Source organism: Vibrio sp. 1F263 (genome assembly GCF_041439035.1).
In the GTDB taxonomy this organism is placed as follows: domain Bacteria; phylum Pseudomonadota; class Gammaproteobacteria; order Enterobacterales; family Vibrionaceae; genus Vibrio; species Vibrio tasmaniensis_A.
The window spans coordinates 1-57045 of sequence record NZ_JBGONI010000030.1; the positions used below are offsets into that span (position 1 = coordinate 1).

The window sequence follows — 57045 nt, forward strand, 5'->3', positions numbered from 1 at the left end:
CGGCGCCAGAACCTAAATCTGGTGCGTCTACCAATTCCGCCACGACCGCAGCAAAGCTTTTACTCTAGCGAAGAGTATAGTTAAGAAGACTTATGGTTTGTCTAAGTAACGTTGTAGTGGCTGGGCTACCTGGATTCGAACCAGGGAATGCTGGCATCAAAAGCCAGTGCCTTACCGCTTGGCGATAGCCCAACAGTGATGTCATTTAAGATATCTAAATATGGTGCGGTCGGAGAGACTTGAACTCTCACACCTCTCGGCGCCAGAACCTAAATCTGGTGCGTCTACCAATTCCGCCACGACCGCTTTATTTCCTAAAAACTCTTTGTTGTCAAAAGACATACGTTTAATAACAAACAGAGTGCTTAGGAAATGGTGGCTACTGCGGGATTCGAACCTGCGACCCCATCATTATGAGTGATGTGCTCTAACCAACTGAGCTAAGTAGCCATTTCCAAATTGTTGCTCATTTCGAGACGTTGCCGCTTCGTTGTGAACGGGGCGCATTATGCGGAGTTGAGTGAAACCCGTCAACTTTTTTTTTGAATAAATCACGAATAAACATCTGTTCGGTTTCTTTTTAGTCAAAGAGGCGTATTTGTCAGCAAGAAATAGGTTCAAATGCCGATATATATAGGAAGTTAAGTTTTGGATAAGAAGCTCTTTAGAAAGAGCGAAAACGAAAAAGGCCAGTGAATTCACTGGCCTTTTATTAGATGTTTATCGGTAATTAAACGTTGAAACGGAAGTGAACAACATCACCATCTTTAACGATGTATTCTTTGCCTTCAAGACGCCATTTACCTGCATCTTTTGCTCCGCTTTCACCGCCAAATTCGATGAAATGTTCGTAACCAACTACTTCTGCACGGATGAATCCTTTTTCGAAGTCGGTGTGGATCTTGCCTGCAGCTTGTGGCGCAGTCGCACCTACAGGGATCGTCCAAGCGCGAACTTCTTTAACACCTGCAGTGAAGTAAGTCTGAAGAGTAAGTAGTTCGTAACCAGAGCGGATCACTCGGTTAAGGCCTGGTTCTTCAATACCCATGTCAGCTAGAAACTCTTCACGATCTTCATCGTCAAGCTCAGAAAGTTCAGATTCGATTGCAGCACACACAGCAACAACAACGTTGTTCTCTTTTTCTGCATATTCGCGAACGGCGTCTAGGTAAGGGTTGTTTTCAAAACCATCTTCAGCAACGTTTGCAATGTACATTGTTGGCTTAAGCGTTAGGAAGTTAAGGTAGTCGATCGCCGCTACTTCTTCTTTAGCAAGTTCAACAGTACGAGCCATACCACCTTCAGTCAGGATAGGTAGTAGCTTTTCAAGAACCGTAGTTTCGAATTTAGCGTCTTTATCGCCGCCTTTTGCTTTTTTAGCATTGCGGAATATTGCACGTTCACAGCTATCTAGATCGGCAAGAGCAAGCTCAAGGTTGATCACTTCGATATCTTCGATAGGTGATACTTTGCCTGAAACGTGAACGATGTTTTCGTTTTCAAAGCAGCGTACAACGTGACCGATAGCATCAGTTTCGCGGATGTTAGCTAGGAACTTGTTACCTAGACCTTCGCCTTTAGATGCGCCAGCAACTAGGCCTGCGATATCTACGAATTCCATTGTCGTTGGAAGGATCTTCTGTGGATTAACAATTTTTGCTAATGCATCTAAGCGTAGATCTGGAACCGGAACGATACCTGTGTTTGGTTCGATCGTACAAAATGGAAAGTTTGCTGCTTCGATGCCTGCTTTAGTCAGTGCGTTAAACAGAGTTGACTTACCAACGTTTGGTAGACCAACGATGCCACATTTAAAACCCATGATATAAACCTTATTCTGCTTTGAACGTATGTAAGCGATTTTGTGCTTTTGGTAGGCCATCTTTCAATAAGATGTCTAGGCTACGAACCGATTCGTCAACGACAGCCTCGATACACTCTTGCTCTTTCGCAGGAGCTTTGCCTAATACATAACCTGCAACTTTATCTTTGTGTCCTGGATGGCCAATGCCTAATCTAAGACGATAGAATTCTTTATTGTTACCCTGTTTGCTTATGATGTCTTTCAGACCATTATGTCCACCATGACCACCACCTTTTTTAAACTTACCAATACCTGGAGGGAGGTCTAACTCATCGTGAGCGACCATGATCTCTTCTGGTTTAATTTGGTAGAACTTTGCCAGTGCTGCAACTGCTTTGCCGGATAAGTTCATAAAAGTCGTTGGGATCAGCAAACGAAGATCTTCACCATGAACCATGATACGACCCGTTAGGCCAAAGAACTTTGGTTCGTTCTTCAGTGTCACGTTGTGTACACGTGCTAATTCTTCAACTACCCAAGCACCCGCATTGTGGCGAGTTTTGGCGTATTCTGGACCTGGATTAGCCAGTCCAACGAGAAGTTTTATTTGTTGGCTCAAGGTATGGATCTCTCTTGGGATTTCAAAAAGCGCCGTATGATATCACAGTTTATGAAAAAGGTGCGAGCTAGCTGATAGCAACTCAATGATTCAAACTGTGGTCGTTAGATATAAAAAAAGCACTTCATCGAATGAAGTGCTTAATATCTTTTTCAGATTGTTCTGCTAAAGCAAAGCTATAGAGCTTTGATTAGTTGAACATCGCAGAGATAGACTCTTCGTTGCTGATACGACGAATCGCTTCAGCAAGCATGCGAGAAAGGCTTAGCTCAGTCACTTTACCTGTCGCGGCCATTTCTGGAGAAAGCTTGATTGAATCAGTAACAATAACTTGGTCTAGAACTGAATTGCGGATGTTGTCTGCAGCAGTACCAGAGAATACAGCGTGAGTTGCGTAAGCGAATACACGCTTAGCACCGCGCTCTTTAAGCGCTTCAGCTGCTTTACATAGTGTGCCACCAGTATCGATCATGTCATCAACGATAACACAGTCACGACCTTCAACATCACCGATTAGGTTCATTACTTCAGAAACGTTAGCACGTGGACGACGCTTATCAACGATAGCGATATCAACATCACCTAGCGCTTTAGCTGTAGCACGAGCACGTACAACACCACCAAGGTCTGGAGAAACCACAACTGGGTTTTCTAGGCCACGGTTAGCCATGTCTTCTAGAAGAACTGGAGTGCCGAAAATGTTATCAACAGGTACATCGAAGAAGCCTTGGATTTGCTCTGCGTGTAGGTCGATAGTCAAAACGCGGTCAACACCAACGTTAGAAAGGAAATCTGCAACAACTTTTGCAGTAATAGGCACACGAGCAGAACGTACACGACGATCTTGACGGGCATAACCGAAGTAAGGGATTACAGCAGTAATACGGCCAGCAGAAGCACGGCGCATTGCGTCAATCATTACCACCAACTCCATAAGGTTGTCATTGGTTGGTGCACAAGTTGATTGAATCAGGAATACATCGCTACCACGAACGTTTTCATTGATTTGAACAGCGACTTCGCCATCAGAAAAACGGTCTACAGTAGCATCGCCAAGAGAGATGTATAGACGATCAGCAATACGTTGGGCTAGTTCAGGTGTTGCGTTACCAGCAAATAGCTTCATATCAGGCACGGTGGAAACCTCGGGTTGCGTCCAGTTTTAAATAGATTGTGGGTGGGCTGATTGGTATTCAGCCAAAGTTTCTTTCAAAGGCGAAATGTTTCGTCCTTTCGCGACAAACGCGGAAACTGTGTCAGGTAGTTGCTCTAGCACCAGTTCGGCTTCTTTTTTGCTGCTAAATTCAGCAAAAACGCACGAACCTGTACCAGTCAATCTCGACGGCGCGTATTGTAGCAGCCATGAAAGTTGCTTATCAACCTCTGGGTACAGCATTCGCACAATTTTTTCGCAATCGTTTACGTATTCTTGCTCTAGAAGCGTTGCTAGCGCTCGCTTCGGCGTGTTTCGAGTTAATTTTGAATGTGTGAATATGTCTACGGTTGCTATGCTCACTTGAGGTTTAACAACGAGATACCATTTCTCATCCGGATTAGCGGGTTGCAGTTGTTCGCCAACCCCTTCAGCAAAGGCGGCGTGGCCTCGAACGAAGACCGGAACGTCGGCACCAAGCTTTAAGCCAATCTCTGCTAGCTGATCATCAGACAGGTTGAGTTGCCATAAATGGTTGAGAGCGACCAACACGGTTGCGGCATTTGAAGAACCTCCACCAATGCCACCTCCCATAGGAAGCACTTTCTTTAACTCAATATCCGCACCGAAAGTTGTCGATGTATATTGTTGAAGGGCAGTTGCGGCTTTCCAAATCAGGTTATCTTCTGTCTCAACGCCTGGAATTTCAGGTGTGATGGTTATCGAGCTTGTTTCTCGGTTTGCGGTAACCGTAAGTTCATCGCCAAAGTCGACAAACTGAAATAGGGTCTGAAGTTCGTGATAGCCATTGTCGCGTTGGCCAGTGATATAGAGAAATAAATTCAGCTTAGCTGGCGAAGGCCAGTGCGTTGGCGTTGTTATCATTTTTTCAGTGTCCACTTCGAAACTACAATGTTGATTTTGTTCTCGTCTTGCTTGAATGACAATCGAGTAGGGAGTGGGATTGTCTCTACGTTCGTGCTGTCTTCACTAGAGTTCTTGCTGTCTTCACCAGATAATAGTGTACTCGGCATCTCTGTATTGCGATAGTTAGCAAAATTCAGAGTCCACAATTGACTGCTTACTTGTTTAGACAGAGATTCAAGCGTGTTAGTGCTGTTGAGTTGGTAGCTATCTGCTTGGTCGGGAATGCCAAGAAACCATTGTGGTAGGTGATCAATGGGGATCTGCAATCCAGTAAGTTGCTCTACCAATACAGATGCACTTGCATGGGTGAATACTTGATCATCGTAAGTCACGACTTTTGCACCCAAACTGTCAATTGTAAGGTTCAAGGCGGTTTGACCAAGGAAAGTGGTCAGTCTTAATTGGCTTTGATTTGGGGAGTGCTTCCATATGAAGTTTAGGCTTTGGCGTTGCTCTGGAGAAATGTAAGCGAGCTTGCCTGAAGCTTGATAGTTTTCTATCTGTAAAAGCCTGTTTTGGTGACTTTGCCACTCAACGCTGGTCGGTTGTTCTGGGATAGACGAGCAACCCACCATAATGATGGTCAAAAAAATAAGAGACGTGATTTTTCGAAGCTTGCTCATATTTGCTCACAACTTGTTCAAATTTATCTAAAAAACGTCTCAACTATAGCATTGAATTCACGAACTCAGGAAAACAAATCCCGCTTGCTCTTTAAATAGAGCCATGCATCAAGTAAAATTCGCCCCTTGTTTCCATTCCCTGATCGAGAACTTCTGATACATGTCTTTGCTTGCCGTAGGTATCAATCACAATACAGCGTCGGTTGAATTGCGAGAAAAAGTCGCTTTTGGTCCAGATAAATTATCTGAGGCACTTAAGCAACTTAACGCAAATGCACACGTAAATGGAAGTGTCATACTTTCTACCTGTAATCGAACTGAAGTGTATTGTGACGTCAAAGGCGTGGCAAAAAACAAGTTGATCGATTGGCTGTCTGTATTTCATCAAGTTAGCCCTGAAGAACTAAAACCGAGTATCTACATCCATGAAGAACAAGCCGCGATTAAGCACTTAATGCGCGTTGCTTGTGGTTTGGACTCTCTGGTGTTGGGTGAACCACAGATTTTAGGTCAGGTGAAGCAAGCTTATACAGATTCTCGAGATAACAAATCTGTTGATGCTTCAATGGAAAAACTGTTTCAGAAATCATTTTCTGTCGCTAAGCGTGTTCGAACTGAAACTGAAATTGGCGGAAGCGCGGTTTCAGTTGCTTACGCAGCTTGCACATTAGCCAAACACATCTTTGAGTCGATTGCTGAATCAACGGTGTTATTGGTCGGTGCGGGTGAGACGATTGAATTGGTGGCAAAACACCTTTCAGCGAATGGTTGCACCAAGATGATTGTGGCCAACCGAACTCGTGAGCGTGCTTTAGGGCTAGCAGAAGAGTTTGGTGCTGAAGTGATTAGCCTCAATGAAATCCCCGATCACCTGCATCGAGCGGATATCGTGATCAGCTCAACCGCTAGTCCACTGCCTATTATTGGGAAGGGCATGGTTGAGACCGCACTTAAGACAAGAAAACATCAACCGATGTTGTTGGTTGATATTGCAGTGCCTCGAGACGTTGAGTCTCAGGTAGGCGATCTGAATGATGCTTACCTGTATTCCGTTGATGATCTGCAGTCGATTGTTGATGGCAACATTGAACAACGAAAAGTAGAAGCTATCCAAGCGGAAGCTATTGTTAGTGAAGAAAGTGCGGCCTTCATGAGTTGGATGCGCTCACTGCAAGCGGTAGACAGTATTCGTGACTATCGAAAATCGGCCAATGAAATCCGAGAAGAATTATTAAGTAAGAGTTTACAATCACTTGCCGCTGGCGGTGACCCTGAAAAAGTTTTACTTGAGCTAAGTAACAAGCTCACAAACAAATTGATCCATGCTCCAACGCGTGCACTCCAAAGTGCAGCAGAGCAAGGAGAACCTGCAAAATTAACGGTCATTAGACAGAGTTTGGGCTTAGAAAACCCTCAATAATATTCGACCGCCAACAGAATAAGACATTATGAAAGCCTCGATTCTAATAAAGCTTGAAACACTTGTTGAACGCTATGAAGAAGTTCAACATCTACTTGGTGATCCCGATGTACTTGGGAATCAAGACAAATTCCGTGCCTTGTCAAAAGAGTATTCTCAATTAGAAGAGGTGACGGGGTGCTTTAAATCATACCAGCAAGCTCAAGAAGATTTAGAAGCTGCTGAAGAGATGGCAAATGAAGACGACGCAGAAATGCGTGAAATGGCTCAAGAAGAAATCAAAGATGCGAAAGCGAATATTGAACGCCTGACTGATGAGCTGCAAATTCTTCTGATTCCAAAAGATCCAAACGATGAGCGTAACTGTTTCTTAGAGATTCGTGCCGGCGCAGGTGGTGATGAAGCGGGTATCTTTGCGGGTAACCTTTTCCGTATGTACTCTAAGTTTGCCGAGAAAAAAGGCTGGCGCGTCGAAGTGATGAGCAGCAATGTTTCAGAGCAGGGCGGCTTTAAAGAGATGATCGCTAAAATCAGTGGCGATGCTGTTTACGGCACAATGAAGTTTGAGTCTGGTGGTCACCGTGTACAACGTGTACCTGAGACGGAATCTCAAGGTCGTGTTCATACATCAGCATGTACCGTTGCGGTTATGCCTGAGATCCCAGAAGCGGATCTTCCAGAGATCAAAGCTGGCGATCTTAAGATTGATACTTTCCGTGCATCTGGCGCGGGTGGTCAGCACGTTAACACCACGGATTCAGCAATCCGTATTACTCACTTACCAACAGGTACAGTTGTAGAGTGTCAAGACGAGCGTTCTCAGCATAAAAACAAAGCGAAAGCGATGGCTGTTCTTGCGGCTCGTATCGTTCAAGCTGAAGAAGAGCGTCGTGCTGCCGCGATTTCAGATACACGTCGTAACCTATTAGGTTCTGGTGACCGTAGTGACCGTATTCGTACGTACAACTACCCTCAAGGCCGTGTTTCTGATCACCGCATTAACTTAACTATCTACCGCCTGAACGAAGTTCTAGAGGGTGATATGCAAAGCCTGCTTGATCCTGTTCTACAAGAGCACCAAGCCGATCAACTAGCAGCACTTGCTGAGCACAACTAATTACTATGCAGTCAGCATATACGGTTGAAAGTGCTTTAAAGTCAGCAATCGTACAGCTTCAAGAGGGCGATAACACGTCGCCCTCGATTGATGCTGCGGTACTGCTTTGTCACGCCTTAGATAAACCTAGATCTTACCTACTGACTTGGCCTGAGAAGCATCTCACTTCAGAACAAGAATCCGAATTCCATATCCTTCTAAAACGTCGCTTAATCGGTGAGCCTGTGGCTTATATTGTTGGTGAACGTGAGTTTTGGTCGCTACCGTTAAAAGTCTCTCCTTCTACTTTAATCCCGCGTCCAGATACGGAACGTTTGGTTGAAGTGGCGTTAGACAAAACGTATGGCAAGCAAGGTGCGATTCTCGATTTAGGAACTGGTACAGGTGCGATTGCTTTGGCATTGGCGTCTGAGATGCCGAACCGACCAGTGACGGGAATTGATCTTCGTCCGGAAGCGCAACAACTAGCGACAGAAAACGCTCAGCGATTAAATATCACTAACGCCACTTTTTTACATGGCAGTTGGTTTGAGCCTTTGAACCTGGCTAACTCTGAAAAAGAAGCGGTGAAGTTCTCGTTGATTGTCTCTAACCCACCTTACATTGAGAAGAATGACCCTCATTTATCTCAAGGTGATGTGCGTTTTGAACCGATCACAGCGTTAGTGGCTGAAGATAAAGGTTTAGCTGATATTCGATACATCTCTGAAAACGCACGAAGCTTTTTAGAAAACGAAGGTTGGTTAGCGTTTGAACACGGTTACGACCAAGGTTTAGCTGTACGTGAGATTATGCAGGCGCTCGGATATCTCGATGTTGTGACAGAGAAAGATTACGGTGGTAATGACCGAGTGACATTGGGTCGTTACTGTTCATAGGCTGCTGTTAATCATCTTGTGAGCAATAGATGATTAACTTGCTAAATTGATACCTTTAACTCGAAAATACACTTAGCTCGATAATGCATTTAACGCAGAAATACAGAGATTTTACGCAGAACTACAGAGCATTAACGGGTATTGTGTGGCTCGTGTTAACGAAAGACATATAAAAATATAAAGGAATACCATGTACGAAGGTCTAAAACATTTTCACCTATTAACGATTGCTATAAGCGCACTGCTTCTTTCGATTCGTTTCGCTCTTATGATGGCTAACTCACCGAAGCTTAAGCATCCTTTCTTACAGCGTTTCCCTCATATCAATGACTCATTGCTGTTGCTTTCGGGTATTGGTTTGATTTTTATCACTGGCTTTATTCCATTTACACCAGCAGCACCCTGGTTAACCGAAAAACTAACCTGTGTTATGGCTTACATCGCATTGGGTTTCTTTGCGCTTAAGCTAGGTAAAAACAAGCTACTGAGAGTGTTCTCTTTCTTTGGTGCGCTTGGCTGGTTAGCGATGGCAGGTAAAATTGCAATGACGAAGACACCAACATTTTTCGGTTAATTATCTCCTTATTTCGGTTAACTACCTATGTACGAATTTTTTGATGAAGACTTTGACCAGCTAGAGTTAGCTGAAGGTGCATTGATCTTAAATAAAGCGATTAACCCAGAAACTCAAGACAGTTGGGCAGAACAAGAGTTGGCGAGATTGTTGAAAGACGCCGAGTTTGCTTTGGTTAACGAAACGGATGAACAGCAGAAATTTGAATCCTTTATTCGACTATTCTTTTATGAGTGGGGTTTTGCTGGGGATAAAGATGCGTATTTTTCTTCGGAAAACGCATTTATCGATAAAGTACTTGAGAGAAAAAAAGGCATTCCAGTGAGTCTTGGTGCGATCTTTCTGTATCTAGGTCGCAAGTTAGGCTTCCCTGTTGAAGGCGTATCTTTCCCAACTCAATTCTTACTTAAAGTGAGTTGGTTCGGGCAAGCTGCTGTATACATTAACCCGTACAACGGCGAGTACGTTGGCGTGCAAACTTTACGAGCATGGCTTATTGGGCATGATGGCCCACTAGCTAAGGTAAAAGCTGAACACTTAGAAGTTGCTGACCACCCAACGATTATTGGTAAGTGGCTAGCGTTACTTAAGAGTGCATTGCTGCGAGAAGAGCGTTATACGCTTGCATTGAAGTGTACTGACCTTGCGTTAACGTTTGTGCCGGATGATCCGTATGAAATCCGCGACCGCGGCTTTATTTATCAGCAGCTAGACTGTCATCAAGTCGCTGCTACGGATTATCAATATTTTATCGACCAATGCCCAGATGACCCTGCATCTGAGCTACTAAAATCTCAAGTGAACGTCATGAACGAAAAGACAGTGGTTGTTCACTAATTAATAATTATTTAGAGAGAATATGATGGAACAGAAAACAGTTCACATTGGCAATATGCCAATTGCTAATGACAAGCCATTTACGCTATTTGCAGGTATGAACGTTCTTGAATCTCGCGATCTCGCTATGCAGATCTGTGAGCACTACGTGAAAGTAACAGAGAAGCTGGGTATCCCTTATGTATTTAAGGCGTCTTTCGACAAAGCAAACCGTAGCTCAGTTCACTCATACCGTGGTCCTGGCATGGAAGAAGGTCTTAAAATTTTCCAAGAGCTGAAAGATACTTTTGGCGTGAAGATCATTACTGATATTCACACAGAAGCACAAGCTCAGCCTGTTGCTGATGTGGTTGATGTAATCCAACTTCCGGCGTTCCTAGCTCGTCAAACCGACCTTGTTGAAGCGATGGCTAAGACTGGCGCGGTAATCAACGTGAAGAAACCTCAATTCATGAGCCCAGATCAAGTGGGTAACATCGTTGATAAGTTTGCTGAATGCGGCAACGACAACATCATTCTTTGTGAACGTGGTTCTTGCATGGGGTATGACAACTTAGTTGTTGATATGCTTGGCTTCGGTGTAATGAAAAAATCATCAAACGGCAGCCCAATCATCTTTGACGTGACTCACGCGCTTCAAATGCGTGATCCATCAGGTGCTGCATCTGGCGGTCGTCGTGAGCAAACGGTTGAACTAGCTAAAGCGGGCATTGCGACGGGTATTGCTGGTCTATTTCTTGAGGCACACCCGAACCCGGATCAAGCACGCTGTGATGGCCCATCGGCGCTACCGCTAGATAAACTAGAACCGTTCTTGAAGCAGATGAAAGCACTTGATGACCTTATCAAAGGCTTCGAGCACATCGAAATTAAATAGTTTTATCTGATGTTAAGTCACTAGTATTCACTAGAGAATGTTAACTCGTTATTTGATTGTAATAGACAAACGCCCAACTCTTAGAGTTGGGCGTTTTTTAATGGAACATCCGTTGAGTTCACCGAAGCCTCGGCCTATTTGGGCTATGACTAAGCTGTCTGAATGGCTGTTCACGAACTTGTTTTTCAGTGCGTCAATCTACGATAGGCGATTAAATTCTTGTTAACAGAGCCTCTGATTCCCTAAGAAAGGGGTATAGGTGTGTGAGGTCTGTCCTGTTTGTAGTGAATTGCTGACATTCATCACACTTTATAAGTAAACGATTGCCTGTGATGCAGGGGAAGTTTGAGTGTAATCTCATAATTTTGTTACACTTAACTGTTGATCTATGCGTGACCAATTCGACATAAATATGAAATCGTCGTGTTACATTTAGAATGTTAATTTAAGATTAGTCATGTTGAAGTCTTATTGTTCGAACTCCAGACAAGGAGTCGCAATGGATTATAGAAAGCAGTGGATTCCCCTAAAAAGTTCAAAGGTATGACAATGAAGCAACGCCTTATTCTAAAGACAGCACTAAGTGCTGCAATCCTAGCTACTTTGGCTGGATGTGCGTCTCAATCAGCTCATGATTGGAACCAAGACGAAACTTATAAGCTAACTATCCTGCATACGAACGACAACCATGGTCGTTTTTGGCAGAACAAATACGGCGAATACGGCATGTCTGCACGTAAAACGCTTGTTGACCAACTTCGTGCAGAAGTTGAAGCAGAAGGCGGTAGCGTGTTGCTTCTATCTGGCGGTGACATCAACACTGGTGTACCAGAGTCAGACCTTCAGGATGCAGAACCTGATTTTAAAGGTATGAATAAAATTGGTTACGATGCAATGGCATTAGGTAACCACGAGTTCGATAACTCACTAGACGTACTGCAAAAACAGATCGACTGGGCAAACTTCCCAATGCTATCTGCAAACATCTACGACAAAGCGACAGGCGAGCGTAAATTCCAAGCTTACGAGATGTTTGAAAAGCAAGGTATCAAGATTGCTGTTATCGGTCTAACGACTGAAGATACTGCGAAAATTGGTAACCCAGAATTTATTGCTGGTATCGATTTCCGTGACCCTAAAGAAGAAGCGAAGAAACTGATCGCTGAACTTAAAGAAACAGAAAAACCCGATCTTATCTTCGCTGTGACTCACATGGGTCACTACGAAAATGGTCAGCGTGGTGTTAATGCTCCGGGTGATGTAGCACTTGCTCGTTACCTAAATGAAGGCGATCTAGATATGATCGTTGGTGGTCACTCTCAAGAGCCTGTATGTATGGAAGGCCCTAACGTTGCGAAGCAAAACTTCAAGCCGGGTGATGAGTGTAAACCAGACGTTCAAAACGGTACTTACATCGTTCAAGCTCACGAATGGGGCAAGTACGTAGGCCGTGCTGATTACGAATTCCGTAACGGCGAACTAGAGATGGTGAGCTACGACTTGGTTCCCGTTAACCTTAAGAAGAAAGTTAAGATTGACGGCAAGAAGCAACGCGTTCTTATTCAAGATGAAATCGCACAAGATCCAGAGCTGCTTGAATTCCTACGTCCTTTCCAAGAACAGGGCCAAGCTCAGTTAGAAGTTCAAATCGCTGAGACAAATGGCAAGCTTGAAGGTGACCGTAACGTAGTTCGCTTCCAACAAACTAACCTGGGTCGTTTGATTGCGACTTCTCACATGGAGCGTGCAAAAGCAGACTTCGCTGTGATGAACTCTGGTGGCGTTCGTGACTCAATTGAAGCCGGCGATGTGACGTACAAAGATGTACTAACAGTACAGCCTTTTGCAAACATCCTGACTTACACTGATATGACTGGTAAAGAAGTTCTAGATTACCTAAACGTAGTGGCGACTAAACCTGTTGATTCAGGTGCTTATGCACAGTTTGCAGGTATTTCTATGACTGTCGCTGACGGTGAAGTATCGAATGTCTTCATCGGTGGCAAGCAGCTTCGTTTAGATGAAACATACCGCTTTACGGTACCAAGCTTTAACGCTGCTGGCGGTGACGGTTACCCTAAACTGTCTGATCACCCTGGCTTTGTGAACACAGGTTTTGTTGACGCTGAAGTACTAAAAGAGTACCTAGAAGCAAACAGCCCTGTTGATGTGAACAAGTACGCGCCTTCAGGTCAAATGGTTTACAAGTAATTGAACCCAGTTAATTGAATCACTAGGTGCTAAATTAGATTGACTCTAGCACCATGATAAATTTAACTAAAGCGACGCCTCGGCGTCGCTTTTTGTTTATCTATCGTTTGGATTTGTTATGACCCCTGCAATCAATCTCGCCAAGAAAAAGAAAATCGCTCACAGTGTGCATCAGTATCATCATGATACAAATAACACGAATTATGGATTAGAGGCTGTCGAAGCGCTTGGTCAAGATCCCAAACGTGTATTCAAAACGCTGTTGTTCAGCTTGAATGGTGTGGCGAAAGATTTGGCGGTAGCTGTTATTCCTGTTGACCAGAAGTTAAACCTTAAGCTTGCAGCTAAAGCAGCGAAAGGTAAAAAAGCAGAGATGGCTGATCCAGATATTGCTCAGAAAACGACAGGTTATGTGGTGGGAGGAATCAGTCCTCTTGGTCAGAAAAAAGCATTACCTACCTTTGTTCATTCCAGCGCTACCGATTTTGAAACGATATGTGTGAGTGCAGGGAAGAGAGGGTTAGAGATCGAGCTAGATCCGAAAGACTTAGTACTACTTACGCGTGGTCAGTTTGCTGAACTATGCCTGTAGCTTGTGCTTTCCATAACGATAAACGTACATGATCATAAATAAAACGCCCGCTAGACTAATCTAGCGGGCGTTTCTTTATCGACAGTCCCGTTTGAAAGGGTTCTGACTACTTTTTCAAACCTAAAGTACCACCAACACGTTTCGGTGCAGGCTTGTTCGGTCTGTTTGAATCTTGACTGCGGTTTGTCGGTTTACCGCTTCTACGTTCGTTATTGTCGCGATCTGTGCGATTGCGATCCGAACGGTTTTTATCTGAATTAGAACGCTCTGAACGAGAGTTTGATTTCCAGTTCTCGGTATTGCCACCGCCACTGCTTTCACCGTTCGATGAGTTACGGCCACGCTTTGAGTTAGGCGCATGACGGAATTCATCCGCATTGTTACCGCGGTAAGTGCGAGTACGGTTCTCGTTTTGATTACGGCGCGCAGTTGAAGTTTGGTTCTCTTCACGGCTATCAAAAAGTTTCGCGTCAGTCGCTTTACGAATGCGTTGACCTTTCGCGTTGATTTTTGACGCATCTTCAGTACTTACTGAGCCTTCACACATTGCCAAGATTTCAGTAATCTCTTCGTCGCTCAGGTAGCGCCATTTTCCGTTAGGAATGCCGTCTAATGAGATGTTCATAATACGAACACGGCGAAGCTTAAAGACTTCATATCCGAGAGCTTCACACATACGGCGAATCTGACGGTTAAGGCCTTGCGTTAATGTGATGCGAAATGAGAACTTGGTCTCTTTCTCTACCTTACATGGCAAGGTAACAGTATCGAGAATATGAACGCCAGCGCCCATTTGCTTTAAGAACTCAGTCGTAATAGGTTTATCTACACGAACCACGTATTCTTTTTCGTGGTTGTTACCTGCACGTAGGATTTTGTTTACGATATCGCCGTCGTTGGTCAAGAAGATAAGACCATCAGAAGGCTTATCTAGACGACCAATAGGGAAAATACGTTTGTGGTGGCCGATAAAGTCGACGATGTTGCCAGGAATATCACGTTCAGTAGTACAGGTGATGCCTGTTGGTTTATTAAGAGCAATGTAGATCGGCTTCTCTTTTGAGCGAACAGGTTTATTGTCTATCTCAACATCATCACCGGGCAAGACTTTAGTACCCATTTCAGGGATCTTACCGTTAATAGTAACTCGGCCTGCATCAATGAGTTTGTCGGCTTCGCGGCGTGAGCAAAAACCAGTTTCACTGATGTATTTATTAAGGCGTTTAGCTTGGGATTCTTGTGACATGATATTCTCTTAGCGTTTCACAACGGAAATATAGATAAACAAAAAGCAACCTTTGGATAGTTGCTTTGAGTTGGGATTCGTTAACTGAGGACAATTTTAGCACTTGGTGTGAGTCTAGGCACGAAATATCGATCTTGATGCAATTCGCTATCAGTGTACTTATCTGTTTCAACCAGTTAACTGGTGCGTTTTTGATGGCGCTCTCTGTTCTCTAGCTTTTTCTCGTTACTCTTTCTGAGCATAACGTAGACTGCGCCAGTACCACCATGAAATTGCTGGGCAGAGTGAACACATTGAACGTCGTTAATTTGCGTGAGCCAATTCGCCACGTAGCTTTTCATCATTGCTGGTGGGTTCGAGCGCTCACCTTTACCGTGAACAATGATAACGGTGCGAACATCCATTCTTAAACACTGGCGTAAAAATGAGAGTACTTCGTTACGAGCATCTTTCAGTGTTTTCCTATGAAGGTCGAGTTTGGCCTGAATAGGGTATTTGCCTAAGCGCAGCTTTTTGTATACGCCTTCTTGTACACCATCTTTCTTGTAAGCAATGACGTCGTCTGGCTTGATCATTGGTGAGTAGTCTAATGATAAGTAGTCTTTCTCGTCGTCAGACAGCCACATAGCAGCTTCACGCTTAGCAAGGTGAGATTCTGTGACTCGGTGTACTTTCTGGTGTTCGGCGGTGTCATGGTCGATACGTTTAACATCGCCCATCATTTCTTGGAATAGATCTAAGTCGTCATCATGAGACATAGTGTGTATCTCAAGTTGGAGAAGGATAGGGTAAGTATACCTAAGTTGAGGCCGGGTTTAAAAATGAAAAAACCGGAGAAGACAATAAGTCTGCTCCGGTGCAAAGCGTTTTTACATCCACCCAAAGAAAATGATACTTAAAAGTAGATGACTTAGGCTGAGCGATTCTAGTGAGGAGATTTTTCAGTCATAACTTTGTAGATGAAGAAGCCTCCATAGAACATCATGAGACCCAGAGCCCCGAATATTACTATCATTGAAGATAGCCCCACTGCATTACCAAATAGGAGTTCTAGCCAAAAGTCCATGTGTATACCTCAAAGTTATATGACATGGCTTAGTGTATTAAGTAGCCTTATCAATTCACTGATCTGGATCAATCCTGTTTCATAAGTTAAATACTTGTTGTTGAGTGTGTGTTTTTCGTCACATTGGCATTTCACTTGTACGTCTTTTGTTCGAACGATTCGATATTGTAAAAAAGAGTGAAAAAAGCCCTTGCGGATAAACTCAGAATCCGTATTATACGCTTCATCGACAGGCAATCAGCCAGTTAGATATCTCGGTGAATAGCGCAGCTTGGTAGCGCATCTGGTTTGGGACCAGAGGGTCGGGGGTTCGAATCCCTCTTCACCGACCACATTAAGAAAGCCTGCTCAATGAGCAGGCTTTCGTCGTTTTAGATCATAGGAAATAGGATCAGAACCAAGGTGGGGTTCGCCTGATATTCAAAATAAGCTCTTCACCGACCATATTTAGAGAGCCTGCTCAATGAGCTGGCTTTTGTCGTTTTAGATCATGGAAATAGGATCAGAACCAAAGTGGGGTTCGCCTGATGTTCAAAATAAGCTCTTCACTGGCCACATTAAGAAAGCTTGCTCAACGAACAGGCTTTCGTCGTTTTAGAGCGTTGGAAATAGGATTAGAACCAAAGTGGGGTTCGCCTGATGTTCAAAATAAGATCTTCACTGCCATATTGAAGAAAGCCGTAGCACTCTCGTAATAGAGGGGGCTACGGCTTTTTTGCATTTTGGTATATGTGTCATTCCCTAGAGCGACGAAGGAGTGAGTCGGAAATCTCTTGTTGTTCTAAACATCCCGCATAGAGAAAGGATTGACTCAATAAGCCAGCCGAAAATCTGTTTACTTCACATCACACGTGATGTTCTTGATTGGCGTCTCTGAAGTAACAAAGCAAACATACGCTTCAACAGGGTTATTTCGACCAATTCGAATGTAACCCGCCTGTATTTCATCTTCATTAAACGTCACCGAGTGAGAGTTACTCGTTTGGCCATCGTAAAAGCTCGCTTCAAATTTTCTATTCATTTGGCTCGCGATACGGTTGCGTGTCGTCGATGTAATGAACGTAATATTGGCGCAGCGCATCGGTGGCTTCTCAGTGATCAGAAACTGGCCGCTTTCTTTATCTAACACACCGCCTTTTGTATCCGGTTGAATGTCTATCGCCTGAAACTGTTCGATGGTACAAGTTTCTTTAGCCGTCACTACCGTAGGCGTGAGGATCGCTAGGGCTAAAGGTAAAGCAAAGAGTACTAGTTTCATGAGAACAACACCGTATATAAAAAGAGCGAAAGATAATAACACCGTTATGGTGCAATTAAGTGTAATGATTCAGTTATTAGGTAATGGTTATATTATGAGAAGGTCATGGTATCGAATTTAGTTAGTTGTCGTCACTAGTCTCAAATTGACACCGGGCCTGTTGGCTTTGTGATTGTTGAGTGACATTGAAACCTTTCTCTTCTAACAACTGCAATAAGTTACCTTCTCCTATTAGGTGCAAGGCGCCAACCACAATTAAGTAGCTATCTTTCGAGTCAAGTTTCCAATCATTGGCGGATAGTTTGTTTGCCCAGTCTATATTGCGATCGGTTAAAAATGCTTTCTCTAGTTCAGGTGACATCTCAGACAGCTCTGCGAAAGCTTCCAGCTTCGCTAAATCACCCGCTTTCCAACTTTCGATTAAGCAATGAACCACACGATCAGTTTGGTCAAACTCTTCAAGGCTACTGACTAACCACTCCTTACCGTCGTCCTTTTGTTTTGTCATCAGGTCTATTTGGAATTGAAGCGGTTCTAAGCTGACAACGGGAACATCTTGGATAGTCGCTTTGTAAGCTAGCGTCGCATCAACGCCGCCGGCGGAGCCATAACCAAGTTTTTTTAACTGCTGCATCTGTATCGATAGAGAGGTTGCCCAAGGCGGTGAGTTGAGCAGTTGTTGCGTTGGCATACCCAATGATTTTGATATGTCGGTTAATAATTGTTTTTGTTGTTTGTTTAATACATCAGCGGTGGTCACTTTGGTCGTCGGATAAACGACACCCTCTGTCTTTCTTATATCCGTTTCGATAACTAAGCCATCACTGTTTTTTAGCGCGTCGGTGATTGCCGAAGGAAGTGGGTACATACTCTCGTCTCCCACGTGCACAGAACCTAAGATAGTAAGCGTCAGATCATCCTTTTTGGCTTGCCAATAAAGAGGTTCGGCCACAGCATGTTTGGCTGAAAATGCGAGAACGAATAAAGTTACGTACCAAAATGTGCGCAAGGAAAGCTCCTATTAAAAGATGTGAACTCGTTAAAATAGATTTTGACGGCGTTTTTTAACGGTTTTTTTTGAGAACGATGTCACGTTGTTTGTACGAAAAGTATAACAACACGAACAAACTCTTAAACCTTTCTCCCTACCAACAACACGATTTTATGAAATCCTTTAAAAAGATTGTGATTCAATTCTCAGTTTTTACGTCAAAATAAAAATGACGGAAGTGCCGTAGGTTGTAACTTTATGATTTTAATGTAATTAATTTTATCAGTGTTTTTGAGATTTGAAGCCGATCACTTTATTAACCTGATTTAATTCACGGCAAAAAATAAGCCCATATAGTTTATCTAACTTTCGAAGCGCTCCACTTTGCTTCTGACTCAATTTTAAATTTATGGGTGAATACGATGTTGAAGAGAAACTTACTATCTGTAGCGGTACTGGCTGGTTTGACGGGTTGTGCTGTAACGCAAGCACCTGAGCAACAGGTGGTTAATGCACTGGCTGATAACCTTGATGTGCAATATGAAATTCTAACCAATCACGGTGCGAATGAAGGCATGGCTTGTCAGGACCTAGGTGCTGAGTGGGCGTCATGTAATAAAGTGAACATGACCCTGACCAATGACGGTGAAGCGATTGATTCGAAAGATTGGACTATCTACTTCCATAGTATTCGCCTTATTTTAGATGTTGATAACGAACAATTTAAAATCACTCGTGTAACGGGTGACCTACACAAACTAGAACCTACAGATAAGTTCGATGGTTTTGCCGCTGGTGAAGAAGTGATTCTTCCGTTAACGAGTGAGTACTGGCAACTGTTTGAAACTGACTTTATGCCGGGTGCATTCGTAACTGCGCCAAACGCAGAACCTAAGATGATTGCTTCATTGAATACTGAAGATGTCGCGTCGTTCGTAACAGGTTTGGAAGGAAACCACCTTAAGCGTACACCTGATGACAACAATGTCATGGCGACTGCGGTTACGCGTTTCGAAAAGAATGCGGATCTAGCAACGCAAGACGTTTCAACAACGCTTTTACCAACCCCAATGTCGGTAGAAGCGGGGGAAGGTTCAGTGAATATTGCTGGTGGTATCGCCCTACCTAAAGAGGCATTCGATGCTGAGCAGTTCGCTGCAATTGAAGAACGTGCAGATGTGGTAAACGTAGATGTGAGTGGCGACCTACCTGTTAGTGTTGCCGTTGTTCCTACTCAGTTTACGGGTGATTTAGCAAAATCTGGCGCTTATGAACTAAGCATCTCGGAAGAGGGGATTGCGATTAAAGCGTTTGATAAAACAGGTGCTTTCTACGCAGTTCAGTCTATTTTTGGCCTAATAGACAGTCAGAACGCTGAATCACTACCACAACTGTCGATCAAAGATGCACCACGCTTTGATTACCGTGGTGTGATGGTGGATGTTGCTCGAAACTTTCACTCAAAAGATGCCATCCTAGCGACGCTAGATCAAATGGCTGCATACAAGATGAATAAACTTCACCTTCACTTAACTGATGATGAAGGTTGGCGTTTAGAAATCCCAGGTTTACCAGAGCTAACGGATGTAGGGTCTAATCGTTGTTTTGATTTGGAAGAGCAAAGCTGTTTACTGCCTCAGCTAGGTTCAGGTCCAACAACAGACAACTTTGGCTCTGGTTTCTTTAGTAAAGCGGATTACGTCGAGATCTTAAGCTACGCAAAAGCGCGCAGCATCGAAGTAATTCCAGAAATTGATATGCCAGCACACGCTCGTTCTGCTGTGGTATCAATGGAAGCGCGTTACACTCGCCTAATGGCGGAAGGCAAAGAAGCTGAAGCAAGTGAATATCGCTTGATGGATCCACAAGATACTTCAAACGTGACGACTATTCAGTTCTACGATAAGCACAGCTTCATCAACCCATGTATGGAATCATCGACTCGCTTTGTTGATAAAGTGATTACTGAAATTGCAGCAATGCACAATGAAGCGGGTATGCCGCTAACGACTTGGCACTTTGGTGGTGATGAAGCGAAAAACATCAAGCTAGGCGCAGGCTTTCAAGATGTTGATGCTCAAGACAAAGTGGCATGGAAAGGTAACATTGAGCTAGACAAGCAAGACAAGCCATTCCAACAGTCTCCACAATGTCAGTCTTTGATTGCTGATGGTTCAGTGAGTGATTTTGGTCACCTGCCTGGCTACTTTGCAAAAGAAGTATCAAAAATTGTTGCAGACAAAGGCATTCCTCACTTCCAAGCTTGGCAAGATGGCTTGAAGTATGTGGAAGAGGGTGAAGCTGGTTTTGCGACTGAAACGACTCGCGTTAACTTCTGGGACGTTCTTTACTGGGGCGGCACTTCATCAGTGTACGATTGGTCAGCGAAAGGTTATGACGTGATTGTCTCTAACCCAGATTACGTATACATGGATATGCCATACGAAGTAGACGCAGCAGAGCGCGGTTACTACTGGGCAACGCGTGCAACGGATACTCGTAAGATGTTCGGTTTCGCACCAGAAAACATGCCACAAAATGCGGAAACCTCATTAGACCGTGACGGCAATGGCTTCACTGGTAAAGGCGAGATTGAAGCAAAACCTTTCTACGGTTTGTCGGCGCAACTTTGGTCTGAAACCGTACGTACTGACGAGCAGTATGAATACATGGTATTCCCACGAGTTCTTGCAGCAGCAGAGCGCGCATGGCACAGAGCGGATTGGGAAAACGACTACAAAGTGGGCGTTGAGTACTCTCAAGATACTGACTTAGTAAATAAGCAGTCTTTAAACAACGACTTTAATCGCTTCGCGAATATTGTTGGTCAACGTGAACTGGCTAAACTTGAGAAAGCGGGTATTGATTACCGACTACCAGTTCCGGGGGCAAAAGTTGTTGATGGCAAGCTAGCGATGAACGTTCAATTCCCTGGCGTAGAGCTTCAATACTCAGCGGATGGTGAAAACTGGCTAACGTATGATGAGCAGCAACGTCCATCGGTTTCTGGCGAAACTTACATCCGCTCTATCTCTGAAAGTGGCGAGAAAGTAAGTCGAGTGACTTCGGTGAAATAATCGATAAGCAACATTAATAGATGAGCTCCCTAGCTATTATCTTACTCAGATAAAAGTGGGAGCTTTTTTTTCGTCCAAACTAAGTTCGGTACATTCCTTAAACTGAAACATATAGAAATAACCTTTGTTTATAACGTCAACAATGCACATAAGGTGAGCTTCATCGCAAAAGTGACGCACTTCTCATTCTTCTCTTCAAAAAATAAGTCCGCCATAAAAAACTATAAATCAGGTGTGATTGAAACAACTGAATCTAATTTTATGCCGTGAAATAACGTGATCTTGATCCGTTTTGATTATTGGGTTTCTTTTTTTATCTATTTTTATGTTTTTAAGTTATTGATTTATTTAAGTTAAATAACTTTCCCTTTTTTGATGGTGAGAGAGATCACTCTGCTTGCCCTTTTATTTTGAAACGTAAATTAAATCGAGCAAGATAGATTTCATGCCAGGGAGGCTACCAATTACTCAAGCGGCGAAGGTGAATGATATACCGAAGATATGTCGCTGAAAAATTTAAACTAAGGCAGTTTACTATGAAAAAAATTATCGCTCTAAGTGCACTTTCTCTTGCTTTCGCTTCTAGTGCTTTCGCTGGTTCTTCTTACGTTACAGGTAATATCCAATTTCACGACGATGGCCGTATCCACGGTTCTGATATGACTTCGACTCTAGAAGCTGGCCACACGTTTGACAACTCTCTAGGCGGTTTAACTGTTTACACTGAGTTTGATGGCATCCAACTTGGCGACCTTGAAGGTCTAACTGCTGCTGAAACTGGTGGCGACGCAACAACTGGTCAAGCAAATGCATTCATCACTGTTGGTGGTGAGCAAGCTTTCAATATCACTGACAACCTATGGGTTGCAGCGGGTTACCAACATGTCTTCTCTGCTGGCGAGAGCATTCAGTTCCGTCCACTGGTTAAAATTGGTTACAACTTCGACAACGGTATCTCTATTAGTAACCGTACTCGTGCACACATCGATGACACTTCTGCAGATGCTGACACTGATTACCGCATGGATAACCGCATTGCTTACTCTGTAAACGAAGACCTAGCGCTGAGCTACAACAACGTATACATGATTGATGCTGAAGCTATGGATCACGAGCTTCGTGCAACATGGACTCGTCAAGGTGTTCAACCTTACTTCGAATTCCGTAGCCAAGCTAACGGAGTTGATTTCGCGAACGGCGCGTCTAAAACAAACAACGCATTCGTATTCGGTGCATCTTACGGCTTCTAAGCTGATTCACTTGGCTGCTTAATCGATTAGATTATTAGCCAAGTGAGTTTCTTCGCTAATTAGCTTTTTTGTTAAATAGAGTTTTTGCTAACTAGCGACGAAAACATAGTGGTACTAACAGCCCGGTTGGTGCCGCGACAAGATTTGCTTTACTGTCCAAAAGCAAAGAGCCTAGTAAGTAAACCACAGTCTTGGGTTTACTTAATGCTAGGCTCTATTTTTATTACTGTTCGTAGGTCTATTTACGCTCTATTTTCCGTTGTAATGACGGTATTCAAACACCTGACCTTTCTCGTTAAACGCATACACAGAATACTCGTCTTTCTTATCGCCATACTCCATGCCCGGAGAGCCCATTGGCATGCCTGGAACCGCCAAGCCAATCGCATTGCGTGGTGGGTTCTCTAAAAAGGCTTTCACGTCCTCTGCAGGAATGTGCCCTTCAAATACGTAACCGTCGATCTCTGCCGTATGGCAAGAAGCCAGTTCTGGCGTTACTCCTAACTTCTGCTTGATTGGGTTCATGTCATCATGGAGTTTCTCTGTGACATCGAAACCTGCGTCTTGCATGTGTTCTGTCCATTCTGTGCAGCAGCCACAATATGGAGACTTATGGTTTAGTACATTAGTAGCGAGAGCTTGTCCTGAAATTGCAGCGAGTGCAGTAAGAGTCATAACTTTACGAATCATGGTGAACCTCATGAATTTGGTTTTTGTTGATATTATAATGAGTGGGTTTGAACAATCTTAATCTGTTGGCATTGCTGACTACGGTGATTGATGACATCGCCATCGCAGCGCCTGCAACGACAGGGCTAAGTAAAAATCCAAGAAATGGGTAGAGCACACCAGCCGCAATTGGAATACCAAGTGAATTATAGATAAAGGCACCAAAGAGATTTTGCTTCATGTTTCTCACTGTTGCTTGGGAAAGCTCTATCGCGTTACTGACCGATAAGGGCGACGAGTTGAGTAGTGTCATTTGCGCACTTTCAATCGCCACATCGCTGCCGCTACCCATTGCGATTCCTATATCCGCTTGAGCAAGAGCTGGTGCATCGTTAATACCGTCTCCGACCATGGCAACACTCTTATATTGCTGTTGCAGCTGAACAATATGTTGAGCTTTCTGCTCTGGTAGTACTTCCGAGATAACCTCGTCGATACCGACGTTTTTACCTATTGCTTGAGCCACAGAGTCATTGTCGCCTGTTAATAGTACGGTGTGAATTCCAGCGGATTTTAGTTGAGCAATGGCTTGTTTGCTATCTATTTTTAATGCATCTGAAATGCCAAATATTCCTTCCAGTTTTTGATCGATTACAACGAAGATGGGTGTCCATGCTTGTGTTCGACAAAGCTCGATGAAATCCGCGCCAATGTCTGTATTGATGCCGAGTTGGGTGAGGTACTTAAGTGAGCCTACTTGAACGTTTTTGCCGCTAATTATTGCCTGTACTCCAAGCCCTCTTTGGTTTTCGAATTCGCTTTGGGGTAGCGCTGAAACTTGTAAGCTCTCAGCATATTGGCAAACGGCTTTCGCTAATGGGTGTTCTGAGCCTACCTCTACCGAATAGGCGTAAGCCAGCAGTTCTTGTTCTGATAAGTCGCCATAAAAGGCCTGCTGAACGGTTGGCTTACCTTGGGTTAGGGTGCCTGTTTTATCAAATACGACAGCATCGATTTTGCTTGCAGATTGCAACACATCGGCATCCTTGATCAGAACACCAAACTCAGCGGCTTTGCCCACGCCGACAGTAATAGAGAGCGGTGTCGCTAAGCCCAAGGCACATGGACAGGCGATGATCAGTACAGTGGTTGATACCACGAGCATGTAACTTGCACTCGGTTGTGGTCCAACAAAAAACCAAACTAGGGCGGCAATGGCTGCGATCGCGACCACAACTGGTACGAAAACGGCAGAGATAGAGTCGGCAAGCTTCGCAATCGCAGGCTTGCTGCTTTGAGCTTGGCGAACCATCTGAATGATTCGAGCCAACATGGTGCTTGAGCCAATCCCCGTAGCTTCAATGATCAGGCTGCCATCACCATTGATGGTACCTGCTGAAACGCCATCATTAATCGATTTAACGTTAGGAAGCGGTTCGCCAGTCAGCATCGACTCATCGATATAAGATTCGCCAGATACCACGACACCATCGACAGGGACTTTTTCTCCCGGTTTCACTCGTACTTGCATACCGACTTGAATAGCTTCGACGGCGATGGTTTGTTCTTTACCATCGACGATAACCACGGCTTTTTGAGGTTGTAAATTAATCAGTGCCTGCAAAGATTTGGTGGTGCGTGCCTTGGCTTTGGCTTCAATGTAGTGACCCAAAGATATAAGGCCAACAATCATGGCGCTCGCTTCAAAATAGACATGGCGCGATGGTTCTGGGAACCATGATGGAATTAGCACAACCAGCATTGAGTAGAACCACGCGGCGCCAGTGCCTAGAGCGACCAAGGTATCCATGGTTGCACGCTTGTGCATCAGTGATTGCCAAGCGTTAGTAAAGAGGCTGCGTCCTGAAGTGGCTAGCAGTACCAAACAGACGACACCGACCAATCCCCAAGCCAATTGGTCGTTAAATGTAGCAATGGTCATGCTGCCACCGAACAGACCCCACGCCATCAGTGGAGCACCGATCAGCAGCGCGCTTACTGAATTCTTTAGGAAAGCTTTTTGGGTACGAAGTTGTTGTTCTTGCTGTTTTTGTTGTTGAGTTGCCGCGTCATCAACGAACTCGGCACCGTAACCTGCATTTTTCACCGATTCTATTAGCGCGCTCTCGATGACGTCACGTGTTTCAGATGTGAAGACCAAGGCTGTCTGTTCAGCGAGGTTGATCTGAGCTTGGTCGACGAACTCATTCTTTTTCAGCGCTTTCTCTACCGAAGAAACACAACTCGCACACGTCATTCCCTCAAGAACAAGGTGATAGGTATATTGGCTAGCAGCAGGTTTATCTTGTGTCTGCTCCACTGACGCTGTTTTTTTATCGTCTTCTGAATTAGATAAAGGCTCATTAACTTCAGAGTAGGAAGCCGCGTGATAACCCACACTTTCGATTAGCTCAATAAGCTCGGATTCTGAAAGCAGAGTAACCAAGGACAATTCATGTTTGCTGACTTCTAGGTCTGAGAATTGCTTGGTCTGCTCAAGCGCTTGAGTCAGCTTGTTCACGCACTTACCACAGCTGAGCCCTGATAATGAAAGATGCAGCGAATTACCCATGGAATAACCCAGGGTCGCTAACTGTTGGTTGAGTTCAACGTAACTAAAAGGAGTAGAAATATCGATGTAGGTCGGCGATATGTCGTTGATCTTCGTATTCTCGAGATCGTCAAACAGTGTGCGAACTTTCTTCGCACAACCCATGCAATTTAGGCCGTTGAGCATAGCTGTGTAATGGTTCATATCGATACTCCAATTCTCATCTACGCCTAACATAAACCTTCCCGTAAGGGTAAGGTCAAACATAAATTCAAGAATTTGATATTTGCTGGAATATTGAGTGACGGAATAGATGAGGTTTATCGCGAGCGTGGCGATAATTTGCCGTTTTAGAGCATTTGACATGTGCTTGAGCTATTGGTTTTCTCCTTCTACGATAGCTTTCGTACAAGATCAGCGCATTAATCATTCACTACTGATTGTAGATTTAAGCGGTGGTGATAAAATAGCGCCCAAAATTTAGTGATATTTTTCTGTTGCAGGCTTTGTAATGGCAATCACTAAAAGAATCACCTACATAATCAAGGTATTTAAATGACGGTTAAAACTCGTTTTGCTCCTAGCCCAACTGGCTATCTTCACGTTGGTGGTGCACGTACTGCACTTTACTCTTGGCTATTCGCTAAGAACCAAGGTGGTGAATTCGTTCTACGTATCGAAGACACGGACCTTGAGCGTAACTCTCAAGAAGCGGTTGATGCAATTCTAGAAGGCATGCAATGGATGGGTATGGAATGGGATGAAGGTCCTTACTACCAATCTAAGCGTTTTGACCGTTACAACGAAATGGTTGATAAGCTACTTGCTGAAGACAAAGCTTTCAAATGCTATGCGTCTAAAGAGCTGCTTGACGAAATTCGTGCAGAGCAAGAAGAAAACAAAGAAATGGCTCGTTACGATGCGAACCACCCTAAAATTGTTGCAGCAAACGAAGCAGCAAAAGAAGGTGATGCATGCGTTATCCGTTTCCGTAACCCTAAAGAAGGCAGCGTAGTATTTGATGACCAAATTCGTGGTCGCATTGAAATTTCTAACAGCCAACTTGATGACCTAATCATTCGTCGTACAGACGGTGCACCAACATACAACTTCGTTGTTGTAGTGGATGACTGGGACATGGGTATTACACACGTTGTACGTGGTGAAGACCACATCAACAACACACCTCGTCAAATCAACATCTATGAAGCACTAGGCGCGCCAGTTCCAACTTTCGCTCACTGTGCAATGATTCTTGGTGATGACGGTGCGAAACTTTCTAAGCGTCACGGTGCTGTTTCTGTAATGCAATACCGCGACGAAGGTTACCTACCAAATGCACTAAACAACTACCTAGTTCGTTTAGGTTGGTCTCACGGTGACCAAGAGATCTTCTCTCAAGAAGAGATGATTGAATTCTTCAGCCTGAACGCTATCAGCAAGTCTGCTTCTGCATTCAACACTGATAAGCTACTTTGGTTGAACAACCACTACATCAAGACTTCTGAGCCTGAGTACGTTGCTAAATACCTGCAATGGCACCTAGATGCACAAAAGATCGATACAACAAATGGCCCGGCTATCACTGAAGTGATCACGCTAGTTGGCGAGCGTTGTAATACGCTTATCGAACTTGCTGAACAGTCTCGTTACTTCTACGAAGATTTCTCTGAGTTTGAAGCTGGCGCAGCGAAGAAGCACCTACGTGGTGTTGCTAAAGGCCCACTAGAGCTTGCTCTTGCTAAGGTTGAAGCGCTTGAGGATTTCACTACTGCAAACATCAAAGATGGTGTGATTGCAGCAGTATGTGAAGAGCTAGAGGTCGGCATGGGTAAAATCGGTATGCCACTTCGCGTAGCAGTAACAGGTGGCGGCCAGTCTCCTTCTGTTGATGCAGTGATGGAGCTTGTTGGTAAAGAGCGCGTAATCGCTCGCATTAAGATGGCTCTTGAGTTCATCGCTGAGCGTGAAGCTAACGCTTAATTGAGCATTAGCTAGATTGAAAAAAGGGTCAGTAACTTGGTTACTGACCCTTTTTATTTGTCTTGAGTTTTATCTAGCTAAGCTCAGATTTTCTTGAAGATGATTGAAGTGTTGATTCCGCCAAAGGCAAAGTTATTACTCATTACATACTCAACATTCAATTCGCGACCAGAACCTGTAATGTAATCGAGTTTACCGCAGCGTTCGTCGATGTTTTCAAGGTTCAATGTTGGGCTGAACCAACCGGAATGCATCATTTCTAGGCTCAACCAAGCCTCAATGGCACCACACGCTCCAAGCGTATGACCAAAGTAGCTTTTTAATGAGCTGATTGGCACTTCACCGAAAATGTTCGCGGTCGCATTACTTTCTGCAATATCGCCTTTATCTGTTGCTGTTCCGTGCGCCGAAACGTAACCAATTTTTTCAGCAGGAAGCTGTGCATCTTTCAGCGCTTTCTCCATACAGATTTGCATGGTTTCCATTTGAGGTTGGGTCACATGGGCGGCATCGCAGTTGCTGGCAAAACCGATGATCTCAGCGTAGATCTTTGCGCCACGAGCCACAGCATGTTCATACTCTTCAAGAACAAGTGTACCTGCGCCTTCACCGATAACGAGGCCATCGCGCTCACTGTCGTAAGGACTAGGGGATTTTTCTGGCGTGTCGTTTTTTAAACTGGTAGCAAAAAGGGTATCGAAAACGGCAGACTCAGTTGGGCATAGCTCTTCGCCACCTCCGGCCACCATCACGGTTTGGTAACCGTGTTTGATTGCTTCATAGGCGTAGCCAATCGCTTGGCTACCTGAAGTACATGCACTGCTGGTGGGAATCACACGTCCACGTAAGCCAAAGAATAGCCCGACGTTGACCGCTGCGGTGTGTGGCATCATCTGAACGTAAGTCGTTGCGGTGATAGCTCGTGTCGATTTCTCGTTAAGCATCACGCCAAATGCACCAACCGCATCAGTACTGCCAGTTGAAGAGCCATAGGCAATGCCTGTTTCGCCATTAGTCAAAACGTCGTGGCCAATCAGCCCTGCTTGCTCTAGTGCATTTTCGGTTGCCACTGTTGCTAGGCGAGACACGCGGCCCATGCCACGAACCTGTTTGCGCTTATAGTGCTTAGGTAGTTGGAAGTCATCAATAGGTGCGGCAAGCTTTGTGTTGAGGCCATCGTACTGCTCAAAGCTAGGCATATACTGGGTCGCATTTTCACATGCTTTTAGTTTTGGCTCGATGTGCTGCCAATCGTTGCCAAAAGCGGTAACGCCTGACATGCCAGTTACAACAACGCGGCGGGTCATACTAAGCCTCCATTAACTGAAATCACTTGGCGAGTTACGTAGCCCGCAATATCCGACATTAGGTAGCTGACTAGGCCTGCTACTTCTTCTGGTTCACCCATGCGGCGCAGTGGCACTTGTGGAAGCGCATGATCTTTCACGTGCTCATCCACCATGCCAGTATCGATTAGACCAGGAGCGACACAGTTTACCGTTATCTTGCGTTTTGCGAGCTCTAGAGCCAGAGACTTAGTTGCACCAATCACACCTGCTTTTGCTGCGGCATAGTTGGTTTGACCGCGGTTGCCCATGATGCCCGATACAGAAGCCAAAGTAACGATTCGACCGCCTTTGCGTTTTTGAACCATTGGCATCACGCACGGGTGAAGTACGTTGTAGAAGCTGTCGAGGTTGGTATGGATAACACCATCCCACTCTTCTTCAGTCATAGCTGGGAATGCCGTGTCACGAGTAATACCGGCATTATTCACCACACCATAGTAAGCGCCGTGTTCGGCAATATCTGACTCAAGCGTTTCGCGACATTCGCTGCGATTGCTGATATCAAATTGGATCAGACGTCCTGCAGCACCCAGTCCGGTGATCGACTTTAACGTGTCTTCAGCACCTTGCTTGTCACCCATGTAATGAACGGCGATTTCAAAACCGTCTTTCGCGAGTTGAATAGCGATCGCTTTACCAATGCCTTTACTGGCACCAGTGACTAAAACCTGACGGCTCATGATGGGCTCCTAGTTTTCATTTCTTGTAATTTTTGTTCGGTCGGCACGTAGACGTTGAGTTGGCATTGAGCCACTAACTCGCCTTGGTCTTCGACTCGGGCGGTAAACACGGCCATGCCACTGTCTTCCATGAGTTGTTCAGCATAGATATCAAGGGTTTGACCTTGAGTAAATTCATCACACAGTGATTTGTAGCGACGAGAACCGAGTAAGAAGCCGATTGGAGGAGTAGTGTCGTTTTTCAGCGCATGGTATCCAGACCAAGCTGCAACAGACTGCGCCATAAACTCGATGCCAACATAAGCTGGGACCGTTTGAGATTCGACGTCAAAGAATAGGTTGTGCGCGCCAATATCGACCTGGCAGTGAATCGACAATGCCTCAACGTTGATAGCTCGATCGATTAATATCATCGGATCATCGTGTGGGAGAAGTTGGTCTACAGAAGGGATATCAGTCATTTATTACACCAAAAATCAGGCTAATGTTGTTGCCACCAAAAGCGAACGAGTTGCTTAAGATGTTCTTTACTTTAAGTTTCTGGGAACAGTTTACCAAATCAATCTCAATATCTTCAGCTTTATACTGACATTTTTGTAAGGGGAGTGGTAAGTCATATTTTAGAATATGCCATGCAATTGCAGCCTCTATCGCACTTGCCGCTCCAAGAGTATGTCCTGTTAGAGGCTTGGTTGAACTGACGGGAACCTTGTTTGCAAAAATACGATGGATGGCTTTGCTTTCCATTGAGTCATTGAGTTGAGTTGCGGTGCCATGGGCATTAATATAACCGATGTCTTCTGCTCGTAACTGTGCAGAATCTAACGCCTTTCTCATTGCTTGCTCTGCGCCATTCCCTTCAGGGTGGGGCGCTGAAATATGGTGTGCGTCGGAGCTGTCGCCATAGCCTAATAGAGCTATATTCGAAGTGCTTTGAGTTGTATTGGTAGCGGTTGGTTTTGTCTTGCTAAGCAACATAAATGCCGCTGCTTCTCCGATGTTGATGCCATCACGAGAGGCGCTAAAGGGCTTACAATGTGTGGTTGATAGCGCTTCAAGACCATGAAAGCCATTGAGCGTCAGTTTACATAGTGTATCGACACCTCCAACCAACACAGCATCAGCCATTCCTGAATCTAACAAACGTTGGGCAGTAACAAATACACGGCCACTTGATGAGCAAGCGGTCGATATCGCATAGCTTGGCCCGGTTAATGCACAATGTTGGCTAACAAACTCAGAGGTGTTGCTTAGCTCTTGTTTTGAATAGTGGAAATCTTCGGGGAAAGAGCCATGTTCTAGTTTGTGTTTAAACGCCGTTTCACCATCAGAAATTCCCGAGGTGCTTGTGCCGATAACTACAGCAATTCTATCGGCACCAAATTGTGATTTTGCTTGCTCGATAGAGTCTTTGATTTGATTAACAGCCGATAACGCCAGTTGATTGTTGCGAGTGGCGTATTCCGCTTGTTCTGATGGGATTTCTGGTAATTCGCCAGCCACCTTACCAACGACCGTCGGCTTACCGTCGTTTAGCATGTCGCTCACTTCAACCATGTTTGATTCATGCTCGCCTTTGAGGCAGCCATGAATGTCAGCAACGCTTGAGCCTAATGCGGAGTGGAAACCACAGTCTTGGATATAAATAGGCATAATGTTTAGCTCTTACTTGGGTTGTCGACAATCGTTGAGTTCAACGTTTGAATGGTGATGGTGTAGCCTTGAATCAAATGCTTGAAAACAATATTGCCTGCCGTTTTATGTGCTCCGGGCTCTGCTTGGTAATCAATTTCAATGATTGGCTGTTGGTTTTCATCAAAGACGGTGCGGCTGTTTTCTGTATCGACCAAATACCAACCGATGTCTTGTAAAGGTTGAGCCCATGCTTCAACTGGCCATAGAGTTAGCATTAAATTAAATAGTACTTGCTCGGGTTGCGGCAGGGTTGCGCCAAGACCAGATAGAACTTGAGTATCAATCGTTTGGTTTTGGTATTGCAGCGATAGAATGCGAGTACCCCAAGAGGAGAAACCCGCCAACACGACTTTGTCTGATGTGACTTCGACTTGAACCGGTAGTTGCTGCGTATCATTTTCCCACGTAGCGCTGATCAGCTGGCTCGCCGTAAATGAGTATCCCAGTTCAGCAGGCAGCGGCAAGGCGAGCTCTGTGTCTTTGTCGATTGCGACACTTGCGCCTGTAGGCTGTTGAGACACCATCGAACAAGCGCTGAGTAGTAAGCCCAATCCAACGGCGAGCGCTATCTTGATTGTTTTGTTCATCTAAAAGCCTCTCGAGAGTTTGATTTTTCCGCTGCTTGTTCGTTGTTGATTGCAAGTGGCGAAAGCAACCACGCGACGAAAATACCAGTTAGTACGGTAACACCGAAGCTATGAATGGCATGAGTCTGACTCAGTGACAATAAGCCAAATGAGAGTAGCGTCGTGAGGCCTGACAAAGTAATCGCTAATAAGGTGCTTAGTGATTTCTTCTGTTCAGCAAAGAACAGGGTATAGTCGATACCAATCCCTAGAATCAGAATCAGTCCAAGCAGGTTAAACAGATTCAGTGTCGAGCCTAAAATTCCCGTGACCGCTAAACCAGCGACTCCGGCAATTAATGAAGGCAACAGCATTAATAGGCTTTGCTTCACACCATAACGCCAACCCAACACCATGCCAATAGCCGCTAATGCTATCAATAACAACTCGGTGATCTTGACTCTATATTCCGCAAAGAGAGCAGAGATTTCATCGGCTTTATTGAGGTGCTTTACACCTTGTTGCTGAGCAAAGCTTGAATCGAGCCATTGAGAGAACAGGTCTGAATCTGTGACGTCTTTGATCAAAATGACTGACGCGGCTTGTCCGTCGATCGGTTTTAACCAAAGTGGTCGAACAGGTTCTGACACTGGTGATTCTAAAAATCCAGATACCGTGATTGCCTCGAACTTTGGTAACTCTGGAAAGCTAGGCCAACCAAGAGTGTTCTGTAAGATATGGCTTTGTTGGCCATAGAGTTGCTCAACTAACTGATAGTTATCATGTTGTTGTTGCTTGCTTAGCAACTGTTGATTGATGCTGCGATATCCGGAGATACCTTGGCTGTCGACCAAAGAATCTAAGCTCGTAGTGATCTCAGCCAGTTTTTTTAGCAGTTTTTGATCGCTGTTGGCGGTCACCAGCAGCATATTTTGACCACTGCCTAATCCTGATATCTCAGTAATGGCTTGTTCTTGCTGTTTTAGTTGATCAGGCATCGCTTGAAGTTGACGAATATCGTCGTCGTAGCGAATTTGACTGAGTGATATCAAACTAACGACAGTCACTATTAACGGTAAGCCAATTCTAAATTTTTGGTTGTTCCAGAGGCTTAACCAAGTATGCCAAAGCTTCGACAGAGGAAGTGGACGCTCTTGGCTTGGTTTTGCCGCTAAAACGGGGTACCAACACACCACGCTGGCGTAAGCGGCAATAAGTCCAATTGACGAGAACAGAGCTAGTTGCTGCAAGCCAGGGAAAGGTGCCACCAATAGACCTAGGTAGCCAATCAAACTGGTGATCAGACCCAAGGTGATCGCAACGAGAATGTGCTGCAAGCCTTTTTCACTTTGCCATTTACTCCCAGCTGCTAAGCGGTCAGTCAGGTAGTGAAAGGAGTAATCGATGGATACGCCAATTAAGCTGGCACCGAACACCAAACTAAACAGGTGAACTTTACCGAAGATAGCGACGGTGCTTGCCAGTGCGACCAATAATCCGGTACTGATTGAAAGCAAAGACAAGGCAAGAGGTAAGGCACTACGAAACGTCAGCCACACCAATAAAATCACACCTGCCAATGAGCCCAAACCAATGGTACTGATTTCTGATTTCGCGCTTTCGGTACCGTAATTGGCGTAGAACACCACACCGGTATGCTGCACTTTGACACCAAACTGCTTTTCGATCTCGCGCTCAATTGAATCAAGATCTGGAAGCTGCTCTTGAATCGCTAAACTATAAGGCGAACCTGCCAGAGTCGCTGTCACCAAAATATGAGCTGGCTCATTAGACTGGGCTGTGAGGTAGCCTTCTTTCAGAACAAAGTTACTTGATTGAACGCCAACAGCACTGATGTAGTCACGAAATAACAAGAATGGGTCTAGAGATAGCTCTGCTGCAGTGACGCCTGAGAACGGATTGTACAAAGACTGAATGACATATTGAGCTCGCGAATCCGGCGAGTGTGTCAGCGTCTCTTTTTGTTGTTGAGTTAGAAGTTGAGCTCGATGACGAAAATAGAAATCGCTCCATTGGCTTTGCGTGCTGGCGTTGATCTTGCCTTGAACTTGCTTAAACAGCGTTGGCTTATTTGAGAAAGATCTTCGGTTGAGGGCTTTTTCAAAAGCGTCAGTCGCTGTCATGGCTTGTTCGACGTCGGAGGCACTTATGATAAACACCACTTGCTCGCTCATCGAGCTGGATATTTGCTGAAAGGCTTGCTCTACCATGGGATCTTGCTGGTTTTCTGGCAGCAATTTCATGATGTTGCTTTCAATGGGTACCGACGAAGAAAAAGCGAATTGTTTGATCAACAATCCGCTAAACAGTATTACGACAACAAGCCAAGCAAGGGCTAGGCTAGAATTGGAATTGTTGCGCTTCAGCATCTGATAATACTTCCGGTAGATGGCTTAACTGGCTAAATTCGATCACTGTGCTGTCCCCACGAACTTCTCTAAGTTCGATACGTTCAATGTCACCTTGTCCTTGCAGTGTGATGGCTTCAAACACCGCGTTCATTGGCGCATTCTTTGGCTTTAGAGTGAGTGTCCATCGTGTGTCTTGTGAACTTGAGTTTGCACTTTCATCAGAATTTTTCGCAGTCGCTGGTTCAAATGACAGTGAGAATTGCTCTTGAAGTTTTTGCGTGTCCCCGTGAAACACCGACAGGAATATATGGCTGAAATAAAATGCCATTGGGTTTTCTTTATCGGTAATGATCTTAGCGGGTTGATCGGCAAACCTTTGGCTCAGTTTGTTATCCGTGAGCACCAAGCTCACAGGAAAGGGAGTCGCTTGTGTCCAAAGCAAACCATTCGACTTGTCTAACAGGAAAGTACCTTGTGATGTTAGAGGTTGGGCGAACATTTCCATGTTACGTGTTTGAGTAAATTGACCACGAACGATACTATTTTCGCTTAACACGGTTTGTAGTTCTGTAATAGAACCGACAGCATTCGTGTTCTCGCTAGCGCCAGCCAAGTGACTCGCCATCATTGAGGCAAGTCCTAGCAGTGCGATACTGATTTGCTTACGCCCGTGTTTAAACAGACTCATGTTTCACCTGCTGCTGTGTGTTAGGTACTTGCGGTTGCTCTGATTGGTGATCGCTTGATTGCTGCTCAGCTGATTGGGGTAAGCAGCCAAATTGATGCCAGCGTTCGACTTTATCGGTAAACACCTTCGGCGAAGCAAAACACATCTCTTGCTCTTCAATGGTTACTGCAACCTGCATGGTGTGAGCGCGTGTCATACGAGCACCGGTGTTGGCATCGTGAATTTCGTAGTCAACACGCAAGCGGTTTTCCCATTCAGTTAACTTAGCGGATACCGTGATCTGATGATTAAACGGTATTGCTTTGATGTACTTTACGCGCGTGTCGATGATCGGCCACATGTAGCCCGAATCCTTCATCTCATGGTAGTTGTACTCAATCTTATCCATCATGATGCGCCTAACTTCTTCAAAAAATCGGAAGTAGTTGCCATGGTAGATCACGCCCATTGGGTCGGCATCTTGGAATGAGGTTACTAAAGTAACCTCTGATTTTAATGGATGAAGGATTTCAGACATAAATCGCTCTCAACAATATTGCATAAAGGGTTAGCTACTCTAGGAGTAAAGTGACCAGTGTTGACTTTGAATACGAGCAATGAAGTGGCGTAGATCGCCTTCAAGTGGTCGATCTTCTACGATAAATTCAAACTCTTTAAGCACTTCGTCGCGAATGTGCTTTAGGTTTTCACTCATGTGGTGCTCATCAAGCTCATTATGGCGTTTACGAAGCTCAAGCGCTTGTGTCCCCGCCAGAAGTGATGCTGCCGCTACTTGTTCAGTCAGTTCAAGAACGCGTAAGCAGTCACGAGCCGCAATAGTGCCCATGCTGACTTTGTCTTGGTTGTGACACTCGGTTGAACGAGAGAACACGCTTGCTGGCATGGTGTGTTTTAATGCTTCTGCTGTCCAAGCTGAAACGCCAATCTGTACCGCTTTGAAACCGTGGTTGATTGGTTTACGTTCGCCTTCAGCACCGGTTAGGTTAAATGGCAAGCCGTTGTTGAACTTGTAATCCATCAACTGCGCCATTTGTCGATCAAGTAGGTCTGCAAGGTTGGCTACCGCTGTTTTTAGTGTATCCATTGCCATTGCGATATGACCACCGTAGAAATGTCCACCGTGCAGTACGCGCTCATTGTCGCCATCGATAATTGGGTTATCGTTAGCGCTGTTAAGCTCGTTCTCAATCATTTGGCGTAGCCAAGGCAGAGAGTCTTGAACCACACCAATCACATGTGGGGCACAACGCAGTGAGTAACGATCTTGTAGGCGATCACTGTTACGTGGCGGACGATCCGCTTGTAAGTCATCACGTAGCCATGCAGCAACTTGCTGTTGACCCGGATGAGGCTTCACTGCAAACAGCGCTTCATCGAAATGGAAATCGTTGCCTTGCATACCTACAGACACCATTGCGGTGATCTTAGTCGACAGCTGAGCTAGGTATTCTGCACGTTTGTAGGCGATACAAGCTAAAGCCGTCATTACTGATGTGCCATTCATCAATGCTAAGCCTTCTTTTGGCTTAAGCTTGATAGGGTTAATCCCTAGCTCTTTGTAAACGTCACTAGTAGGGCGAACTTCACCTTTGTAGATGACATCGCGCTCACCAATCAGTGCAGCTGCCAGATAAGACAGCGGCGTTAAATCACCACTGGCACCAACCGATCCTTCTTGAGGAATGCGCGGCGAGATATCTTGGTTGATCAGAGTGACGATCTGGTTGAGCAAATCGTGAGTCACACCAGAGACACCTTGTGACAATGAACAAAGACGTGTCGCTAATACTGCACGAGATTGTTCGTGAGACAGTATTTCGCCTAAACCACAGCCATGAAAGCGCGTTAGATGCAGTGGTAATTCATCAACAAGGTTTGGCGGAATTGCAACGGTACATGAGTCACCGTAGCCCGTTGTCACACCATAGATCACGCCTTCTTCTTTCAATAGGCGTTCTAAAAAAGCGACACCGCGGTTGATCTTTGATGTGAACTCATTGCTTGAGTTCATCGAGGCTTTTGCGCCTTGTGAAATAGCGACAACATCCTCAATCGTGAGGCGTTCGGCACCAAAGGTGATGCTATTTGGATTTTTTTTCGTCATGGTGCTTGCTCAATGTCCAAAAGTTAAAAAAGTTGTACCACTGAAGCGGTGCTTTCAGTGTGTAGTGCTGAAGTCGGTCTGCGTATTTCTGCACGACTTGCTGTAAAGATTGTTCGCGAGTCTTCCTTGGTAGCTCTATCTTGTCGCTGAAATGCTCAAAATAGACATTAAAATGCGGTTTGGTTTGTGAGTCATCTCGTAGGCCAAACAATAAGAATACTGGCGCTTTGAGAACAGAGGCTAACATAAATGGCCCTTGAGGGAAGGGAGCTTCTTTACCCAAGAACTCTGCCCATACTGAGCGACTCTCTTTGCTGGTGGAGGTTCTATCGCCAACGATCACAATCCATTCACCTTGCTCCAATTTTTGTTGCAACAAGATGGCGGTATCAGGGCCCATCGATGTCACCTGAATCAGGTTTAAATCAGACTGTGGGTTTACCGCTTTCATCACCGAATTAAAGCGTTCGGCGTGTTCCGTGAAGACCAGCGCATTGATTTTGATGTGTGAGTGTCGACGTCCCAAAGCGCGGCACAATTCGATATTACCAAGGTGAGAACCTAGGATTAGCACACCTTGCTGGTTTTCCACCATACTTTCGAATTGCTCTTGACCATGAATAGTCAGGTTATCGACTGAGAAATCACCTTTCCATGCGGCTAATTTGTCTAGCATGGTGTGGCCAAACGAAAGCAGGTGGTTATAACTGGTTAATTCAGCGGGTAACTCAATATTCTGTTGCTCTGCGTATGTCTTAAGCTGGAATAGGTATTGCTCAGAAGCGTTTCGCGCGCGCTTGCCTGTCAAATGGTAGTAACGCATCACACCGCGCAAAATTAGGTTGAATACACCTCGGCCTAATAGTGAGTACACAGCTAACAACAGTTTGATACCGAGAACTGTGCCGCGCTCTTGAGTTCTGGACCAATGAGGCTGTTCAGTGCTATTTGGTGTCTGCTGCGCCTGATTGCTTTCTGAAAATTGTGTCGAACTTGTTAGGTGATCTTCAGAATTTGATTTGAAGTGACGAGCAATCAGCTTAGGGGCTCTTGGCAGCATGCCGAAGAACAGTCGAGTATGCATCCAACTGATTTTTACGTTGTCCCACAGCGCATCGAAATGAGAGACACCATTTTCAGGGTAGATGACTCGCGTCTCAATGAAGTCAATGTCGCAACCTTCCCAGTATAAGCGAACCAGAATCTCGATATCGAAGTCCATTCTCGAACCGACATCGTATTTATTCAGTACTGTTTGTGTCTTATCGATTGGATACGCTCTAAAGCCACACATGCTGTCTTTAATTGAGAGAGATAGAGTTTCTATCCACACCCAAATATGTGTCGCGTAGCGCCCGTAGAGCCTTGCCTTCGGTACGCTATCGTCATAGACAGGCTGACCTGAGATCAGGCGCTGGGGCTTAGCTTGTGACGCTTCGATTAATGCGGGTAGGGCGTCTAGGTCATGTTGACCGTCAGCATCAATCTGAATGGCATGACTAAAGCCGAGCTCCTGTGCTCGCTTGATGCCAGCCTTTACGGCACCTCCTTTGCCTTGGTTCAGCTCTAGCGTCACCAAGGTTACGTTCGAATTCTCTACTAGGGGAGCCAGAAACTGTTTCGTGGTGAGTTCACTGCCATCGTCAACGATGATGATCGGCAACTCAAAATGATGGAGTGACGACACCACTGCAGGCATGGTTTCGCCGTGGTTAAAGCACGGAATTAGGAAGCAAGCTTTGTAGTCGCTTTCTTTTGTTACGTGTTGAGAAGCAGCCTCAGCAGGAGCGCTATTCACTTTTCTCTCCCAGCTTCATTTTTCCTGAAGAGTGGGTCTGTTCACCGTTGTTTGAGGTGTAGCTGAAGCTCAGCTTGTCTTTGTCAGCATCCCATTTGAGTGATAGCTGGATTGTGGCGTCAGGAAGGATAGGCTCTTGGAATTTGATGACCTCCATACCTTTAAAGTAACCAGGGACATTTAACTTTTGGACAGCATAGTGAAGTGCCCAGTCAATTTGTGTCACACCGGGAAGAATAGGGAAGCTCTTAAAGTGCCCCTTAAAATCGGTGATGTCTCCGGTAACATGGAGTGTCAGGGTCGATTCTTTCTCTACAGTGTCAACAGCAATGACGTTTGGTTTTCTCTTATCCATAGCGTGTGCTTAGAATCCTTGGGCTAAAATGGGTCTTCTGACAAAAATATAAAAGATAATCTCAGTATAAAATGCGACCAGTGATTTTTATGATTTGACGAGCTGCTCTATGTGAGAGGTTAGTCGCTTGCCTTGGCTGTTGAGGGGGATCTCATCAACAACACGATACTTTCTTGGAATAGCGATTGGCTCTAACCATTTTCTGAGTTCTGAACGTAACATTAACCAGAATTTACCTTTACTCATGGTTGCGAGAGTCACTTGGCCTTCCTCTGATAATACCAAAACCGATGCTAAAATTAAGCGTTCAGGCTCTTCAAAGGGAATGACCACACACTCGCTTATCCAAGGTAGTTGCTCCAGTCGCTTTTCAACTTCAACCAGTGATACTCGTTTTTCTTCTATCTTGATCACTCGGTCGGTTCGGCCTTTCAATATAAATTGATTCTCTGAGACCATTTCGCACTCATCTGCGGTTTGATACCAGTTGTTTTTGTCGATGTACGGCGACAATAACTTAATGCAATTCTCACTATTAAGACTAGCCTTAATACAGTCAAAAAGCTGCCAAGGTGTTTGAACGCTCTGTTGCTGACGAAACGCGATGCCGCCGGTTTCTGTGCTGCCAAACACCTCGATAGGTAAATGCCCAAGCAGATCTCGTGATTGATGAGCCGACTCGGTAGGTAAAGGGCCACCAGAAGAGAACACCCCCGCTAGATGCGTAGACTTTGTCTCGTGTTTTAATCGTTTGAGTAGCGCAGGGCTGCTGATCAACACGCTCTGCTTGTTAGCGTGAGACAGGATCTGTTCCGGGTATTCGAGATTGTTTCGAGAAAATGGAACTCCAGAACAAAGTGGCCATAAGATTCGAAACAACAGACCATAGATATGTTGGTGTGATACGGTGCTGTGGATTTGGTTGTCTTTAAGCAAGGCGCCCCAGTTTTTATCTAGCTGAGCGATTTCAATATCTAGGTGTTCTAGTGTTTTATTGATTGCCTTCGGCGTACCGCTTGAACCTGAAGTAAACAGGGTCAATTGGATTGCTGCTAACTCAATGGCGGGAAGATTATCGGTTAGAGGTTCTCGTATTTCGGTGTCTAATAAGGTTTGGATATTGCGAACTTCATTTATTTCCACTGCACCAATCGCATCATCGACCAACAGACAGTCAAAATGCTCACTCAGCTCGGCAAGCGCACACGGTTGATAGTTACCTGGCAAGATGATGTGTTTGTTGCTGGCTGCGCACGCTAAAAAGGCCACTGAAAATAGGTAGCTGTCTTGGGTGCAAATCGCAACTCGTTGAAAAGGGGATGAAGATAAAAGCTGTACGAGTTGAGATAAGTCGTCGTTAAATGTTTGCCACGAAATCTCGCTATTGTCGTCAAAGCAGACAATAGAATCAGGCGATCTGTTCTGACTAAGAAGTTCAGACAAGGAAGTGTAAGAGATGGTTTGTGTCATAACAATTTAACTCTGACGAATGCGCTGTCTTACTACCCACTCTCCTGCAAAGAGCAACCCCGCAAATACATAGCTGAGTAAGCCATTGTATAGGGTCCATATTTCAAGAGGTTGGAAGCAGGTGTAAAGGGCGATAGAGCCATTGATAACAAAGAACAGACACCAAACTTTGGTGACTGTTCGTGTGTAATCAACGCCACTTTGTGGAAGTTCTGGCTCTTGGAGGCGAGCAAGCCGCTCGATAATCGTTTGCGGTTGCCATAGGCTCGAGGCGAACACAACCAGCATACAAACATTAACGATGACGGGGTAATAAGTTAGCCAGCCGTGCTGTTTGAAGGTTAACCCTAATGCCAGCAGAACAATTCCGGCACTTCCGCTAATCCAAGCTAGGTGTTTTAGCTCTTTGATTTTAGCCTGACCACCGGTGAAAATGCGGACAGCAAAAATAGCGGCTAAGACGATACCAACGGTTTGTAGGCCAAACTTGTTGAGTCCAAAGTAAACCGCTATTGGATAAGTGAAAAGTATGATTGCCGACAGTAAAGTCAGCAGAGGACGCATTATGCGTCCTTCAATAGTTCAACCACAGACTCGACAACGTCATTAACGGTGCGTACTGCTTTGAACTCTTCAGGCTTGATCTTCTTACCTGTAACGTTCTGTAAGTGAACGACCAAATCAACGGCATCAATGCTGTCGAGATCGAGGTCGAGATAAAGGTGTGCTTCTGGAGTGATATCTTCAGCATCAAGCTCAAACAGCTCGATAAGCGCATCTTTAACCTGGTTGAATACTTCTTGTTGGTTAGCTTGTGTCATAAAGATCTGTCTAGTTGTTTGTTTTAGATGAAATGTAGTTAGCTAGGTTTTCAACCGATGCAAAATGCTGGCGAGTGTTTGAATCGTCGGCATCGATAACAATGTTGTACTTTTTCTTGATAGCAAGGCCGAGCTCAAGGGCATCGATAGAATCTAATCCAAGTCCATCACCAAACAGTGGTGCTTCCGTTTCAATTTCATCAATGCTCATATCTTCAAGATTCAGTGCGTCGATAATCAGTTGTTTTAGTTCGTTGTGTAATGTTTCCACTTAGGCCTACTTAGTACTTTATCTAAATGCTACTTCAAGGGGGGCGATTCTACATTATGTGATGTATTTTCGAAACGCTGATATCACCAGTTGTTTTATTGATGAGCTAAATATTCTCTTCGGAAGGAAAAATAGTCTGTGCAAGGTGTTGATTGAGGCGCCTTGCTGCCGAAGTTAAGTTGTTTGAATTCTCAATAAAGGGTGCGACGTCTATTTTACCTTTCACTGCGATATGAAAAAAGGGTTTAGTGGCAGGAACTTGATACCATTTTTTCTCTTTTGTTAAGAATGTCGGAGAAACTGTAATATGAATCACGCGTAAGTCGGTTTGTGTTCGAGTGGCAATTTGTGCCGCACCACGTTGTAAGGATGGTTCAATTCCTGGCGTTGTGCGAGTTCCTTCAGGGAAAACTAACAATACATTTCCACGCGAAAAGCGTTCTTCACAGCGTTCTAAAAGATCGTCAGGGGTTTGGTTGGGTATGTATCCCGCTGCTTTGACAATCCTCTTCATAAACGGGTTTTCCCATATTGCCGCTTTAACAAGACAATCACATTGAGGAAGTTGAGAGGCGATCAGTACATAGTCAATCAAGCTAGGGTGATTGGCGACAATGATGCAGTTGCGATCTTCGCGGAGCAGTTCGGCGCCATCAATTTGGTAATCAATCGCGCCTGTGAACTTCATTATTTGGCAGAATGCATTGAATGAGAAACGGATTAATCGTTGTGCTTTGAGCTCTCTTTCTATGACGTTGCGAGTCGTTAGGGCGATCGAAGGTAAGATTAAGAAGCTTAAGACTAAGCCTCCCAAACCAAAGATGGTAAAGCAGAGCCCCGTCGCGAATACTCGCCAACATTGGCCTACTTTGCTCATTTCTGTGCACCTGCTTGGGCGTTATTGACCCAGGACCAGTTTTGGTGCTTACCAGCAATAGTCCAATGCTGTGTTCCCAATAGGATATGTTGTAGCGTTTGTAGGCCTTGCGGTAAATCAGCGGCTGAGCTGTCTCTAACTTTGGGGGGGCTAGCGATTGGTTTACTTGTTACTGCTCTCGAAACCGAGTAGTCACTGCCTGCCGTGAGTACTAAACCTAGAGCGTAGTCAGCATAGTGCTGATTTTCGTATTCTCGATATACATCAGGCAGAGGTTGGTCGAAGTCAATGACGAGTACGCGATGTGACGGATACTGATGTAGGTAAAGATAAGCTTCAATCAGGGCGTTGTGAAAGGTATCTTGCCCAGCAGCGATAGAGGTCAGTGGAATCGGTGCTTTTGCAGCAATCGTTGTTAGACCTGCAGCGGTGTTGTGTACCGATTGGGAAAACGCCATTGGAGAGGCGTCGTCACCTTCTAATATTGATTGAATTAAAGTGGCTGTTCGGTGGAGCTCACCATGCCGACTGGCAAAAACCAGATAATCAATCGAGGTATCTTTTAATAGAGTTAATGCGGTTTGGACGGCCAGTTTGCTTTGCAGGCTCATTCGGCGGCGCATCATAGGAGGGATGGCTTTAAATTCGGTTGAGCCATTTTGTGGCCAATCTAAATGAGTGCTCCACGTTTGCCACTCGGCAACGGAATAGAGGCCTGGCGAATTTGCTGACCATTTTTCAATATTAAACGACATTAATTGGGATTGATTTGACATAGAGTATTGATTTACTTTGGGTCTAACTAATACTATGCATGCTTATAAATAAACACGGGTAAGGAGTTTAAATGAAATTACTAAAAATAGCCGTTTCAATGTTATTTATACTCGTTCTTGCAGGCTGTGGACGTGTCCAACCTGTAATGAATGTTGAGGATACTCCAGTTGCTTTGAATCTTCAAAGTAAACAGGTGAAATCAGCGATTTATGAGTCTGCTGAGAACCGAGGTTGGTTGGTTTCAGAAATTAAGCCAGGCCTAATCCGTGCTGAACTGTATGTCCGTTCACATCATGCTGTGGTTGATATTCCATATAATGATAAGTTTTACTCTATTCTTTACGTCGAATCAGAGAATTTGAAGTACGACGATGGTGAAATACACCGTAATTACAACCGTTGGGTTAATAACTTGAACGTTGATATTAAACGCAAGCTTGCACAAATGGCTGCTATGTAGCTCTCTATTATTTTAAAGTTAGGTTTTTCGTGTCGGAATATAAATTAGATCCATTTAACGCATTAGAAGCAAAAACAGAAGCGCAAAAATTGTCTTTTGCTCCTATTGTTTTTCATACAGCTCGTACACTTCGTGATTTAGGTATTTTGAAAGCGTTAGATGACGCGGGCAATGATGGTTTACCCGCTGAAACTATTTCTCAAGCAACGGGTGTATCCGAATACGGTGTCAAAGTTCTGCTTGATATGGCGTTGAGTGCTCACATCGTTACTTGGGATAAGCCTCATTATAAAATGGCTAACCTAGGTTTTTATCTATTGCATGATGGCATGACCAACGCAAATATGGATTTCACGGCTGATGTTTGTTATGCCGCGATGATGCATTTAACCGAAGCAATAGAAGAAGGTACACCTGCAGGCCTGAAAGAGCTGGGTGATTGGGAAACGATTTATCAAGGTTTGTCTCAATTACCAGAAAAAGCAAAAGAGAGCTGGTTTAAGTTTGATCATTTCTACTCAGATCGTTCGTTCCCCGTGTTGCTTGAGAAAGTTTTCAGTAAGAAGCCTAAATCGCTGGTGGATATTGGCGGTAATACAGGTAAGTGGGCAATGCAATGTTGTAACTACGACTCTGATGTCGAGGTGACGATAGTCGATTTGCCGCAGCAATTAGAAATGGCAATGGCAAACGCAACACAGCACGGTCATCAAGACCGAGTGACTCCATTCCCCGCTAACATGCTTGATAAACAGCAAGCGCTGCCGACAGGTACGGATGTGTGGTGGATGAGTCAGTTCCTTGATTGTTTCTCGCCAATGGAAATTCTTAGCATATTAAAGCGTGTTCGCTCTCATATGTCAGAAGACGCGACTGTTTATATCCTTGAACTGTTTTGGGATGCACAGAAATACGATGCGGCTTCTTATAGCTTAAATGCGACGTCTCTCTACTTCACTTGCTTGGCCAACGGCAACAGCCGCTTTTACCGCAGTGAAGATTTCCTAGAGATAGTGGAAGAGGCTGGCTTTGATGTGGTGACTCGTACCGACGATATCGGTCTTGGGCATACGCTTCTGGAGCTGAAAGCTAGCGCGAAATAATCATGGTAAACATGGCTTAAATTAATGAAAAAACTGTCAACTCAAGTAGTGATCATCGGAGCTGGCCCATCAGGGTCTATTGCGGCGTCTTTGCTTCATAAAAAAGGCATCGATGTTCGAGTGATTGAAAAAAGCCTTTTCCCCCGTTTTTCTATTGGTGAAAGCCTGTTACCAGCGTGCATGGAAGTGATCGAACAAGCGGGCATGAGCGAAGCTGTGGCTAATGCTAACTTCCAATTTAAAGATGGCGCGGCTTTTCGTAAAAATGGTGTTTATACGGCGTTTAATTTTGAAGATAAGTTCTCTTCTGGGCCGGGAACGACGTTTCAGGTTCAACGAGGTACTTTTGATAAGGTAATGGCAGACTGTGCTGAAGCGCAGGGTGTTACTATTGATTACCAACATGAACTGATAGGCATTAACTTCGCTGAAGACCGTACTATACTAGATGTACAAATACAGGGTGGAGAGCGTTATCAGTTAGAGGCTCAATACGTCCTGGATGGTAGTGGTTTTGGTCGAGTGTTACCCAAGATGCTCGATTTAGAAGAGCCATCACGATTTCCTCCGCGCAAAGCTATCTTCACACATATTAATGATCATATCTCAGCAACGGATACTGATCTTGAATACGATCGCAGTAAAATTTTGGTCTCGGTACATCCAAACAATCCTGATGTTTGGTATTGGTTGATTCCCTTCAGTAACGGAGTCTCTTCATTCGGTGTGGTAGGGGAACCTAAATTCTTTGAATCATACCCAGAAGACAAAATTTCGGCGATTAAGCAACTGGCAACAGAAGAGTCGGGCTTGGCCGAGATTTTGGCAAATGCGGAGTATCCAAATCCTGCAGGCGAAATTGGTGGCTATTCTGTCAACGTTAAACATCTTGCAACCGATAAGTATGCATTACTGGGTAATGCAGGGGAATTTCTTGACCCTGTATTTTCATCGGGAGTGACTATTGCGATGAAGTCGGCTCAGTTTGTGGTTGAGTGTGTGGAAAAACAACTCAATGGCGAGAAAGTCGACTGGGATCGTGAATACGCTGAACCATTGATGATTGGGGTAAATACTTTTAGAACGTATGTTGAAGGGTGGTACTCGGGGGCTCTTCAGGATGTGATTTTCTATCAAGAACCAAACCCGAAGATAAAGCAAATGGTATGTTCGATTTTGGCGGGCTACGCATGGGATCAAAGCAACCCCTATGTAAACGAGTCAAAACGTCGATTGAAGACGCTGGCAGAGATATGCCGAAGCTAGATGGTCTATTTAGTATGTAATAGCATGCTAAATGGTCACTATGGTTAGCCATAAATCAAAACAGCCGCAATGCGCGGCTGTTTTTGTATCTGATAATCAGCCTCTCAGCTCGAGTACCAACTCCAGTACGTCAGAATCCAAAGTTTCTAACGAAGTTATCGAGGTTGATACTACTTCAGATCAATGCTGTTCAATCGTCCCATAAAGATAAGCAGCTCAATCACATCTTTGTGAGCTTCAAGCAGTGCTCGTTTGGTTTGGCTGTAGGCTGCGAGTCGACCGTGTTTCCGTATAGAACATACTTTCGTTCTGTATTTGTAATCACCATTCTCAGAGAAAACACGCCATTTCGCTATGTAGCACTCGTCGCGATGTTCAGGGTCACTCTGCGTTGGATTAGGCTTAAATACAATTTTAGGCTCTAAACTATGAGGCAGACGTGTCATGAGATAGGGTTCTTTGAGGACCTTTGGCCAAAACTTGCCCCAAAGCTGTCTACCTAGCTCATCTCTTAATTTGATGGTTTTCTTGAGTGCTTTGTCTTCCCCCATACGAACAAAGCCAACTGAACGATGTAATACCGTATCGTCGGGTGTATGAATGTGGATCTTAAAAGCGGTCTTACCTTTCGAGATAAAGCGGTAACCGGTAGCACCAATTAGATTATTCTGGCTCATAGTTTGCTAAATGATGATTATGTTATTAGTAAGGTTACGACAAATACCGCGAAACCGAAACTAATCCTCATGAAAAAAATAAAGCCTTAGTACTTTTGCTAAGGCTTTATTAGAAAACATGAGTTGATGGTGCTGCTAACTACATGATTTTCTGCATTACATCACCAATTTGAATGCTTCCCGCAAGGCTTGGTTGATCAATGGTGAGTTCAGCTTCGTTTTCATAAACGCGAGAAACCGTCAGGGTGATATCGCTTTGAGAGACCTTATTGCGTGGCAAGCCTCTTTGGTCGATAAATGAACCTGTGTGCCAAAGCTGAAGTTTGTCGCCTTGTTCTACACCGTGTATTCGGCCTAAATCAATGGTCACCATATTCCCAAACACAGCAGCAACTTCAGGAAGCGTGATTTTACAAGATACTTCCGATTCTAAATCCAACATAATATTACGACTGACACGAAGCATCATGCTGCCATAGGTTGATGCCCAGAAACGAGCACTGCGGGTGTCGATTTCACTGGTCTTCGCAAATGGCCATTTTGCTACTTCACGATAGCTTCGGTTGTAAACCTGATGACCTGTTTTACCATCGAATACCTGCATTTCTAACGCAAATTGGCGATTGATAATGTCGTCTTTCAAAAGCTTCGATTCAATGGTTGCGGTTAAGTCGGTGATGTCACCACCTATGATGTACTGTGCCCCCGTATCTTGTGCGATCATTTTGATCACTTCCGGTCGACGCTTGTCTATGTCGTAATTTGTTGTACCAACAGAGACAAAACTGCGAGATTCTTGCGCCAGTTGTCGGTTAACGACATGGCCAAAATCATCACCAATGTTATAGATTCGGCCCATCACAGCTTGTTGTGGAGAGCTTACATCAATATTACCGACCAAAAACGTCTTCTTATATTGGCTTTCATGGCAAGCACTTGCCGAAGGGTAGATGTCTACCCTTGCAGTGACCATTATATTGCCACCGCGTTTCTTCTCTTTTTCTACTAAGATGTAGCGCACTTCATGATTGGTAAATTGAAATTCTTTCTTTTTTGCATCTAAGTAGGGGGTGAGGTTTGCAATACTGCCGATGTCAGCGCCAGAGAACTGTATGGCTTTGTAAACGGCATCCTCTAGGGCATGAACCCTTGCCGCATCCTCTGACGATACGATGGTTGCAGTACCGGTAACTTCATACCAAGAGGCATGAGTACTGAAGCTGATGGTTGTCAGTAAACTTATTGAAAATAAGTAATAAATTATTTTTTTCATCTATTCGTTACCAGTTGGGTATAAATATTGCTTAACAAATATCTATAAGCTTAAAGCTGACTCAAGTGCGTTTTTCATAATCTGAACCATTAATGAAAAGCAAAGATTGTTCCAACATTGTAATCCATTGAAAAGAGTCATGGCGAGAACATATTGGAATAGCAAGCACTAAATATATCTGGAGATAAGAGAATGAAAAAATGGCTCGTAGTAATGAGTGTCATGTTAATGACATCATGCGCTTATTCGCCAATCTATAACGGTAAATCTGAGTATTCAGGCAGTCCGTTTATGTTGATGGACAGCCCGCGTCATACCATGGATTTTTTCGTGGAAAGCATGACCGAAGATTTGATCTTGTCGAATACGAGTATTTCAGCCAGAACACCCATTGCCATTACCTCGTTTGTCGATCTGCAACACATGGACACAACCAGTTGGTTAGGAAACTCGGTATCAGAAGGTTTCATTCATCAGTTTCAGCGTCGAGGTTTTAAAGTGGTTGATTTTAAAACCACCGGCTCTATCCAAGTGACCCACCAGGGGGATTTTGCTATTAGCCGCGATTGGAAAGACTTAGCCCAAGAGCAAGACGTCCAGTATGTTTTGACTGGAACTATGCTTCGTCAAGAAGGCGGTGTTCTAGTGAATGCTCGTGTTGTCGGAATGCAAACTCGCATCGTTGTTGCTTCCGCACAAGGCTTTTTACCTGCAGACCGTATTGGTCGTGACTTAGATACTCTGAACAGTATTCGAACTCAAGATGGGGTTATTATTCGTTCTGATCCAACGATCAGTCAGCCTCATACTGTTATTCTTCGCCCTTAGGAGTTCGTGATGAAGAAGTTAATATTTGTTGTTGCCGCTTTATTGCTTGTCGGCTGCCAACCATTACAAAGCATGAGACCTAATGACTTTTTGGTTGCGGTTGGCTACGCGAGTGTCAGCGAGCAGAAAGGTCGTAATGACGAAGAGAAACGTATTCGAGCAATGAGAGCCTCTAAAATTGATGCGTATCGTGAACTTGCTGAGCAAGTGTATGGTATGCGCGTGAGTGGTCGAGCTGAGCTTGAAGATCAGCGTCTTGGTACTGAGAGAACTTCAGGTGCGGTTGATGGTGTTATCCGTGGTGCCGAAGTGGTGCGCAGTTACCCTGTTGGCGACAGCTATGTGACTGAACTGCGGTTAGATATCCAAAAAATGGAACAACTGCGTAATTATGGCGAAGTTCAGCCAGTGCCTGAGAAGAGACAACAAACGTTGTTCTAGTTTAAGGGTCGTCTAGTTATAGGTTTCTCCTGTTATATTGGCTGCTATTCGCTTTCCAGATGGCGTAACGACAACCAGTAACGGCTATGAATAAGAAAGCGGCAAGTATTAAAGTACTTGCCGCTTTTTTGTTTATCGGCTTGGGGAGTACATTCACAGGTTTAGTGGGAGATTTGACTAGTGTAACGAGAAGGGTTGGCTGAGATACAGATACAGATACAGATACAGATATGAGAGGGAGGTGGTTTACCTACTAGGCTTTAACGTTGGTTCCTAGCGTAGAAATTGTATGCGTTTGGCCTCCGGCATTGTAGGTCATGCCAATTTTACCGTGACTTTGCTGCATCATATTGCTGAGTTTTTTGAAGCTAAGGTGTGCTCGATTCAAGGCTTCGCCATTTACTAGGTTCGCTTGATGGCAGTCGTGCACTATGGATTTGATGGTTGCGACTAACTGAGCAAGTTCAGGGTTCTCGGTCAGTTCAGATATATTAGTATGGGCAGCGATTCGTTGATCGGTTGATCTTAGTTGTTCAACAAGAACCTCTTTCTCTTTGGCTATTCGCTCAATATCGCTTGATTGTCGGCTTGTAATAGCGATTTTCTCTGAACTCAACAATTCAGATAAGGCTTTGGCATTCTGAAGTTGGAAATTAACTAAATCTGCTAGTGCCGCCATAATGTAACCTACTAATAACCTCGTGTACTTTAAGATAATAACTTTATTTAAAAGCTAATGTTTGCTTAAAGACCTTTTAATTCGTTTTCAAATTTCATCATGTTGTCGGCCAATTTTTCTGGATCAACAGTGTATGAACCATTTGCGATCGCTTCTTTTATTGCCGCGACTTTCACTGAATCGAAACTTGGTTGTGCTGCCATCTCTTGATGGAGTTGACCAATCGCCTTGCCTTGTTGGCTTAGTGAAACCGCATCTTTGCTTGCGGGTGATTTAGGTGATGCATCAGATCTTGATGCCTCAGACTTAGAATCAGAGCGCACTGCTGATCGGTTAGTGCTCGCTAGGGTTTGCCCTGAACGAATATTATCAATACCTGCCATAGTTAAGCCTTTTTCTTCAAAATGGGAACCTGTACAGTCAATATCGACCATGGGTGAGAATACTTTAGCAATTTTTAGCTCAATAGTCGAAAACGAACCAAACACCTCAACCGTTATAATTGGATGTTAGAGTTGAGAATAAAAGCGCTAACGATACCGACACTTTAAAGTGAAGTGTTAAAAGTAAACCGTGACTTCAGACATGCTGGTAACAATACCTTCGATTATACGCTGTGATTTGTCATTTTTCACTCTAACTTGATCACCCATTGAGCCATCGGTAAGTGCAGTACCTTTGGTGGTGATGGTCATGCCACCTTTTACTGCCTGTATGATAACCTTCTCATTTCGGCATACGACACAAATATCGCCTCTTTCGACAACATCACCGGGTCTAAGGTTCTTTTTTACCTTAGCTCCGATGACTTGTTGTGGAGTGGTAAAGCCTTGGCGACGAAATTTGTTGAGAGAAATCATCGCAGTCGTGACGTCGTATTGACCGACAATTTCGCCTCTCGCCAGTGAGCGAGTCGTTGTGACAAGTGGTACTGACATTGAAAGGCGCACTGGCACGTAAACACGCCATTCATCAGGAACACAACGAACTAAAACAGTAATGCTGCTACGGGTGTTGGTTGTTGTTGAGGCACTAGTCTCGAGGGGGATAGGACAATTTGTGGCTTTGATTCTAGAGTCTACATTAGCGGAATTAACAAAAAGTTCACCGCCTCGCGGTTGCTCCACCGAGTCAAGGATGTGTTGCTCAGCCGCTGATTGGATCATGTCAATTTGTTCCGGCGTTGCCGCGTGTGTAAAAAAACTAAACAATATTGTTAGAATGCCGATAAACTTAGCGACAGTTTTAAAAATAGTCCTATACATAGCTATAGAAAAAAGATATATGTTTGCTTTATGATATGTCATTTTATTTCTCTAGTGGTTCGTAGCCTACAGTAGACTAACACTTTCTATCCAAAAAGTTTGATATGGAGATGAGCTCATGACGGGTATTCTTGATTCAGTGAATCAGCGTACGCAACTCGTCGGTCAAAACCGATTAGAATTACTAACCTTTCGCCTAATGGGGCGTCAGCGTTACGGTATTAATGTATTTAAAGTGAAAGAGGTTTTACAATGCCCTCGTCTGACTTTAATGCCAAATTTACATCATCTCGTAAAAGGTGTGGCTCATATTCGTGGTCAGACAGTTTCTGTCATTGATTTGAGCCTAGCGGTAGGCGGACGTCCTACATCTGATATCGATAAGTGCTTTGTGGTGATTGCTGAATTTAACCGTACTATCCAAGCATTCCTCGTAAGCTCTGTAGATAGAATTGTTAATATGCACTGGGAAGCTATTCTTCCACCACCAGATGGTTCAGGTAAAGATAATTACCTAACAGCGGTAACCAACATCGATAATGAATTGGTTGAAATTCTGGATGTTGAAAAGATCCTTGCTGAGATCTCACCTGTTGATGAGACCATGGATAGCAGAATCGCAGAGGAAATTGCAGAAGTTGAACAAGAGAAAGAATTGGTTCGCCGAATCTTGATTGCTGATGACTCGACGGTTGCTCGTAAGCAGGTTCAACGTGCTATAGAATCTATTGGTTTTGAGGTCATTGCTGTTAAAGATGGTAAAGAAGCCTATGAGACTCTGATGAAAATGGCATCGGAAGGCAGTATTTACGATCAAATTTCATTGGTGATTTCAGATATCGAAATGCCTGAAATGGATGGATACACGCTGACTGCTGAGATTCGTCGTCACGCAGAACTAAAAGATTTATACGTAATTTTGCACTCATCATTGAGTGGTGTATTTAACCAAGCCATGGTTGAGCGTGTAGGGGCTAACTCCTTCATCGCGAAATTCAATCCTGATGAGCTTGGTGGCGCGGTTAAAGCTGCGTTAACTAACTAAAAGAGACATTAATGACTGCTATAACAATAAGTGATCAAGAGTATCGCGATTTCAGCCGTTTCTTAGAATCTCAATGTGGCATTGTATTAGGTGACAGTAAGCAGTATTTAGTGCGTAGTCGTCTAAGCCCATTAGTAACGAAGTTTAATGTAGCTTCATTGTCTGATTTGCTAAGAGATGTAGTGACAGGTCGAAACCGTGAGTTGAGAGTGGCGGCAGTGGATGCTATGACGACTAACGAGACACTTTGGTTCCGAGATACTTATCCGTTTGCTGTACTAGCGGATAAACTTCTACCGGAAATAGCGGCAAATAAACGTCCTATCAAGATTTGGTCTGCGGCAAGCTCTTCAGGCCAAGAACCATACTCAATGGCTATGACGATACTTGAGACCCAAGCACGTAAGCCGGGTATGTTGCCAAATGTATCGATTACCGCTACTGATATTTCAGCAAGTATGTTGGATATGTGCCGCACCGGCGCTTATGACAACCTTGCCTTGGGCCGAGGACTTTCTCCTGAGCGCCGTCGCACTTTCTTTGAAGATGCTGGCGATGGTCGTATGAAAGTGAAAGACAACGTTAAGCGAATGGTAAACTTCCGTCCTCAGAACTTGATGGAGAGTTATGCACTGTTAGGCAAATTCGACATTATATTTTGTCGTAACGTGTTGATTTATTTCTCTCCAGATATGAAGTCAAAAGTACTTAACCAGATGGCAAATAGCCTGAATCCTGGTGGTTACCTGTTATTGGGTGCGTCTGAATCGTTAACAGGCTTAACAGATCGTTTTGAAATGGTTCGCTGTAATCCAGGCATCATCTACAAATTAAAGTAATTGGTGTCACCACTTTAAGGTGCAATATTACTGTCCAAATTTAAAACCCAGCCAAGTGCTGGGTTTTCTTTTTCTAATTTAATCTATATCTTTAAGTCAGAGTGACATTCCAATTTACTCTATTTGTTGGCTTGTATATTGCAGGTTTACCCACGAGTAACCTGTAAAAGTAATGGTCGGCCACTTTTTTTAAAGTTGGTATATATATTGCTTAGGTTATTTCATAACAGTCAGTTCTTGAGTTGAGGTTTACATGGCTATTTCTTTTGACAATGCTTTAGGCATTCACCAGCACACAGTTGGTGTACGTGAGCGTAACGCTGAGGTGCTTTCCACCAATATCGCGCAAGCTAACACGCCTGGGTATAAAGCAAAGGGATTAGACTTTAATAAATCACTGCAGGCGGCAAGTTCTGGGGCAAGCATTGGTCTTAGCCGAACAGACGGTCGGCATATTTCTGCCTCAACAACGGTGAATGGGGAAACGAAGTATCGAATTCCTACGCAACCTGATACTGGAGATGGCAATACGGTTGATTTGGATTTGGAACGAAATCTTTTCATGCAAAACCAAATTAGGCATCAAGCCTCTCTCGACTTCTTAGGAAGTAAGTTCAAGAATTTAACTAAAGCGATAAAAGGGGAATAACTAGATGAGCTTATTTAATGTATTCAATGTGACTGGTTCTGCGATGAGTGCTGAATCTGTTCGTCTAAATACTACCTCAAGTAACCTTGCTAACGCAGACAGTGTAAGTAGCTCTGCTAAAGACACTTACAAGGCTCGCCACGCAGTGTTTGGCGCTGAGTTAAATCAGGCACGTAATAGTGGTCACACTGTGCCAGTAAAAGTATTAGGTATCGTAGAAAGCGATAAACCGCTGAATGCGGAGTACAACCCAGATCACCCGTTAGCGAACAACGAAGGCTACATCTATAAGCCTAACGTTAACGTTATGGAAGAAATGGCTAACATGATTTCAGCATCACGTGCGTATCAAACAAACGTACAGGTTGCTGACTCGAGTAAACAAATGCTGCTGCGTACGCTGCAGATGGGTCAATAAGGATAAGGAGGTAGCAAATGGCTGGAATCAACAATGTTGGTCAAAGCGGCTTGTCCTATGTTGACCAGCTGAAGAGTCTTCAAGATGGTGCTAAGAAGCCCGATGAAACGACAGGTAAGCAAGATCTTAAACAAGATGACTTCTTATCGTTGTTGACTAAGCAACTTGCACAACAAGACCCTTTTAAGCCGGTTAGCAATGACCAGATGATTGCGCAAATGGCTTCATTTGCGACCGTAGATGGCATTGGCAAAATGAATACACAGTTTGAAAGCTTGAATTCATCAATGACCTCTAACCAAGCACTGCAGGCATCTTCTTTGGTTGGCCGCGATGTATTGGTTCCTGGAGCGGCAGGTGTGAAACAAGGTGATGGCGGTATGGCGTCAATGGTTAAGCTTCCTCAGGCAATGGACAATGTAATGGTCCGTGTTGAGAATGAAGTTGGCCAATTGGTTCGCACTTTTGATATCGGCTCAAAACCATCGGGTGACACGCGTGTTGAGTGGGACGGAAAAGACGAAGACGGTAATCCATTGCCGGCCGGTAAATACAACGTGAAAGCGTCGGGTTTATTGGAAGGTGAGAACACAGAGTTCCAAGTGTCGAGTTATGCGAACGTGAACAGTGTGCTTCTTGGTAAAGGCGATGGCAACGTACTACTCAATCTGGCTGGTTTTACATCGCCAGTACGACTTGCTGAAGTACTAGAAGTTGGTAAAGCGTAGCTCTTTTTAGAGTGATTATGCTAGCTAGATTAGGAGAATATTGGAATGTCATATGTATCTTTAAGCGGTCTATCCGCTGCACAGTTAGACCTGAATACAACCAGTAACAACATTGCGAACGCAAACACATTTGGCTTTAAAGAGTCTCGTGCGGAGTTCGGGGATGTTTACTCAAGCTCGTTGTTCACTAACGCAAAAACGACGCCAGGAGGCGGTGCGCAAGCTAGCCAAGTGGCACAACAGTTCCATGAAGGTTCAAGTATCTATACGAATAACCCAATGGACTTGCGTGTAAGTGGTACAGGTTTCTTTGCAGTATCGAAAGACCGTATGGTGCCAGAGATCAATGAACTAACGCGTAATGGTGCATTTCACCTAAACAAAGACAACTACATGGTTACGGCCAATGATGAGTTTCTTTTAGGTTATGATGTCGATCCAAACTCGGGTGAAGTTCTTTCTTATGCACCAAAGCCTCTCGACATTCCAGCTGAGTTTGGTAAGCCTAAACAGACAGAAAACATTGAAGTAGGGGTTAACCTTCCTGCGAACGGTGATCTTAAAGACCCGGCAACATTTGATTTCAAAGATCCAGATACCTATAACCGTGCAACGTCTTCGACGGTCTACGATTCTATGGGACAGTCTTACAAGTTAACGACTTACTACCTAAAAGATCAGACTCAACCGAATACTTGGCAAACGTACTACACCATGTCAGATGAAACGGGCGAGAAGCCGGTAAACATTACTGGTGGCGACGCGACGAATTCAGCAGGTCATGTTGGTCACACCATGAAATTCAACAATGACGGTACCTTAGCAAGCCTTAACAGTGGTCAGCCAATTCTATCTGATCCAATCGGCGCTGGTGAGAACGCAGTTGATTTGAACGGTGCAGATCCGACACAGGTACTTAACTTTGGTCTGGATTCTTCAACTCAGTTTGCCGCTCCATTCGAACTGTCTAGGTTTGATGAAGATGGCGCGACAACTGGTTTCTTAACGAAAATCGATTTTGATGAGTACGGCAGTGTTCTAGGCAGTTACTCAAACGGTGAAAATGTGATACTAGGCCGCGTAGGTTTAGTTCGTGTACCTAATGAGCATGGTCTAGATAAGAAAGGCGGCACTCAATGGGATTCTACTAAGGCTTCAGGTGATAAAATCTGGGGTGAATCAAATAAAGGTTCATTTGGTAGTATCAACAATGGCTCACTAGAGCAGTCGAATATCGATATGACTCAAGAATTGGTTGATTTGATTTCTGCTCAACGTAACTTCCAAGCGAACTCTCGTTCTCTAGAAGTACACAACCAACTACAACAGAATATTCTTCAGATTCGTTAATCGTTTCGAGCGTTTGAATCATCTGCGAATACCCAATTCAATGTTATTGAATTGGGTATTGTTGGTGAATTACGTATGGCTGCTTGCTTGTCTATTTGCCGCCCCTATTGCCGCCCGGTAATGCCTCTGGCAACAATTCTTCCTCAATGATCCTTTGCGATCAGTCTTTTTTGTTGTTTTTTCATTTAAGTTTTTGATAAATAACAGTTAAAAATATTGGCATAGTGTTTGCTTTATTAGTTCCAGAAAATGATTTTTTGGAGCAAAATTATGGATCGCGCACTGTTTCTTGCCATGAGTGGCGCTAAGCAAAATATGCAGGCTTTGCAGCTGCGTTCAAACAACCTCGCCAACGTAAGTACAACGGGTTTCCGTGCTGATTTAGCACAGGCACGTTCAATGCAAGCGTATGGCGAAGGCATGCCTACTCGTGTTTTCAGCATGACAGAGCGTCCGGGTCATAATTTCGCTCAGGGTA

Annotated in this window: 56 protein-coding genes, 4 tRNA genes and 2 pseudogenes (1 of these 62 only partly in view); 24 read left to right on the forward strand and 38 right to left on the reverse strand. The window is 44.4% G+C overall.

Annotation, left to right across the window (positions count from 1 at the left end; all coding sequences use genetic code 11):
• Positions 1-117 precede the first annotated feature (117 nt).
• The 8 genes from ACED25_RS16950 to lolB form a co-directional block, all read right to left on the reverse strand.
• A tRNA-Gln gene (locus ACED25_RS16950) sits at positions 118-192 on the reverse strand.
• A 29-nt stretch (positions 193-221) separates the two neighbouring features.
• Positions 222-306: transfer RNA gene (locus ACED25_RS16955), tRNA-Leu, on the reverse strand.
• Positions 307-373: 67 nt separating this feature from the next.
• Positions 374-450, reverse strand: a tRNA-Met gene (locus tag ACED25_RS16960).
• Positions 451-730: 280 nt separating this feature from the next.
• Positions 731-1822: a redox-regulated ATPase YchF gene (ychF, locus tag ACED25_RS16965; protein WP_029223110.1), complete on the reverse strand. Its 1092-nt coding sequence runs from the start codon at positions 1820-1822 to the stop codon at positions 731-733.
• A gap of 10 nt (positions 1823-1832) precedes the next feature.
• Positions 1833-2423 (reverse strand): aminoacyl-tRNA hydrolase, encoded by a 591-nt coding sequence (gene pth, locus ACED25_RS16970; RefSeq protein ID WP_010439162.1) that lies wholly within the window; start codon positions 2421-2423, stop codon positions 1833-1835.
• Between the two features lie 190 nt (positions 2424-2613).
• Complete coding sequence (locus tag ACED25_RS16975) at positions 2614-3558, reverse strand: ribose-phosphate pyrophosphokinase (protein ID WP_017106306.1); 945 nt, start codon at positions 3556-3558, stop codon at positions 2614-2616.
• A 27-nt stretch (positions 3559-3585) separates the two neighbouring features.
• On the reverse strand, positions 3586-4461 hold the full coding sequence (ispE, locus tag ACED25_RS16980; protein WP_371695741.1) for a 4-(cytidine 5'-diphospho)-2-C-methyl-D-erythritol kinase: 876 nt from the start codon (positions 4459-4461) through the stop codon (positions 3586-3588).
• Positions 4458-5126, reverse strand: coding sequence for a lipoprotein insertase outer membrane protein LolB (gene lolB, locus ACED25_RS16985; RefSeq protein ID WP_017099626.1), 669 nt, complete (start codon positions 5124-5126; stop codon positions 4458-4460). Before lolB ends, ispE begins: the two co-directional genes overlap by 4 nt.
• A 160-nt stretch (positions 5127-5286) precedes the next feature.
• Here lolB and hemA point away from each other — a divergent pair, with 160 nt between their 5' ends.
• From hemA to ybaK, 8 genes are all read left to right on the forward strand, one after another.
• Complete coding sequence (gene hemA, locus ACED25_RS16990; protein WP_009848729.1) at positions 5287-6546, forward strand: glutamyl-tRNA reductase; 1260 nt, start codon at positions 5287-5289, stop codon at positions 6544-6546.
• Positions 6547-6574: 28 nt separating this feature from the next.
• Positions 6575-7663: a peptide chain release factor 1 gene (prfA, locus tag ACED25_RS16995; protein ID WP_009848728.1), complete on the forward strand. Its 1089-nt coding sequence runs from the start codon at positions 6575-6577 to the stop codon at positions 7661-7663.
• A gap of 5 nt (positions 7664-7668) precedes the next feature.
• Positions 7669-8541: a peptide chain release factor N(5)-glutamine methyltransferase gene (gene prmC / locus ACED25_RS17000; protein WP_135444905.1), complete on the forward strand. Its 873-nt coding sequence runs from the start codon at positions 7669-7671 to the stop codon at positions 8539-8541.
• A 190-nt stretch (positions 8542-8731) separates the two neighbouring features.
• Complete coding sequence (locus tag ACED25_RS17005) at positions 8732-9115, forward strand: SirB2 family protein (RefSeq protein ID WP_009848726.1); 384 nt, start codon at positions 8732-8734, stop codon at positions 9113-9115.
• Between the two features lie 27 nt (positions 9116-9142).
• Entirely contained in the window at positions 9143-9952 is an 810-nt protein-coding gene (locus tag ACED25_RS17010) for a SirB1 family protein (RefSeq protein ID WP_009848725.1), read from the forward strand.
• A gap of 22 nt (positions 9953-9974) precedes the next feature.
• A complete protein-coding gene (gene kdsA / locus ACED25_RS17015; protein ID WP_083784152.1) occupies positions 9975-10829 on the forward strand; it encodes a 3-deoxy-8-phosphooctulonate synthase in 855 nt (284 codons plus the stop codon).
• A gap of 549 nt (positions 10830-11378) precedes the next feature.
• Complete coding sequence (ushA, locus tag ACED25_RS17020; protein WP_029223112.1) at positions 11379-13040, forward strand: bifunctional UDP-sugar hydrolase/5'-nucleotidase UshA; 1662 nt, start codon at positions 11379-11381, stop codon at positions 13038-13040.
• Positions 13041-13158: 118 nt separating this feature from the next.
• Positions 13159-13632: a Cys-tRNA(Pro) deacylase gene (gene ybaK / locus ACED25_RS17025; RefSeq protein ID WP_017099628.1), complete on the forward strand. Its 474-nt coding sequence runs from the start codon at positions 13159-13161 to the stop codon at positions 13630-13632.
• Positions 13633-13738: 106 nt separating this feature from the next.
• Here ybaK and rluF read toward each other — a convergent pair whose 3' ends face one another.
• From rluF to ACED25_RS17040, 3 genes are all read right to left on the reverse strand, one after another.
• On the reverse strand, positions 13739-14878 hold the full coding sequence (gene rluF / locus ACED25_RS17030) for a 23S rRNA pseudouridine(2604) synthase RluF (protein WP_371695742.1): 1140 nt from the start codon (positions 14876-14878) through the stop codon (positions 13739-13741).
• Between the two features lie 176 nt (positions 14879-15054).
• On the reverse strand, positions 15055-15636 hold the full coding sequence (gene smrA / locus ACED25_RS17035; protein ID WP_017076135.1) for a DNA endonuclease SmrA: 582 nt from the start codon (positions 15634-15636) through the stop codon (positions 15055-15057).
• A gap of 167 nt (positions 15637-15803) precedes the next feature.
• Complete coding sequence (locus tag ACED25_RS17040; protein ID WP_004736246.1) at positions 15804-15944, reverse strand: DUF3149 domain-containing protein; 141 nt, start codon at positions 15942-15944, stop codon at positions 15804-15806.
• A 255-nt stretch (positions 15945-16199) separates the two neighbouring features.
• Between ACED25_RS17040 and ACED25_RS17045 the strand changes: the two genes are divergently transcribed.
• Positions 16200-16276: transfer RNA gene (locus ACED25_RS17045), tRNA-Pro, on the forward strand.
• A gap of 503 nt (positions 16277-16779) precedes the next feature.
• Here ACED25_RS17045 and ACED25_RS17050 read toward each other — a convergent pair.
• Positions 16780-17202, reverse strand: a complete 423-nt coding sequence (locus ACED25_RS17050) for a hypothetical protein (protein ID WP_017099139.1) — start codon at positions 17200-17202, stop codon at positions 16780-16782.
• A 121-nt stretch (positions 17203-17323) separates the two neighbouring features.
• The gene (locus ACED25_RS17055; protein WP_371695743.1) at positions 17324-18211 is read right to left on the reverse strand and encodes a TraB/GumN family protein; all 888 of its coding nucleotides are present in this window, start codon (positions 18209-18211) and stop codon (positions 17324-17326) included.
• A 404-nt stretch (positions 18212-18615) separates the two neighbouring features.
• Here ACED25_RS17055 and ACED25_RS17060 point away from each other — a divergent pair, with 404 nt between their 5' ends.
• Complete coding sequence (locus ACED25_RS17060) at positions 18616-21270, forward strand: beta-N-acetylhexosaminidase (protein WP_371695744.1); 2655 nt, start codon at positions 18616-18618, stop codon at positions 21268-21270.
• A gap of 536 nt (positions 21271-21806) precedes the next feature.
• The gene (locus ACED25_RS17065; protein WP_009848608.1) at positions 21807-22520 is read left to right on the forward strand and encodes an oligogalacturonate-specific porin KdgM family protein; all 714 of its coding nucleotides are present in this window, start codon (positions 21807-21809) and stop codon (positions 22518-22520) included.
• Between the two features lie 249 nt (positions 22521-22769).
• Here ACED25_RS17065 and ACED25_RS17070 read toward each other — a convergent pair whose 3' ends face one another.
• Together ACED25_RS17070 and ACED25_RS17075 are read right to left on the reverse strand one after the other, a co-directional pair.
• Positions 22770-23210: a DUF411 domain-containing protein gene (locus tag ACED25_RS17070; protein ID WP_029223113.1), complete on the reverse strand. Its 441-nt coding sequence runs from the start codon at positions 23208-23210 to the stop codon at positions 22770-22772.
• Positions 23200-25977 (reverse strand): copper-translocating P-type ATPase, encoded by a 2778-nt coding sequence (locus ACED25_RS17075; protein ID WP_371695745.1) that lies wholly within the window; start codon positions 25975-25977, stop codon positions 23200-23202. The genes ACED25_RS17070 and ACED25_RS17075 overlap by 11 nt, the downstream gene beginning before the upstream one ends.
• Positions 25978-26295: 318 nt before the next feature.
• On the opposite strand from ACED25_RS17075, the gene gltX reads away from it, so the two are divergent.
• On the forward strand, positions 26296-27723 hold the full coding sequence (gene gltX, locus ACED25_RS17080) for a glutamate--tRNA ligase (protein WP_009848605.1): 1428 nt from the start codon (positions 26296-26298) through the stop codon (positions 27721-27723).
• An 83-nt stretch (positions 27724-27806) separates the two neighbouring features.
• On the opposite strand, the gene ACED25_RS17085 is transcribed toward gltX, so the two are convergent.
• The 18 genes and pseudogenes from ACED25_RS17085 to ACED25_RS17170 form a co-directional block, all read right to left on the reverse strand.
• On the reverse strand, positions 27807-29030 hold the full coding sequence (locus ACED25_RS17085; RefSeq protein WP_009848604.1) for a beta-ketoacyl-ACP synthase: 1224 nt from the start codon (positions 29028-29030) through the stop codon (positions 27807-27809).
• Positions 29027-29752, reverse strand: coding sequence for a 3-ketoacyl-ACP reductase FabG2 (locus tag ACED25_RS17090; protein ID WP_371695746.1), 726 nt, complete (start codon positions 29750-29752; stop codon positions 29027-29029). Before ACED25_RS17090 ends, ACED25_RS17085 begins: the two co-directional genes overlap by 4 nt.
• The gene (locus tag ACED25_RS17095) at positions 29749-30213 is read right to left on the reverse strand and encodes a hotdog family protein (protein WP_371695747.1); all 465 of its coding nucleotides are present in this window, start codon (positions 30211-30213) and stop codon (positions 29749-29751) included. The genes ACED25_RS17090 and ACED25_RS17095 overlap by 4 nt, the downstream gene beginning before the upstream one ends.
• A complete protein-coding gene (locus ACED25_RS17100) occupies positions 30206-31405 on the reverse strand; it encodes a beta-ketoacyl-[acyl-carrier-protein] synthase family protein (protein ID WP_371695748.1) in 1200 nt (399 codons plus the stop codon). The genes ACED25_RS17095 and ACED25_RS17100 overlap by 8 nt, the downstream gene beginning before the upstream one ends.
• Positions 31406-31410: 5 nt before the next feature.
• Positions 31411-32034, reverse strand: coding sequence for a DUF3261 domain-containing protein (locus tag ACED25_RS17105; protein WP_371695750.1), 624 nt, complete (start codon positions 32032-32034; stop codon positions 31411-31413).
• A complete protein-coding gene (locus ACED25_RS17110; RefSeq protein ID WP_371695751.1) occupies positions 32031-34403 on the reverse strand; it encodes an MMPL family transporter in 2373 nt (790 codons plus the stop codon). The genes ACED25_RS17105 and ACED25_RS17110 overlap by 4 nt, the downstream gene beginning before the upstream one ends.
• Positions 34375-35073, reverse strand: a complete 699-nt coding sequence (locus ACED25_RS17115) for an outer membrane lipoprotein carrier protein LolA (RefSeq protein ID WP_135382686.1) — start codon at positions 35071-35073, stop codon at positions 34375-34377. Before ACED25_RS17115 ends, ACED25_RS17110 begins: the two co-directional genes overlap by 29 nt.
• Positions 35060-35590 (reverse strand): acyl-CoA thioesterase, encoded by a 531-nt coding sequence (locus ACED25_RS17120; RefSeq protein ID WP_371695752.1) that lies wholly within the window; start codon positions 35588-35590, stop codon positions 35060-35062. Before ACED25_RS17120 ends, ACED25_RS17115 begins: the two co-directional genes overlap by 14 nt.
• A gap of 39 nt (positions 35591-35629) precedes the next feature.
• Complete coding sequence (gene hutH / locus ACED25_RS17125) at positions 35630-37177, reverse strand: histidine ammonia-lyase (RefSeq protein WP_017103984.1); 1548 nt, start codon at positions 37175-37177, stop codon at positions 35630-35632.
• A pseudogene (locus ACED25_RS17130) lies at positions 37155-38120 on the reverse strand (glycosyltransferase family 2 protein); the annotation flags it as partial. The pseudogene ACED25_RS17130 and the gene hutH, both read right to left, overlap by 23 nt.
• A 62-nt stretch (positions 38121-38182) precedes the next feature.
• Positions 38183-38975 (reverse strand): annotated as a pseudogene (locus ACED25_RS17135) (glycosyltransferase family 2 protein); the annotation flags it as partial.
• Positions 38968-39330, reverse strand: coding sequence for a 3-hydroxyacyl-ACP dehydratase (locus ACED25_RS17140; RefSeq protein WP_017099155.1), 363 nt, complete (start codon positions 39328-39330; stop codon positions 38968-38970). The gene ACED25_RS17140 and the pseudogene ACED25_RS17135, both read right to left, overlap by 8 nt.
• Positions 39331-39417: 87 nt before the next feature.
• Positions 39418-40800 carry an AMP-binding protein gene (locus ACED25_RS17145; RefSeq protein ID WP_017099156.1) on the reverse strand — a complete coding sequence of 461 codons (1383 nt, stop codon included), beginning with the start codon at positions 40798-40800 and terminating at the stop codon, positions 39418-39420.
• Positions 40801-40806: 6 nt separating this feature from the next.
• Positions 40807-41364, reverse strand: coding sequence for a septation protein IspZ (locus ACED25_RS17150; protein ID WP_012603416.1), 558 nt, complete (start codon positions 41362-41364; stop codon positions 40807-40809).
• Positions 41364-41621: an acyl carrier protein gene (locus tag ACED25_RS17155; protein ID WP_009848591.1), complete on the reverse strand. Its 258-nt coding sequence runs from the start codon at positions 41619-41621 to the stop codon at positions 41364-41366. Before ACED25_RS17155 ends, ACED25_RS17150 begins: the two co-directional genes overlap by 1 nt.
• Positions 41622-41631: 10 nt before the next feature.
• Positions 41632-41892, reverse strand: a complete 261-nt coding sequence (locus ACED25_RS17160) for a phosphopantetheine-binding protein (RefSeq protein ID WP_009848590.1) — start codon at positions 41890-41892, stop codon at positions 41632-41634.
• 106 nt (positions 41893-41998) lie between these two features.
• Entirely contained in the window at positions 41999-42769 is a 771-nt protein-coding gene (locus ACED25_RS17165; protein ID WP_012603417.1) for a 1-acyl-sn-glycerol-3-phosphate acyltransferase, read from the reverse strand.
• Positions 42766-43545: a beta-ketoacyl synthase chain length factor gene (locus ACED25_RS17170; protein ID WP_206208283.1), complete on the reverse strand. Its 780-nt coding sequence runs from the start codon at positions 43543-43545 to the stop codon at positions 42766-42768. Before ACED25_RS17170 ends, ACED25_RS17165 begins: the two co-directional genes overlap by 4 nt.
• A gap of 71 nt (positions 43546-43616) precedes the next feature.
• Between ACED25_RS17170 and ACED25_RS17175 the strand changes: the two genes are divergently transcribed.
• From ACED25_RS17175 to ACED25_RS17185, 3 genes are read left to right on the forward strand one after another with little or no spacing between them, the layout of a single operon-like run.
• Positions 43617-44006 carry a hypothetical protein gene (locus ACED25_RS17175; RefSeq protein WP_017103990.1) on the forward strand — a complete coding sequence of 130 codons (390 nt, stop codon included), beginning with the start codon at positions 43617-43619 and terminating at the stop codon, positions 44004-44006.
• 29 nt (positions 44007-44035) lie between these two features.
• Positions 44036-45109, forward strand: coding sequence for a methyltransferase (locus ACED25_RS17180; protein ID WP_009848586.1), 1074 nt, complete (start codon positions 44036-44038; stop codon positions 45107-45109).
• Between the two features lie 24 nt (positions 45110-45133).
• A complete protein-coding gene (locus ACED25_RS17185) occupies positions 45134-46375 on the forward strand; it encodes an NAD(P)/FAD-dependent oxidoreductase (RefSeq protein ID WP_371695753.1) in 1242 nt (413 codons plus the stop codon).
• 170 nt (positions 46376-46545) lie between these two features.
• Here ACED25_RS17185 and ACED25_RS17190 read toward each other — a convergent pair whose 3' ends face one another.
• Together ACED25_RS17190 and ACED25_RS17195 are read right to left on the reverse strand one after the other, a co-directional pair.
• Positions 46546-47052, reverse strand: a complete 507-nt coding sequence (locus tag ACED25_RS17190; RefSeq protein WP_009848584.1) for a hypothetical protein — start codon at positions 47050-47052, stop codon at positions 46546-46548.
• Positions 47053-47191: 139 nt separating this feature from the next.
• Positions 47192-48325, reverse strand: coding sequence for a flagellar assembly protein FlgT (locus ACED25_RS17195; protein WP_371695754.1), 1134 nt, complete (start codon positions 48323-48325; stop codon positions 47192-47194).
• A gap of 192 nt (positions 48326-48517) precedes the next feature.
• Here ACED25_RS17195 and ACED25_RS17200 point away from each other — a divergent pair, with 192 nt between their 5' ends.
• Both ACED25_RS17200 and flgP read left to right on the forward strand, forming a co-directional pair.
• Positions 48518-49153: a FlgO family outer membrane protein gene (locus ACED25_RS17200; protein ID WP_012603422.1), complete on the forward strand. Its 636-nt coding sequence runs from the start codon at positions 48518-48520 to the stop codon at positions 49151-49153.
• Between the two features lie 9 nt (positions 49154-49162).
• Positions 49163-49594: a flagellar assembly lipoprotein FlgP gene (gene flgP, locus ACED25_RS17205; protein ID WP_012603423.1), complete on the forward strand. Its 432-nt coding sequence runs from the start codon at positions 49163-49165 to the stop codon at positions 49592-49594.
• A 253-nt stretch (positions 49595-49847) separates the two neighbouring features.
• Here the strand turns inward: flgP and ACED25_RS17210 are convergent, their stop codons facing one another.
• The 3 genes from ACED25_RS17210 to flgA all read right to left on the reverse strand — a co-directional run bounded on the left by ACED25_RS17210 (position 49848) and on the right by flgA (position 51580).
• Positions 49848-50273, reverse strand: coding sequence for a flagella synthesis protein FlgN (locus ACED25_RS17210; RefSeq protein WP_371695756.1), 426 nt, complete (start codon positions 50271-50273; stop codon positions 49848-49850).
• Between the two features lie 65 nt (positions 50274-50338).
• Positions 50339-50656: a flagellar biosynthesis anti-sigma factor FlgM gene (gene flgM, locus ACED25_RS17215; RefSeq protein ID WP_065678650.1), complete on the reverse strand. Its 318-nt coding sequence runs from the start codon at positions 50654-50656 to the stop codon at positions 50339-50341.
• 177 nt (positions 50657-50833) lie between these two features.
• Positions 50834-51580, reverse strand: a complete 747-nt coding sequence (flgA, locus tag ACED25_RS17220) for a flagellar basal body P-ring formation chaperone FlgA (RefSeq protein WP_122046946.1) — start codon at positions 51578-51580, stop codon at positions 50834-50836.
• Positions 51581-51656: 76 nt separating this feature from the next.
• Here flgA and ACED25_RS17225 point away from each other — a divergent pair, with 76 nt between their 5' ends.
• The 7 genes from ACED25_RS17225 to flgF form a co-directional block, all read left to right on the forward strand.
• Positions 51657-52583, forward strand: a complete 927-nt coding sequence (locus ACED25_RS17225) for a chemotaxis protein CheV (protein ID WP_009848577.1) — start codon at positions 51657-51659, stop codon at positions 52581-52583.
• A gap of 11 nt (positions 52584-52594) precedes the next feature.
• Positions 52595-53422 carry a protein-glutamate O-methyltransferase gene (locus tag ACED25_RS17230; protein WP_009848576.1) on the forward strand — a complete coding sequence of 276 codons (828 nt, stop codon included), beginning with the start codon at positions 52595-52597 and terminating at the stop codon, positions 53420-53422.
• A gap of 253 nt (positions 53423-53675) precedes the next feature.
• Positions 53676-54071, forward strand: a complete 396-nt coding sequence (gene flgB, locus ACED25_RS17235; protein ID WP_009848575.1) for a flagellar basal body rod protein FlgB — start codon at positions 53676-53678, stop codon at positions 54069-54071.
• Positions 54072-54075: 4 nt separating this feature from the next.
• Positions 54076-54489, forward strand: a complete 414-nt coding sequence (gene flgC / locus ACED25_RS17240) for a flagellar basal body rod protein FlgC (protein WP_009848574.1) — start codon at positions 54076-54078, stop codon at positions 54487-54489.
• Between the two features lie 17 nt (positions 54490-54506).
• Complete coding sequence (gene flgD, locus ACED25_RS17245; RefSeq protein ID WP_009848573.1) at positions 54507-55217, forward strand: flagellar hook assembly protein FlgD; 711 nt, start codon at positions 54507-54509, stop codon at positions 55215-55217.
• Between the two features lie 45 nt (positions 55218-55262).
• Positions 55263-56567, forward strand: a complete 1305-nt coding sequence (gene flgE / locus ACED25_RS17250) for a flagellar hook protein FlgE (protein WP_017100669.1) — start codon at positions 55263-55265, stop codon at positions 56565-56567.
• Between the two features lie 270 nt (positions 56568-56837).
• Positions 56838-57045, forward strand: the beginning of a protein-coding gene (gene flgF, locus ACED25_RS17255) for a flagellar basal-body rod protein FlgF (protein ID WP_009848571.1). The gene runs 542 nt beyond the window's last position; 208 of the gene's 750 nt are visible here — the first part of the coding sequence; the start codon lies at positions 56838-56840; its stop codon lies off the right edge, out of view.

What these genes read in the sequence shown, in the direction of transcription:
- ybaK (WP_017099628.1), top strand. Translation starts at nt 13,159, where the DNA reads ATGACCCCTGCAATCAATCTCGCCAAGAAAAAGAAAATCGCTCACAGT.
- ACED25_RS17225 (WP_009848577.1), top strand. Translation starts at nt 51,657, where the DNA reads ATGACGGGTATTCTTGATTCAGTGAATCAGCGTACGCAACTCGTCGGT.
- flgM (WP_065678650.1), bottom strand. Translation starts at nt 50,656, where the DNA reads ATGGCAGGTATTGATAATATTCGTTCAGGGCAAACCCTAGCGAGCACT.
- ispE (WP_371695741.1), bottom strand. Translation starts at nt 4,461, where the DNA reads ATGATAACAACGCCAACGCACTGGCCTTCGCCAGCTAAGCTGAATTTA.
- ACED25_RS17105 (WP_371695750.1), bottom strand. Translation starts at nt 32,034, where the DNA reads ATGAACAAAACAATCAAGATAGCGCTCGCCGTTGGATTGGGCTTACTA.
- ACED25_RS17200 (WP_012603422.1), top strand. Translation starts at nt 48,518, where the DNA reads ATGAAAAAATGGCTCGTAGTAATGAGTGTCATGTTAATGACATCATGC.
- ACED25_RS17185 (WP_371695753.1), top strand. Translation starts at nt 45,134, where the DNA reads ATGAAAAAACTGTCAACTCAAGTAGTGATCATCGGAGCTGGCCCATCA.
- ACED25_RS17110 (WP_371695751.1), bottom strand. Translation starts at nt 34,403, where the DNA reads ATGCTGAAGCGCAACAATTCCAATTCTAGCCTAGCCCTTGCTTGGCTT.
- ychF (WP_029223110.1), bottom strand. Translation starts at nt 1,822, where the DNA reads ATGGGTTTTAAATGTGGCATCGTTGGTCTACCAAACGTTGGTAAGTCA.
- hemA (WP_009848729.1), top strand. Translation starts at nt 5,287, where the DNA reads ATGTCTTTGCTTGCCGTAGGTATCAATCACAATACAGCGTCGGTTGAA.
- ACED25_RS17155 (WP_009848591.1), bottom strand. Translation starts at nt 41,621, where the DNA reads ATGACACAAGCTAACCAACAAGAAGTATTCAACCAGGTTAAAGATGCG.
- flgC (WP_009848574.1), top strand. Translation starts at nt 54,076, where the DNA reads ATGAGCTTATTTAATGTATTCAATGTGACTGGTTCTGCGATGAGTGCT.
- ACED25_RS17095 (WP_371695747.1), bottom strand. Translation starts at nt 30,213, where the DNA reads ATGACTGATATCCCTTCTGTAGACCAACTTCTCCCACACGATGATCCG.
- rluF (WP_371695742.1), bottom strand. Translation starts at nt 14,878, where the DNA reads ATGTCACAAGAATCCCAAGCTAAACGCCTTAATAAATACATCAGTGAA.
- ACED25_RS17120 (WP_371695752.1), bottom strand. Translation starts at nt 35,590, where the DNA reads ATGTCTGAAATCCTTCATCCATTAAAATCAGAGGTTACTTTAGTAACC.
- flgP (WP_012603423.1), top strand. Translation starts at nt 49,163, where the DNA reads ATGAAGAAGTTAATATTTGTTGTTGCCGCTTTATTGCTTGTCGGCTGC.
- ACED25_RS17100 (WP_371695748.1), bottom strand. Translation starts at nt 31,405, where the DNA reads ATGCCTATTTATATCCAAGACTGTGGTTTCCACTCCGCATTAGGCTCA.
- ACED25_RS17170 (WP_206208283.1), bottom strand. Translation starts at nt 43,545, where the DNA reads ATGTCAAATCAATCCCAATTAATGTCGTTTAATATTGAAAAATGGTCA.
- ACED25_RS17085 (WP_009848604.1), bottom strand. Translation starts at nt 29,030, where the DNA reads ATGACCCGCCGCGTTGTTGTAACTGGCATGTCAGGCGTTACCGCTTTT.
- ACED25_RS17195 (WP_371695754.1), bottom strand. Translation starts at nt 48,325, where the DNA reads ATGAAAAAAATAATTTATTACTTATTTTCAATAAGTTTACTGACAACC.
- gltX (WP_009848605.1), top strand. Translation starts at nt 26,296, where the DNA reads ATGACGGTTAAAACTCGTTTTGCTCCTAGCCCAACTGGCTATCTTCAC.
- smrA (WP_017076135.1), bottom strand. Translation starts at nt 15,636, where the DNA reads ATGTCTCATGATGACGACTTAGATCTATTCCAAGAAATGATGGGCGAT.
- prfA (WP_009848728.1), top strand. Translation starts at nt 6,575, where the DNA reads ATGAAAGCCTCGATTCTAATAAAGCTTGAAACACTTGTTGAACGCTAT.
- ACED25_RS17140 (WP_017099155.1), bottom strand. Translation starts at nt 39,330, where the DNA reads ATGGATAAGAGAAAACCAAACGTCATTGCTGTTGACACTGTAGAGAAA.
- ACED25_RS17150 (WP_012603416.1), bottom strand. Translation starts at nt 41,364, where the DNA reads ATGCGTCCTCTGCTGACTTTACTGTCGGCAATCATACTTTTCACTTAT.
- ACED25_RS17040 (WP_004736246.1), bottom strand. Translation starts at nt 15,944, where the DNA reads ATGGACTTTTGGCTAGAACTCCTATTTGGTAATGCAGTGGGGCTATCT.
- ACED25_RS17090 (WP_371695746.1), bottom strand. Translation starts at nt 29,752, where the DNA reads ATGAGCCGTCAGGTTTTAGTCACTGGTGCCAGTAAAGGCATTGGTAAA.
- ACED25_RS17115 (WP_135382686.1), bottom strand. Translation starts at nt 35,073, where the DNA reads ATGAGTCTGTTTAAACACGGGCGTAAGCAAATCAGTATCGCACTGCTA.
- hutH (WP_017103984.1), bottom strand. Translation starts at nt 37,177, where the DNA reads ATGACGAAAAAAAATCCAAATAGCATCACCTTTGGTGCCGAACGCCTC.
- ACED25_RS17005 (WP_009848726.1), top strand. Translation starts at nt 8,732, where the DNA reads ATGTACGAAGGTCTAAAACATTTTCACCTATTAACGATTGCTATAAGC.
- ACED25_RS17145 (WP_017099156.1), bottom strand. Translation starts at nt 40,800, where the DNA reads ATGACACAAACCATCTCTTACACTTCCTTGTCTGAACTTCTTAGTCAG.
- ACED25_RS17010 (WP_009848725.1), top strand. Translation starts at nt 9,143, where the DNA reads ATGTACGAATTTTTTGATGAAGACTTTGACCAGCTAGAGTTAGCTGAA.
- ACED25_RS17060 (WP_371695744.1), top strand. Translation starts at nt 18,616, where the DNA reads ATGTTGAAGAGAAACTTACTATCTGTAGCGGTACTGGCTGGTTTGACG.
- flgB (WP_009848575.1), top strand. Translation starts at nt 53,676, where the DNA reads ATGGCTATTTCTTTTGACAATGCTTTAGGCATTCACCAGCACACAGTT.
- flgA (WP_122046946.1), bottom strand. Translation starts at nt 51,580, where the DNA reads ATGACATATCATAAAGCAAACATATATCTTTTTTCTATAGCTATGTAT.
- ACED25_RS17075 (WP_371695745.1), bottom strand. Translation starts at nt 25,977, where the DNA reads ATGTTAGGCGTAGATGAGAATTGGAGTATCGATATGAACCATTACACA.
- prmC (WP_135444905.1), top strand. Translation starts at nt 7,669, where the DNA reads ATGCAGTCAGCATATACGGTTGAAAGTGCTTTAAAGTCAGCAATCGTA.
- kdsA (WP_083784152.1), top strand. Translation starts at nt 9,975, where the DNA reads ATGATGGAACAGAAAACAGTTCACATTGGCAATATGCCAATTGCTAAT.
- ACED25_RS17230 (WP_009848576.1), top strand. Translation starts at nt 52,595, where the DNA reads ATGACTGCTATAACAATAAGTGATCAAGAGTATCGCGATTTCAGCCGT.
- ACED25_RS17065 (WP_009848608.1), top strand. Translation starts at nt 21,807, where the DNA reads ATGAAAAAAATTATCGCTCTAAGTGCACTTTCTCTTGCTTTCGCTTCT.
- ACED25_RS17070 (WP_029223113.1), bottom strand. Translation starts at nt 23,210, where the DNA reads ATGATTCGTAAAGTTATGACTCTTACTGCACTCGCTGCAATTTCAGGA.
- ACED25_RS17165 (WP_012603417.1), bottom strand. Translation starts at nt 42,769, where the DNA reads ATGAGCAAAGTAGGCCAATGTTGGCGAGTATTCGCGACGGGGCTCTGC.
- lolB (WP_017099626.1), bottom strand. Translation starts at nt 5,126, where the DNA reads ATGAGCAAGCTTCGAAAAATCACGTCTCTTATTTTTTTGACCATCATT.
- ACED25_RS17175 (WP_017103990.1), top strand. Translation starts at nt 43,617, where the DNA reads ATGAAATTACTAAAAATAGCCGTTTCAATGTTATTTATACTCGTTCTT.
- ACED25_RS17210 (WP_371695756.1), bottom strand. Translation starts at nt 50,273, where the DNA reads ATGGCGGCACTAGCAGATTTAGTTAATTTCCAACTTCAGAATGCCAAA.
- ACED25_RS17190 (WP_009848584.1), bottom strand. Translation starts at nt 47,052, where the DNA reads ATGAGCCAGAATAATCTAATTGGTGCTACCGGTTACCGCTTTATCTCG.
- ACED25_RS17050 (WP_017099139.1), bottom strand. Translation starts at nt 17,202, where the DNA reads ATGAAACTAGTACTCTTTGCTTTACCTTTAGCCCTAGCGATCCTCACG.
- flgD (WP_009848573.1), top strand. Translation starts at nt 54,507, where the DNA reads ATGGCTGGAATCAACAATGTTGGTCAAAGCGGCTTGTCCTATGTTGAC.
- flgE (WP_017100669.1), top strand. Translation starts at nt 55,263, where the DNA reads ATGTCATATGTATCTTTAAGCGGTCTATCCGCTGCACAGTTAGACCTG.
- ushA (WP_029223112.1), top strand. Translation starts at nt 11,379, where the DNA reads ATGAAGCAACGCCTTATTCTAAAGACAGCACTAAGTGCTGCAATCCTA.